This is a genomic window from Domibacillus aminovorans, from assembly GCF_001643235.1.
Taxonomy (GTDB): Bacteria; Bacillota; Bacilli; order Bacillales; family Domibacillaceae; genus Domibacillus; species Domibacillus aminovorans.
Map to the genome: position 1 here is coordinate 1 of NZ_LQWY01000004.1, position 54,299 is coordinate 54,299.

Annotated in this window: 69 protein-coding genes and 2 other annotated features; of the genes, 68 read left to right on the forward strand and 1 reads right to left on the reverse strand. The window is 43.2% G+C overall.

Features of this window, described 5'->3' with window-relative positions; translation table 11 throughout:
• Positions 1-153: 153 nt before the first annotated feature.
• The 68 genes from AWH49_RS01710 (at position 154) to AWH49_RS02045 (ending at position 53,258) form a co-directional block, all read left to right on the forward strand.
• On the forward strand, positions 154-615 hold the full coding sequence (locus AWH49_RS01710) for a CtsR family transcriptional regulator (protein ID WP_018395125.1): 462 nt from the start codon (positions 154-156) through the stop codon (positions 613-615).
• Positions 616-628: 13 nt separating this feature from the next.
• Complete coding sequence (mcsA, locus tag AWH49_RS01715; RefSeq protein ID WP_063964477.1) at positions 629-1,162, forward strand: protein-arginine kinase activator protein McsA; 534 nt, start codon at positions 629-631, stop codon at positions 1,160-1,162.
• 1 nt (position 1,163) lies between these two features.
• Positions 1,164-2,219: a protein-arginine kinase McsB gene (gene mcsB, locus AWH49_RS01720; RefSeq protein ID WP_063964478.1), complete on the forward strand. Its 1,056-nt coding sequence runs from the start codon at positions 1,164-1,166 to the stop codon at positions 2,217-2,219.
• Positions 2,220-2,237: 18 nt separating this feature from the next.
• Complete coding sequence (gene clpC, locus AWH49_RS01725) at positions 2,238-4,676, forward strand: ATP-dependent protease ATP-binding subunit ClpC (RefSeq protein ID WP_018395128.1); 2,439 nt, start codon at positions 2,238-2,240, stop codon at positions 4,674-4,676.
• 60 nt (positions 4,677-4,736) lie between these two features.
• Positions 4,737-6,107 (forward strand): DNA repair protein RadA, encoded by a 1,371-nt coding sequence (radA, locus tag AWH49_RS01730; protein ID WP_018395129.1) that lies wholly within the window; start codon positions 4,737-4,739, stop codon positions 6,105-6,107.
• A gap of 90 nt (positions 6,108-6,197) precedes the next feature.
• Positions 6,198-7,280, forward strand: a complete 1,083-nt coding sequence (locus tag AWH49_RS01735; RefSeq protein WP_034287946.1) for a PIN/TRAM domain-containing protein — start codon at positions 6,198-6,200, stop codon at positions 7,278-7,280.
• 25 nt (positions 7,281-7,305) lie between these two features.
• Positions 7,306-8,001 (forward strand): 2-C-methyl-D-erythritol 4-phosphate cytidylyltransferase, encoded by a 696-nt coding sequence (gene ispD / locus AWH49_RS01740; protein ID WP_063964495.1) that lies wholly within the window; start codon positions 7,306-7,308, stop codon positions 7,999-8,001.
• 6 nt (positions 8,002-8,007) lie between these two features.
• Complete coding sequence (gene ispF / locus AWH49_RS01745; protein WP_034287950.1) at positions 8,008-8,484, forward strand: 2-C-methyl-D-erythritol 2,4-cyclodiphosphate synthase; 477 nt, start codon at positions 8,008-8,010, stop codon at positions 8,482-8,484.
• A gap of 30 nt (positions 8,485-8,514) precedes the next feature.
• Complete coding sequence (gltX, locus tag AWH49_RS01750) at positions 8,515-9,975, forward strand: glutamate--tRNA ligase (protein ID WP_034287953.1); 1,461 nt, start codon at positions 8,515-8,517, stop codon at positions 9,973-9,975.
• A gap of 33 nt (positions 9,976-10,008) precedes the next feature.
• Positions 10,009-10,233 (forward strand) — a binding site (T-box leader).
• A 55-nt stretch (positions 10,234-10,288) separates the two neighbouring features.
• The gene (gene cysE / locus AWH49_RS01755) at positions 10,289-10,945 is read left to right on the forward strand and encodes a serine O-acetyltransferase (protein WP_018395134.1); all 657 of its coding nucleotides are present in this window, start codon (positions 10,289-10,291) and stop codon (positions 10,943-10,945) included.
• Positions 10,936-12,333: a cysteine--tRNA ligase gene (cysS, locus tag AWH49_RS01760; protein WP_063964479.1), complete on the forward strand. Its 1,398-nt coding sequence runs from the start codon at positions 10,936-10,938 to the stop codon at positions 12,331-12,333. The genes cysE and cysS overlap by 10 nt, the downstream gene beginning before the upstream one ends.
• Positions 12,333-12,758, forward strand: a complete 426-nt coding sequence (locus AWH49_RS01765) for a Mini-ribonuclease 3 (RefSeq protein ID WP_018395136.1) — start codon at positions 12,333-12,335, stop codon at positions 12,756-12,758. Before cysS ends, AWH49_RS01765 begins: the two co-directional genes overlap by 1 nt.
• Positions 12,755-13,504, forward strand: coding sequence for a 23S rRNA (guanosine(2251)-2'-O)-methyltransferase RlmB (gene rlmB, locus AWH49_RS01770; RefSeq protein ID WP_018395137.1), 750 nt, complete (start codon positions 12,755-12,757; stop codon positions 13,502-13,504). Before AWH49_RS01765 ends, rlmB begins: the two co-directional genes overlap by 4 nt.
• Positions 13,505-13,506: 2 nt before the next feature.
• Positions 13,507-14,025, forward strand: coding sequence for an NYN domain-containing protein (locus AWH49_RS01775; RefSeq protein WP_063964480.1), 519 nt, complete (start codon positions 13,507-13,509; stop codon positions 14,023-14,025).
• A gap of 91 nt (positions 14,026-14,116) precedes the next feature.
• Positions 14,117-14,737, forward strand: a complete 621-nt coding sequence (sigH, locus tag AWH49_RS01780) for an RNA polymerase sporulation sigma factor SigH (RefSeq protein WP_034287961.1) — start codon at positions 14,117-14,119, stop codon at positions 14,735-14,737.
• A gap of 66 nt (positions 14,738-14,803) precedes the next feature.
• Positions 14,804-14,947: a 50S ribosomal protein L33 gene (gene rpmG / locus AWH49_RS01785; RefSeq protein ID WP_018395140.1), complete on the forward strand. Its 144-nt coding sequence runs from the start codon at positions 14,804-14,806 to the stop codon at positions 14,945-14,947.
• Between the two features lie 34 nt (positions 14,948-14,981).
• On the forward strand, positions 14,982-15,158 hold the full coding sequence (secE, locus tag AWH49_RS01790; protein ID WP_018395141.1) for a preprotein translocase subunit SecE: 177 nt from the start codon (positions 14,982-14,984) through the stop codon (positions 15,156-15,158).
• A gap of 148 nt (positions 15,159-15,306) precedes the next feature.
• Complete coding sequence (nusG, locus tag AWH49_RS01795; protein WP_018395142.1) at positions 15,307-15,843, forward strand: transcription termination/antitermination protein NusG; 537 nt, start codon at positions 15,307-15,309, stop codon at positions 15,841-15,843.
• Between the two features lie 165 nt (positions 15,844-16,008).
• Entirely contained in the window at positions 16,009-16,434 is a 426-nt protein-coding gene (gene rplK, locus AWH49_RS01800; protein WP_018395143.1) for a 50S ribosomal protein L11, read from the forward strand.
• Between the two features lie 107 nt (positions 16,435-16,541).
• Positions 16,542-17,246, forward strand: a complete 705-nt coding sequence (gene rplA / locus AWH49_RS01805; protein WP_018395144.1) for a 50S ribosomal protein L1 — start codon at positions 16,542-16,544, stop codon at positions 17,244-17,246.
• 45 nt (positions 17,247-17,291) lie between these two features.
• Positions 17,292-17,435, forward strand: a sequence feature (ribosomal protein L10 leader region).
• A 59-nt stretch (positions 17,436-17,494) separates the two neighbouring features.
• On the forward strand, positions 17,495-17,995 hold the full coding sequence (gene rplJ, locus AWH49_RS01810) for a 50S ribosomal protein L10 (RefSeq protein WP_063964481.1): 501 nt from the start codon (positions 17,495-17,497) through the stop codon (positions 17,993-17,995).
• A gap of 71 nt (positions 17,996-18,066) precedes the next feature.
• On the forward strand, positions 18,067-18,429 hold the full coding sequence (gene rplL / locus AWH49_RS01815; protein ID WP_018395146.1) for a 50S ribosomal protein L7/L12: 363 nt from the start codon (positions 18,067-18,069) through the stop codon (positions 18,427-18,429).
• A gap of 70 nt (positions 18,430-18,499) precedes the next feature.
• Entirely contained in the window at positions 18,500-19,099 is a 600-nt protein-coding gene (locus AWH49_RS01820; RefSeq protein ID WP_063964482.1) for a class I SAM-dependent methyltransferase, read from the forward strand.
• A 240-nt stretch (positions 19,100-19,339) separates the two neighbouring features.
• Positions 19,340-22,894, forward strand: a complete 3,555-nt coding sequence (gene rpoB / locus AWH49_RS01825) for a DNA-directed RNA polymerase subunit beta (protein ID WP_018395148.1) — start codon at positions 19,340-19,342, stop codon at positions 22,892-22,894.
• Between the two features lie 93 nt (positions 22,895-22,987).
• Positions 22,988-26,578, forward strand: a complete 3,591-nt coding sequence (rpoC, locus tag AWH49_RS01830) for a DNA-directed RNA polymerase subunit beta' (RefSeq protein ID WP_063964483.1) — start codon at positions 22,988-22,990, stop codon at positions 26,576-26,578.
• Between the two features lie 261 nt (positions 26,579-26,839).
• On the forward strand, positions 26,840-27,262 hold the full coding sequence (gene rpsL, locus AWH49_RS01835) for a 30S ribosomal protein S12 (protein ID WP_018395150.1): 423 nt from the start codon (positions 26,840-26,842) through the stop codon (positions 27,260-27,262).
• Between the two features lie 39 nt (positions 27,263-27,301).
• Positions 27,302-27,772: a 30S ribosomal protein S7 gene (gene rpsG / locus AWH49_RS01840; RefSeq protein ID WP_018395151.1), complete on the forward strand. Its 471-nt coding sequence runs from the start codon at positions 27,302-27,304 to the stop codon at positions 27,770-27,772.
• A 46-nt stretch (positions 27,773-27,818) separates the two neighbouring features.
• Positions 27,819-29,897, forward strand: coding sequence for an elongation factor G (gene fusA, locus AWH49_RS01845; RefSeq protein ID WP_063964484.1), 2,079 nt, complete (start codon positions 27,819-27,821; stop codon positions 29,895-29,897).
• A 130-nt stretch (positions 29,898-30,027) separates the two neighbouring features.
• Positions 30,028-31,215 (forward strand): elongation factor Tu, encoded by a 1,188-nt coding sequence (gene tuf / locus AWH49_RS01850; protein ID WP_063964485.1) that lies wholly within the window; start codon positions 30,028-30,030, stop codon positions 31,213-31,215.
• A gap of 234 nt (positions 31,216-31,449) precedes the next feature.
• Positions 31,450-31,758: a 30S ribosomal protein S10 gene (gene rpsJ, locus AWH49_RS01855; RefSeq protein ID WP_018395154.1), complete on the forward strand. Its 309-nt coding sequence runs from the start codon at positions 31,450-31,452 to the stop codon at positions 31,756-31,758.
• A 35-nt stretch (positions 31,759-31,793) separates the two neighbouring features.
• Complete coding sequence (gene rplC / locus AWH49_RS01860; protein WP_018395155.1) at positions 31,794-32,426, forward strand: 50S ribosomal protein L3; 633 nt, start codon at positions 31,794-31,796, stop codon at positions 32,424-32,426.
• A gap of 30 nt (positions 32,427-32,456) precedes the next feature.
• A complete protein-coding gene (gene rplD, locus AWH49_RS01865) occupies positions 32,457-33,080 on the forward strand; it encodes a 50S ribosomal protein L4 (protein WP_063964486.1) in 624 nt (207 codons plus the stop codon).
• Entirely contained in the window at positions 33,080-33,364 is a 285-nt protein-coding gene (gene rplW / locus AWH49_RS01870) for a 50S ribosomal protein L23 (RefSeq protein WP_063964487.1), read from the forward strand. The genes rplD and rplW overlap by 1 nt, the downstream gene beginning before the upstream one ends.
• Before the next feature lie 33 nt (positions 33,365-33,397).
• Complete coding sequence (gene rplB, locus AWH49_RS01875) at positions 33,398-34,228, forward strand: 50S ribosomal protein L2 (RefSeq protein WP_063964488.1); 831 nt, start codon at positions 33,398-33,400, stop codon at positions 34,226-34,228.
• Between the two features lie 60 nt (positions 34,229-34,288).
• Complete coding sequence (gene rpsS, locus AWH49_RS01880) at positions 34,289-34,567, forward strand: 30S ribosomal protein S19 (RefSeq protein ID WP_018395159.1); 279 nt, start codon at positions 34,289-34,291, stop codon at positions 34,565-34,567.
• A gap of 19 nt (positions 34,568-34,586) precedes the next feature.
• On the forward strand, positions 34,587-34,928 hold the full coding sequence (rplV, locus tag AWH49_RS01885) for a 50S ribosomal protein L22 (protein ID WP_018395160.1): 342 nt from the start codon (positions 34,587-34,589) through the stop codon (positions 34,926-34,928).
• A gap of 3 nt (positions 34,929-34,931) precedes the next feature.
• Positions 34,932-35,588 carry a 30S ribosomal protein S3 gene (rpsC, locus tag AWH49_RS01890; protein ID WP_063964489.1) on the forward strand — a complete coding sequence of 219 codons (657 nt, stop codon included), beginning with the start codon at positions 34,932-34,934 and terminating at the stop codon, positions 35,586-35,588.
• 1 nt (position 35,589) lies between these two features.
• Positions 35,590-36,024, forward strand: a complete 435-nt coding sequence (gene rplP / locus AWH49_RS01895; protein ID WP_018395162.1) for a 50S ribosomal protein L16 — start codon at positions 35,590-35,592, stop codon at positions 36,022-36,024.
• Positions 36,014-36,211, forward strand: coding sequence for a 50S ribosomal protein L29 (gene rpmC, locus AWH49_RS01900; protein ID WP_018395163.1), 198 nt, complete (start codon positions 36,014-36,016; stop codon positions 36,209-36,211). The genes rplP and rpmC overlap by 11 nt, the downstream gene beginning before the upstream one ends.
• Positions 36,212-36,230: 19 nt before the next feature.
• Positions 36,231-36,494, forward strand: a complete 264-nt coding sequence (gene rpsQ, locus AWH49_RS01905) for a 30S ribosomal protein S17 (protein WP_018395164.1) — start codon at positions 36,231-36,233, stop codon at positions 36,492-36,494.
• Positions 36,495-36,538: 44 nt separating this feature from the next.
• On the forward strand, positions 36,539-36,907 hold the full coding sequence (gene rplN, locus AWH49_RS01910) for a 50S ribosomal protein L14 (protein WP_018395165.1): 369 nt from the start codon (positions 36,539-36,541) through the stop codon (positions 36,905-36,907).
• Between the two features lie 42 nt (positions 36,908-36,949).
• Entirely contained in the window at positions 36,950-37,261 is a 312-nt protein-coding gene (gene rplX / locus AWH49_RS01915) for a 50S ribosomal protein L24 (RefSeq protein ID WP_018395166.1), read from the forward strand.
• 27 nt (positions 37,262-37,288) lie between these two features.
• Positions 37,289-37,828, forward strand: a complete 540-nt coding sequence (gene rplE / locus AWH49_RS01920; protein ID WP_018395167.1) for a 50S ribosomal protein L5 — start codon at positions 37,289-37,291, stop codon at positions 37,826-37,828.
• Positions 37,829-37,852: 24 nt separating this feature from the next.
• Positions 37,853-38,038: a 30S ribosomal protein S14 gene (gene rpsN / locus AWH49_RS01925; RefSeq protein WP_010285078.1), complete on the forward strand. Its 186-nt coding sequence runs from the start codon at positions 37,853-37,855 to the stop codon at positions 38,036-38,038.
• A gap of 30 nt (positions 38,039-38,068) precedes the next feature.
• Positions 38,069-38,464, forward strand: a complete 396-nt coding sequence (rpsH, locus tag AWH49_RS01930; RefSeq protein WP_063964490.1) for a 30S ribosomal protein S8 — start codon at positions 38,069-38,071, stop codon at positions 38,462-38,464.
• 30 nt (positions 38,465-38,494) lie between these two features.
• The gene (gene rplF / locus AWH49_RS01935; protein ID WP_018395169.1) at positions 38,495-39,031 is read left to right on the forward strand and encodes a 50S ribosomal protein L6; all 537 of its coding nucleotides are present in this window, start codon (positions 38,495-38,497) and stop codon (positions 39,029-39,031) included.
• A 34-nt stretch (positions 39,032-39,065) separates the two neighbouring features.
• Positions 39,066-39,428, forward strand: a complete 363-nt coding sequence (gene rplR, locus AWH49_RS01940; protein WP_018395170.1) for a 50S ribosomal protein L18 — start codon at positions 39,066-39,068, stop codon at positions 39,426-39,428.
• Positions 39,429-39,449: 21 nt separating this feature from the next.
• The gene (rpsE, locus tag AWH49_RS01945; RefSeq protein ID WP_063964491.1) at positions 39,450-39,950 is read left to right on the forward strand and encodes a 30S ribosomal protein S5; all 501 of its coding nucleotides are present in this window, start codon (positions 39,450-39,452) and stop codon (positions 39,948-39,950) included.
• Positions 39,951-39,963: 13 nt separating this feature from the next.
• Positions 39,964-40,146: a 50S ribosomal protein L30 gene (gene rpmD / locus AWH49_RS01950; protein WP_018395172.1), complete on the forward strand. Its 183-nt coding sequence runs from the start codon at positions 39,964-39,966 to the stop codon at positions 40,144-40,146.
• A gap of 32 nt (positions 40,147-40,178) precedes the next feature.
• On the forward strand, positions 40,179-40,619 hold the full coding sequence (gene rplO / locus AWH49_RS01955; RefSeq protein ID WP_018395173.1) for a 50S ribosomal protein L15: 441 nt from the start codon (positions 40,179-40,181) through the stop codon (positions 40,617-40,619).
• Positions 40,619-41,917: a preprotein translocase subunit SecY gene (gene secY / locus AWH49_RS01960; protein WP_034287996.1), complete on the forward strand. Its 1,299-nt coding sequence runs from the start codon at positions 40,619-40,621 to the stop codon at positions 41,915-41,917. The genes rplO and secY overlap by 1 nt, the downstream gene beginning before the upstream one ends.
• Before the next feature lie 50 nt (positions 41,918-41,967).
• The gene (locus tag AWH49_RS01965; RefSeq protein ID WP_034288000.1) at positions 41,968-42,621 is read left to right on the forward strand and encodes an adenylate kinase; all 654 of its coding nucleotides are present in this window, start codon (positions 41,968-41,970) and stop codon (positions 42,619-42,621) included.
• A complete protein-coding gene (gene map / locus AWH49_RS01970) occupies positions 42,621-43,367 on the forward strand; it encodes a type I methionyl aminopeptidase (protein ID WP_026221801.1) in 747 nt (248 codons plus the stop codon). The genes AWH49_RS01965 and map overlap by 1 nt, the downstream gene beginning before the upstream one ends.
• A gap of 43 nt (positions 43,368-43,410) precedes the next feature.
• The gene (gene infA, locus AWH49_RS01975) at positions 43,411-43,629 is read left to right on the forward strand and encodes a translation initiation factor IF-1 (protein ID WP_018395177.1); all 219 of its coding nucleotides are present in this window, start codon (positions 43,411-43,413) and stop codon (positions 43,627-43,629) included.
• Positions 43,630-43,667: 38 nt separating this feature from the next.
• Positions 43,668-43,781 carry a 50S ribosomal protein L36 gene (gene rpmJ / locus AWH49_RS01980; protein WP_000868344.1) on the forward strand — a complete coding sequence of 38 codons (114 nt, stop codon included), beginning with the start codon at positions 43,668-43,670 and terminating at the stop codon, positions 43,779-43,781.
• A gap of 23 nt (positions 43,782-43,804) precedes the next feature.
• The gene (gene rpsM, locus AWH49_RS01985; RefSeq protein ID WP_018395178.1) at positions 43,805-44,170 is read left to right on the forward strand and encodes a 30S ribosomal protein S13; all 366 of its coding nucleotides are present in this window, start codon (positions 43,805-43,807) and stop codon (positions 44,168-44,170) included.
• A gap of 25 nt (positions 44,171-44,195) precedes the next feature.
• Positions 44,196-44,585, forward strand: a complete 390-nt coding sequence (gene rpsK / locus AWH49_RS01990) for a 30S ribosomal protein S11 (RefSeq protein WP_018395179.1) — start codon at positions 44,196-44,198, stop codon at positions 44,583-44,585.
• A 152-nt stretch (positions 44,586-44,737) separates the two neighbouring features.
• Positions 44,738-45,682, forward strand: a complete 945-nt coding sequence (locus AWH49_RS01995) for a DNA-directed RNA polymerase subunit alpha (RefSeq protein WP_018395180.1) — start codon at positions 44,738-44,740, stop codon at positions 45,680-45,682.
• Positions 45,683-45,713: 31 nt separating this feature from the next.
• Positions 45,714-46,106 carry a 50S ribosomal protein L17 gene (gene rplQ / locus AWH49_RS02000; RefSeq protein WP_018395181.1) on the forward strand — a complete coding sequence of 131 codons (393 nt, stop codon included), beginning with the start codon at positions 45,714-45,716 and terminating at the stop codon, positions 46,104-46,106.
• Between the two features lie 249 nt (positions 46,107-46,355).
• The gene (locus AWH49_RS02005; RefSeq protein WP_034288005.1) at positions 46,356-47,195 is read left to right on the forward strand and encodes an energy-coupling factor ABC transporter ATP-binding protein; all 840 of its coding nucleotides are present in this window, start codon (positions 46,356-46,358) and stop codon (positions 47,193-47,195) included.
• Positions 47,171-48,034, forward strand: a complete 864-nt coding sequence (locus AWH49_RS02010) for an energy-coupling factor ABC transporter ATP-binding protein (protein WP_034288007.1) — start codon at positions 47,171-47,173, stop codon at positions 48,032-48,034. Before AWH49_RS02005 ends, AWH49_RS02010 begins: the two co-directional genes overlap by 25 nt.
• Positions 48,031-48,828, forward strand: a complete 798-nt coding sequence (locus AWH49_RS02015; protein WP_063964492.1) for an energy-coupling factor transporter transmembrane component T family protein — start codon at positions 48,031-48,033, stop codon at positions 48,826-48,828. Before AWH49_RS02010 ends, AWH49_RS02015 begins: the two co-directional genes overlap by 4 nt.
• A 14-nt stretch (positions 48,829-48,842) precedes the next feature.
• Positions 48,843-49,580: a tRNA pseudouridine(38-40) synthase TruA gene (gene truA / locus AWH49_RS02020; protein ID WP_063964496.1), complete on the forward strand. Its 738-nt coding sequence runs from the start codon at positions 48,843-48,845 to the stop codon at positions 49,578-49,580.
• A gap of 167 nt (positions 49,581-49,747) precedes the next feature.
• Entirely contained in the window at positions 49,748-50,185 is a 438-nt protein-coding gene (gene rplM, locus AWH49_RS02025; protein ID WP_018395186.1) for a 50S ribosomal protein L13, read from the forward strand.
• 25 nt (positions 50,186-50,210) lie between these two features.
• Entirely contained in the window at positions 50,211-50,603 is a 393-nt protein-coding gene (rpsI, locus tag AWH49_RS02030; protein ID WP_018395187.1) for a 30S ribosomal protein S9, read from the forward strand.
• A gap of 100 nt (positions 50,604-50,703) precedes the next feature.
• Positions 50,704-51,384 carry an N-acetylmuramoyl-L-alanine amidase CwlD gene (gene cwlD / locus AWH49_RS02035; protein WP_034288010.1) on the forward strand — a complete coding sequence of 227 codons (681 nt, stop codon included), beginning with the start codon at positions 50,704-50,706 and terminating at the stop codon, positions 51,382-51,384.
• Positions 51,385-51,461: 77 nt separating this feature from the next.
• Positions 51,462-52,523 (forward strand): Mrp/NBP35 family ATP-binding protein, encoded by a 1,062-nt coding sequence (locus AWH49_RS02040; protein ID WP_063964493.1) that lies wholly within the window; start codon positions 51,462-51,464, stop codon positions 52,521-52,523.
• A gap of 129 nt (positions 52,524-52,652) precedes the next feature.
• On the forward strand, positions 52,653-53,258 hold the full coding sequence (locus tag AWH49_RS02045; protein ID WP_063964494.1) for a KinB-signaling pathway activation protein: 606 nt from the start codon (positions 52,653-52,655) through the stop codon (positions 53,256-53,258).
• Positions 53,259-53,278: 20 nt separating this feature from the next.
• Here AWH49_RS02045 and AWH49_RS02050 read toward each other — a convergent pair whose 3' ends face one another.
• A complete protein-coding gene (locus tag AWH49_RS02050; protein WP_018395191.1) occupies positions 53,279-53,971 on the reverse strand; it encodes a polysaccharide deacetylase family protein in 693 nt (230 codons plus the stop codon).
• Positions 53,972-54,299: the final 328 nt, after the last annotated feature.

Consider the following 54,299-nt stretch of genomic DNA (forward strand, 5'->3'; position numbering starts at 1 on the left):
CCCTGTGAGAGCAGGACGCCGCCTGGCACGTTAAGACAACTTAAATCATTAAGTTGTCTTTTTTGTATATAAATAAGCAAATAAATTGCAATGATTAATCAATTTCCTTTATAATTATCGTCAAATATAGTCAAAGTCAAGGTGGGGAACAGAATGAGAAACGTTTCTGATATTATTGAACAGTATTTGAAACAAGTACTCGAGCATAGCGGAAGCGAAATCGTTGAAATCAAAAGAAACGAAATTGCAGAAAAGTTCCAGTGTGTTCCTTCTCAAATCAATTATGTCATTAACACACGATTTACGATCGAGCGAGGTTATCTTGTTGAAAGTAAACGTGGTGGCGGTGGATATATTCGTATTATAAAAGTGACAGTGAGAGAGCAAAGTGATTTAATTAATCAACTTTTGGCACTAGTCGGAACACGATTGTCTCAATCTAATGGAGAAGATTTTATTTATCGTCTTCTAGAAGAGGAGGTAATTTCTACACGTGAGGCGAAATTAATGATAAGCGTTATGAGCCGCTCCGTGTTGTATATTGAATTACCCGATCGTGATGAACTACGAGCACGCATGATGAAATCATTTCTTTTATCTCTTAAATATCAGTAAGGCGGTGAATAATTTGATCTGTCAAGAGTGTCATGAACGACCGGCAGCACTTCATTTTACCAAAATAGTAAATGGAGAAAAAACAGAAGTCTATTTTTGTGAAAAATGTGCCCATGAAAAGGGAGAATATTTATTTGGCGGACATCCTGCATTTTCTCTTAACAATTTACTTAGTGGATTGTTTAGTTCAGAACCTCTTTTTTCATCTAATGCTGCATCTCATGGGGAAGATGAACATTGCGAGAAATGCCATATGACGTTTCAAAAATTTTTACAAACAGGCAAGTTTGGTTGTGCGCATTGTTATACAGCGTTTGATTCCAAGCTTACACCTATTTTAAAACGCCTTCATGGGGGTAATACTAGGCATCAAGGGAAAATACCAAAGAGAATGGGCGGTGCGCTTCATTTGCAGAAAGAGTTGCACCTGCTACGTGAACAGCTTAATGAAATGATTGCTAATGAGCATTTTGAGAAAGCGGCAGATGTTCGTGATCAAATAAGAGAAGTAGAGCATAAGTTGTCAGGTGAAGGGGGCGGTGCGTAATATGTCATTGGAACGCTTTATTAATCAGCAGACGAGTTCTTGGATGAGTGGGGGGGGCCCATATTCCGACGTCGTACTTAGTACACGTGTAAGGCTTGCCCGCAATTTTAGTGATGTATGCTTTCCAACCGTTTTTCAGTTTGATGATGCAAAACAGATTGTGGAGCAAATAAATACAGCTACATCAAAAAAATTATCTCTTGAGCTGCTCAAGATGGAGGACCTTTCGCCGCTTCAAAAAAGAGTATTGGTTGAAAAGCATTTAATCAGTCCTCTTTTAGCAGAATCTTCGCTGTACGGTGCAGCGCTTATTTCAGAGCAGGAAGATATCAGTATTATGGTAAATGAAGAAGATCATCTTCGAATCCAGTGCCTTTCATCTGGTCTGCAGCTACAGGAGACACTGAATGAAGCAAATCGTATTGATGATATGATTGAAGAAAGTGTTCAATACGCATTTGATGAAAAGCGAGGTTATTTAACAGCCTGTCCGACAAATGTTGGAACGGGTCTTCGGGCATCAGTAATGATTCATTTGCCAGGACTTGTGCTGACCCGACAAATGAACCGGATTATCCCGGCGATCAGCCAGCTTGGTTTAGTTGTTAGAGGAATTTACGGGGAAGGAAGCGAAGCTTTAGGAAACATCTTTCAAATTTCAAATCAGTTAACACTTGGCAAATCGGAAGCGGATATTATTAACGATTTAGGCAGTGTTGTACATGAGTTGATGATGAGAGAGCAATCAGCACGTGATGCGCTGGTGAAGACTTCTCATATTCAACTTGAAGATCGTATATTCAGATCATTTGGTGTTTTATCGAATTGCCGCATGGTTGAAACGAATGAAGCATTTCAATGTTTATCCGACGTTAGATTAGGGATCGATTTAGGGTATATTCAACATATATCCAAAAGTATTTTAAATGAATTAATGATATTAATGCAGCCTGGCTTTTTACAACAATATGCGGGTGGGCCGCTGCGGGCGGAAGAGCGCGATGTCCGGCGGGCAGCACTCATTCGAGAACGTTTAACGATGAAAGAAACTAATTAATATAAGGGGGAAATGAGTATGATGTTTGGTCGTTTTACGGAGAGAGCTCAAAAAGTATTGGCACTGGCACAGGAAGAAGCCATCCGGCTGGGTCACAGCAACATTGGTACGGAACATATTTTGCTCGGCCTCGTACGTGAAGGAGAAGGCATTGCTGCGAAAGCCCTTTATGGTTTAGGTCTCAGTGCTGAAAAAATTCAGGAGGAAGTAGAAGAGTTAATCGGAAAAGGCGACGGAGCTTCGAAAACCGTTCATTATACGCCGCGTGCGAAAAAAGTAATTGAGCTGTCAATGGATGAAGCACGTAAACTTGGCCATTCTTACGTAGGTACAGAGCATATTTTGCTTGGTTTGATCCGTGAAGGGGAAGGCGTAGCCGCACGTGTACTTGGAAACCTTGGTGTGAGTTTAAATAAGGCTCGCCAGCAAGTACTTCAATTGCTCGGAAGCAGTGAGGGAGGCGGGACGCAGGGCGGTCAGGCTTCGAATGTAAGCACGCCAACACTTGATGGTTTGGCACGAGATCTAACCGTTATTGCCCGTGAAGGAAGCCTTGATCCGGTTATTGGGCGAGGCAAAGAAATTCAACGTGTTATTGAAGTACTGAGCCGCCGGACGAAAAATAATCCGGTCTTGATCGGTGAACCAGGTGTTGGTAAAACGGCGATTGCAGAAGGACTTGCTCAGCAAATCATTAATAATGAAGTGCCAGAAACGCTGCGTGGTAAACGCGTGATGACGCTTGACATGGGGACAGTTGTTGCCGGAACAAAATACCGTGGAGAATTTGAAGATCGTTTGAAAAAAGTAATGGATGAAATTCGCCAGGCAGGCAATATTATTTTGTTCATTGATGAGCTGCATACATTAATTGGTGCAGGTGGTGCGGAAGGTGCGATTGATGCATCGAACATTTTGAAACCATCTCTAGCACGTGGAGAGTTGCAGTGTATTGGTGCAACAACGCTTGATGAATACCGGAAGTATATCGAGAAAGATGCAGCACTTGAGCGCCGATTCCAGCCGATTCAAGTGGATGAACCGACACTTGATGAATCTATTCAAATTTTAAATGGATTGCGTGACCGTTATGAAGCGCATCATCGTGTTGCGATTCTCGATGAAGCGATTGAAGCAGCCGTGAAAATGTCGGATCGTTACATTTCTGACCGTTTCTTACCGGACAAAGCAATTGATTTAATTGATGAAGCAGGTTCAAAGGTTCGTCTTCGTTCATTTACGACACCTCCTAACTTGAAAGAGCTTGAGGTAAAACTTGAGACACTCAGAAATGAAAAGGATTCGGCTGTTCAAGGTCAGGAATTTGAAAAAGCTGCTTCTTTACGCGATGCAGAGCAAAAATTGCGTGAAGAGCTTGAACAGACGAAAAATAGCTGGAAAGAAAAACAGGGAACGGAGAACAGTGAAGTAACGTTGGAAGATATCGCGATGGTCGTATCGAGCTGGACAGGGATCCCCGTTTCTAAACTGGCACAGACAGAAACAGACCGCTTGTTGAATTTGGAAGATATTCTTCACTCTCGTTTAATTGGTCAGGAAGAAGCGGTTACGTCGATTTCGAAAGCCGTTCGCCGTGCACGTGCAGGCTTGAAAGATCCGAAGCGTCCGATTGGTTCATTTATTTTTCTCGGTCCGACTGGTGTCGGGAAAACAGAACTTGCTAAAGCCCTTGCAGAATCGATGTTTGGCGATGAAGATGCAATGATCCGTATTGATATGTCAGAATATATGGAGAAGCATTCGACGTCACGTCTTGTTGGCTCGCCTCCAGGTTATGTCGGGTATGAAGAGGGCGGTCAGTTAACCGAGAAAATTCGCCGTAAACCGTACTCCGTTATCTTGCTTGACGAAATTGAAAAAGCACATCCGGATGTGTTTAATATTTTACTTCAAGTTCTTGAAGATGGCCGTTTAACTGATTCGAAAGGCCGCACAGTTGATTTCCGTAATACGGTCATTATTATGACGTCTAACGTCGGTGCACAGTCATTGCAAAAAAATAAATACGTCGGTTTTAACATTCAAGATACAACACAAGATTTTAAAGATATGAAAGGGAAAGTGATGGACGAATTGAAACGGGCTTTCCGTCCTGAGTTCTTAAACCGTATCGACGAAATTATTGTCTTCCATGCACTTGAAAAGAAACATTTGAAAGAAATTGTGACATTGATGGCGGATCAATTGACGAAGCGATTGAAAGAGCAGGATATTATAGTTGAATTGACAGAGAAGGCAAAAGAAAAAATCGCTGATGAGGGATACGATCCAGAGTATGGAGCACGTCCATTGCGCCGCGCACTACAAAAACAAGTAGAAGACCGGCTTTCAGAAGAGTTACTAAAAGGCAACGTCTTAACAGGCCAGCAAGTGATAGTCGATGTTGATGAAAAAGGCGAATTTATGGTTCGCACAGCAGCTGGCTCCATGTCGTAAATTTTTATGCAGCGGGTCTATATAGACCCGCTGTTTTTCATTTGAAAGGAGAACATTATTTTGGTTAAAAAGAAAACAAAATTCGTTTGTGGTTCGTGCGGCTATGAATCTGCAAAATGGATGGGTAAATGTCCCGGCTGTGGTGAGTGGAATCAGATGGTGGAAGAAACGGCAATTACCGGGACGCCGAAACGGACATTTATGCATACAGAGACAATGATGGCTAAACCATCACGTCTCATTGATGTGGAGACTGCACAGGAACCGCGCGTTGAAACAGGATTGAAAGAATTTAACCGTGTGCTCGGGGGCGGTGTCGTTCCAGGTTCGCTTGTCTTAATTGGCGGCGATCCAGGTATAGGAAAATCGACGCTTCTTTTGCAAGTTTCCTCTCAACTTTCATCAAAAGGGAGCAATGTATTATATATCTCAGGTGAAGAGTCTGTGAAACAGACGAAAATGCGAGCGTCGCGAATGAACATAAATAATGAAAGTCTTTATATATATGCAGAAACAAACTTACAGCTTATTCATTCAGCGATTGAAGAAATGAAGCCGGAGTTTGTCATCATCGATTCCATTCAAACGATCCATCATCCAGAAGTGACATCGGCACCTGGAAGCGTCTCGCAAGTACGTGAGTGTACAGCTGAACTGATGCGAATTGCAAAAATGAACGGTATTGCTATTTTTATCGTCGGTCACGTGACGAAAGAAGGCTCGATTGCCGGACCGCGTTTACTCGAGCACATGGTGGATACGGTGTTGTATTTTGAAGGAGAACGTCATCATACATATCGTATTTTGCGGGCGGTAAAAAACCGGTTCGGTTCCACGAATGAGATGGGTATTTTTGAAATGAAAGAAATAGGGCTAGAAGAAGTCGCGAATCCATCAGAAATTTTTCTCGAAGAACGGACCCAGGGGACATCGGGTTCTACGGTCGTCGCATCAATGGAAGGGACAAGGCCGGTACTTGTTGAAATACAAGCGCTTATTGCCCCGACTGTATTTGGCAATCCGAGACGAATGGCGACGGGAATGGATCATAATCGGGTAACGCTTATTATGGCAGTTCTTGAAAAGAGGGTCGGGCTGCTGCTACAAAATCAAGATGCGTACTTAAAAGTAGCGGGTGGTGTAAAATTGGATGAGCCGGCGATTGACCTCGCTATTGCTGTCAGTATTGCCTCAAGTTTCCGTGACGAACCGACTGGCGCAACTGATTGTTTAATCGGTGAAGTTGGGCTGACGGGTGAAGTGCGGCGTGTGTCGCGTATTGAACAGCGTGTAAACGAAGCGGCAAAACTAGGTTTTACGCGCCTTGTCATACCTGCAAATAATATCGGTGGATGGAAAGCTCCAACCGGTGTGGAAATTGTTGGTGTATCGACTGTTAATGAAGCATTAAAAATCATTTTTGGAAAATAAAAAATGGAACTAAATGCGTTTCAGTCGCGTAATAATAGCGCGGGGCTGAAAACGTGTTTATAATGAAAAGAATAGGGAGGTGAAATAAACATGTTAAAGCGCCTTGTACAGGGTGGATTCATCATTTTAGGTGGTACGCTTGGCGTATTTCTTATTTCGGACTTATTCCATTATTTTCATTTTGATTATCCATTTATTAATAATCCATACATCACTGCGTTCTTAGGTGCACTGGTTTTTTATTTGCTGACGTTTTGGGCAGTGGATTATATTGTGGAGTTTATTAAATGGATTGAAGACCGCATCGTTAATGCACCGCTTACGGATATTTTAATGGGTGGTCTCGGTCTAGTACTCGGACTGCTTGTCGCTATTTTAGTCGGTATTCCGCTCGCGCAGCTTCAATTGCCAATCGTCAATACTGTTGTACCGATCCTTCTAACAATTGCTCTTGGCTATCTCGGTATTCAATTCGGTTTTAAACGTCGCGATGAATTAACCTCATTTTTTTCATCCAATAAAGGACTGAAACGAAAAGACGCCCAGTCTGAAGAAGTATTGCCTATATTACCGGCTAAGTCTTTTAAAATTTTGGATACGAGCGTGATTATTGACGGTCGGATTGCTGACATTTGCGATACAGGGTTTTTAGATGGTACCATCGTCATCCCTCAATTCGTTCTTGAAGAATTACAGCATATTGCTGATTCGTCTGATACACTAAAGAGAACGAAAGGACGCCGCGGGCTTGATATTTTGAACCGGATGCAAAAAGAAATCCCAATTGATGTGGAAATGACTGAAAAAGATTATGAAGATGTTCATGAAGTAGATTCCAAACTTGTTAAGCTCGCCAAAGACATTGGGGGGATTGTGGTCACAAACGATTTCAATTTAAACAAAGTTTGTGAATTTCAAAAAGTATCAGTGTTGAATATTAACGATCTTGCAAATGCAGTAAAACCAGTCGTCATTCCAGGGGAAGAAATGCACGTGCTTGTCATTAAAGACGGAAAAGAACAACGTCAGGGCATTGCTTATCTCGACGATGGCACGATGATTGTCGTAGAAGACGGCCGCGATTTTATTGGTAAACAAATCGATGTCGTCGTCACAAGCGTATTGCAAACATCTGCAGGACGGATGATTTTTGCAAAGCCAAAACACGCATGATGGAAAAAGGAAAGGGTTTGAACGAATGAACTACTTTGTCGTGATTCCGGCTGCCGGAAAAGGAAAACGCATGAAAGCGGGCCGCAATAAATTGCTGCTTGAACTCGAAGGAAAACCTGTTATTATTCATACGCTTGCCGTGTTTGAAGCAGATTCTTCATGCGAAGGAATTGTGTTATCTATTCATCCGGACGAGCGATTCGAATTTGAACAGCTTCTTTTGACGTACAACATACAGAAAGTATACGCATTTGCGACAGGTGGTCAGGAACGCCAGCATAGCGTATACAGCGGCTTAAAAATGCTCCCGCCGGAAACAGACATCGTGCTCGTTCACGACGGTGCTAGACCATTTATCACGAAAGAAACGATTGCAAGGCTCGTCGAAAGTGCAAGCAATACAGGAGCAGCTATTGCAGCAGTTCTGGTAAAAGATACAATTAAACAAGCGGAAGGTGGCGCTGTGTCACAGACGGTTGATCGGTCTAATTTATGGTCGGTTCAGACACCGCAGGCCTTTCGGACGGCTCTTTTAGTATCCGCTCAGCAAAAAGCGGAAGAAGAACAGTTTCTTGGCACAGATGAGTCGTCGCTTGTCGAACGAACCGGCTACCAAGTTCAAATTGTTGAAAGCGATTATGATAATATTAAATTGACGACACCGGAAGACTTATATTTTGCCCGGGCGATCATTGCGAAAAGAAGCGAAAGTCAGGTGTAATTATTTATGTTTCGAATTGGACAAGGATTTGATGTTCATCAACTAACAGAAGGACGCCCGCTTATTATAGGCGGTATTACTATTCCCTATGAAAAAGGGCTGATCGGTCATTCAGATGCGGACGTGCTTTTGCATACAGTAGCAGATGCGTGTCTCGGCGCCGTGGGAGAAGGCGATATTGGCCGTCATTTTCCAGATACAGATAAAGCGTTTAAAGATGCAGATTCAGCGAAGTTGCTTGAACATGTATGGATGATGGTAAAAGAAAAAGGCTATAAACTCGGTAACATTGATTGTACGATCATTGCACAAAAGCCAAAAATGGCTCCATATATTGGTGATATGCAGAAGCGCATCGCAGAACTGTTAGAAGCGGATGCAAGTCAGGTAAATGTGAAAGCAACGACCACTGAAAAGCTCGGATTTCCGGGACGTGGAGAAGGCATTGCATCACAGGCCACAGTCCTTTTAGTAAAAAACTAAGCATAAAACAGCATGGGAGGGTACATAATTATGGCAAATGAAGTACGAGTTCGTTATGCGCCAAGTCCAACCGGACATCTTCATATTGGCAACGCACGAACAGCACTTTTTAATTACTTATATGCACGTAACCTGGGCGGGAAATTTATTATCCGTATTGAAGATACAGATCAAAAGCGAAATATTGAAGGCGGCGAAGAAAGTCAGCTTCAATACTTAAAGTGGCTCGGCATCGATTGGGATGAAGGCCCAGATCAAGGTGGCGATTATGGTCCATATCGCCAATCAGAACGTAATGATTTGTACAAAAAATATTATGAGCAGCTTCTAGAAGAAGGAAAAGCATATAAATGCTACTGCACAACGGAAGAACTTGAAGCGGAACGGGAAGCGCAGCAAGAGCGCAACGAAATTGCCGGCTATTCTGGAAAATGCCGTAACTTGACAAAAGAAGAACAGGCGGTACTCGAAGCCGAGGGACGACGTCCAAGCATCCGATTCCTTGTTCCTGAAGGTGAAACGATAGCCTTTGACGATATGGTGAAAGGGAACGTATCATTTGATTCAGATGGCATTGGCGGCGACTTTGTCATCGTCAAGCAAGATGGAACACCAACATATAATTTTGCCGTTGCCATTGATGATCATTTAATGAAAATGACACACGTTCTTCGCGGAGATGATCACATTTCTAATACACCAAAGCAGCTTTTAATTTACAAAGCACTCGGCTTTGAGCCGCCTGTTTTCGGCCATATGACATTAATAGTCAACGAAAACCGGAAAAAATTGAGCAAGCGTGACGAATCGATCATTCAGTTTATTGAACAATACAAAGAGCTTGGTTATTTACCGGAGGCCCTTTTGAATTTTATTACATTGCTGGGCTGGTCGCCAAAAGAAGAAGAAGAAATCTTTACGAAAGAACAAATTATTGAAGGTTTTGATGCAGACCGACTGTCGAAATCGCCAGCCTTTTTCGATAAGCAAAAGCTTCTTTGGATGAACAATCAGTATATGAAGGAACAATCGATTGAGCGTGTGGTTGAACTAGCGCAGCCTCATCTTATCAAAGAGGGATTGATTGAAAAAACGCTGTCGCCAGAACGAGAAGAATGGGTAACAAGTTTGATCGCGCTGTATCAGGAAAAAATGAGCTTTGGTGCGGAAATTGTTCAACTGTCCGATTTGTTTTTCAAAGAAGATGTTTCATATGATGGCGAAGCGAAAGAAGTACTTTCTGAAGAGCAGGTTCCAGAAGTACTCCGTTCATTTGCTGAAAAGGTATCAGCACTTGAACCATTTGAAGCAGATGGTGTAAAAAAAGCAATGAAAGACGTTCAAAAAGAAACAGGTTATAAAGGAAAAAAACTTTTTATGCCGATTCGCGCAGCGGTGACCGGTCAAACACACGGTCCGGATTTACCAAAGGCAATTGAACTGCTTGGAAAAGAAAAAATTTTAAAAAGGCTAAATGCCGTTCTTGATTAAAAGGATGGTACGTATATAATAGAGTATATATACAAAAAAACGTTGAAGAGGAAAAGTATGCAGCAGATGCCTTTCAGAGAGAACCGTCACTTAGCTGAGAGCGGTTTAGGCCTTTCTGTCTGCAGAAGTGCCCCTCTGAGTCCGCCGCTGAATATATGAGTAAGCGGTGGCGGGTCTAACCCGTTAACAAGTCAAGTTGGAAAAATAGCTATGCTATTTTTCAAACAGAGTGGAACCGCGTTTTAATACGTCTCTGTCTTTCAGAGGCGTTTTTTGTATGTCTGAAATTGGTATTTTGAGAGGAGGGACAACATTGTTTAAAGTGCTAAAAGAAGACATTGATATCATATTTGAACAGGATCCTGCCGCACGAAGCTATTTGGAAGTTATTTTAACGTATTCCGGTCTGCACGCAATATGGTCTCATCGTCTTGCGCATGGTTTTTATAAGCGTAAATTTTATTTTATTGCCCGGGTTATTTCACAAATTAGCCGCTTTTTTACAGGTATTGAAATTCATCCGGGTGCCCGTATTGGGCGTCGGCTATTTATTGATCACGGCATGGGTGTTGTCATCGGTGAAACTTGTGAAATCGGGGATAACGTGACACTCTATCAGGGCGTGACGCTCGGCGGAACTGGAAAAGAAAAAGGAAAACGTCATCCAACGGTGAAGGATGGTGCCTTAATTGCCACAGGTGCAAAGGTGCTTGGTTCGATTACCGTTGGAGAAGATGCGAGAATTGGTGCTGGTTCTGTTGTCCTGAAAGATGTGCCACCAAATTCCACGGTTGTTGGTATTCCAGGCCGAATTGTTGTTCAAAATGGCCGGAAAGTCGAAAAGGATTTAAATCACCGCAATCTGCCGGATCCAGTGGCGGACCGTCTGAACAGCATGGAACAGGAAATTGCCCGCTTGAAAAAGGAATTGGATGAAACGAAGAAAGGGGATTACGAGCGATGCCCGTAATGATGTATAACACGCTTACACGGAAAAAAGAAGAATTTATCCCGATTGATGAGGGTAAAGTGAAAATGTATGTATGTGGCCCGACCGTATACAATTATATTCATATCGGTAACGCCCGCCCAGCCATCGTATTTGATACAGTACGCCGCCACCTGCAATATCGCGGATATGCTGTGACCTACGTCTCTAACTTTACAGATGTGGATGACAAATTAATTCGTGCTGCTAATGAATTAGGTGAAGAGGTGCCGGTTATTGCAGAGCGTTTTATCAAAGCATACTTTGAAGATACACAAGCACTCGGATGCCAAAAAGCAGATGTTCATCCGCGTGTGACTGAAAATATTGAATTAATTGTTGAATTTATCGAACAGCTCGTTGAAAAAGGATTCGCTTATGAATCAGGCGGCGATGTATATTATCGTACACGCCGATTTGATGGCTATGGAAAGCTGTCTCATCAGTCGATTGATGAGTTAAAAATCGGTGCCCGGATTGGTGCTGGTGAAAAGAAAGATGATGCGCTTGATTTTGTTTTATGGAAAACAGCGAAAGAAGGTGAGGTTTCATGGGAAAGTCCGTGGGGAGCGGGACGGCCAGGCTGGCATATTGAATGCTCGGCAATGGCACGCAAATACCTAGGAGATTCGATCGATATTCACGCTGGAGGACAGGATTTAGCTTTTCCACATCACGAAAATGAAATTGCTCAGTCAGAAGCACTGACTGGCAAACCATTTGCCCGCTACTGGCTTCATAACGGCTATATCAATATAGATAATGAAAAAATGTCGAAATCACTTGGTAATTTCGTACTCGTTCATGACATTATTAAAGAAATCGACCCGGAAGTACTACGCTTTTTCATGTTGTCGGTTCATTATCGCAATCCGATCAACTACAATAAAGAATTACTTGACAGTGCTCACGCTTCACTTGAACGTATAAAAACCGCGTATGAAAATGTAAAGCATCGTAAGCAGTCCAGCACCAATTTGGCAGAAAACAACGATCAATGGCTTGAAAAAATCAATGCCCATCATGCCCGCTTCCTCGCTGAAATGGATGACGACTTTAATACGGCGAACGCCATCTCCGTTTTATTCGACTTGTCGAAAGACGCGAATGTGTACTTGCTTGAACCACACACATCTACAGCAGTCATCGATTCATTTTTGTCTAAATATGATGATATGCTCTTCGTGCTCGGACTTTCGATTCAAAGCGAGCAACTGCTCGATGAAGAGATTGAAGACTTGATTGAACAGCGCACTCAGGCGCGTAAAGATCGTGATTTTGCCCGCGCCGATGAAATACGTGACCAGCTAAAAGAGTTAAATATTATTTTGGAAGACACAGCGCAGGGTATCCGTTGGAGACGCGGATGATGAAACAGTTGATGGAACCATTAAAAGAGGCGCAGCAGCTGAACGGATTGGCGCTTGCATATATGGGTGATGCGGTGTATGAAGTATATATACGGAAATTTCTGCTGGAGTCGGGCCGTGTGAAGCCAAATGATCTTCACCGTGCCTCCACGCGTTATGTCTCTGCCAAAGCGCAATCGGCACAGCTTCATCGTTTACGTGAAAGCAATTTTTTAACAGAAGCAGAAGTAACTGTTGCGAAACGAGGCCGGAATGCAAAGTCTGGTCACGTACCGAAAAATACAGATGTACAGACGTACAATCATAGCACTGCGTTTGAAGCGCTGATCGGATTTTTATTTTTAACCGGTCAGCTCGAGCGAATGGAAGAAGTAATTTACAACATTTTAAACGACAGCGATGAAAAAGGGAGTGCGAATGCATGACGCAGGAACAAGAATGGATCGCCGGCCGAAACCCTGTACTCGAAGCATTACGGTCTGGACGTGATATTAATAAGTTATGGGTGCAAGAAGGATCTCAAAAAGGCTCGATTCAGCAAATTTTAAACAAAGCAAAAGAAGCGGGTATCCCGGTTCAGCTTGTGCCAAAAAGAAAAATTGAACAAGTTGTGCCGGAAAATCATCAAGGTGTAGCAGCTTCTGTTGCAGCATATCAATATGCAGAAATTGACGATTTGTTTGCAAAAGCAAAAGAAAGCGATGAACCACCTTTTTTTCTGTTGCTTGATGAACTAGAAGACCCGCATAATCTCGGCTCGATTATGAGAACAGCTGATGCAGTCGGTGTACACGGTATTATTATTCCAAAACGCCGGTCGGTCGGCTTAACTGCGACAGCGGCGAAAGCATCAACCGGTGCGATTGAGTATATTCCGGTTGTCCGCGTGACGAACTTGGTCCGAACGATGGAAGAGCTGAAAGAGCGGGGAATATGGATTGCGGGAACGGATGCATCTGGTGCGGAAGATTACCGACGGTTTGATGGCACGATGCCGCTCTGTCTCGTCATCGGCAGTGAAGGGCGTGGTGTGAGCCGTCTCGTAAAAGAGAATTGCGATTTTTTAATTCAACTGCCGATGAGCGGACATGTTACATCGCTGAATGCGTCTGTTGCCGCTTCTCTCCTCATGTATGAAGTGTACCGGAAGCGTCATCCACTGGGACAATAACGATGGACATTTTACTCGTAGACGGGTATAACATGATCGGTGCTTGGCCGGAACTACGCCAGTTAAAAGAGACGGATTTTGCCGGTGCCCGCGATCGCCTTATTGAATTGATGGCGGAATATCAAGGTGTACACGGCTGCCGTGTTATCGTTGTCTTCGATGCTCATTTTGTCAAAGGGACAGAAAAAAAGTACCGCGATTCAAAAGTGGAAGTCATTTTCACACGGGAAAATGAAACTGCAGATGAACGAATTGAAAAGTTGGCGATTGAGCTTAATAATATTCGTGATCAAGTGAGTGTTGCAACGTCCGACTACACAGAGCAGTGGGCTGTATTCGGACAGGGCGCGCTCCGCATATCGGCACGCGAACTTTTAACAGAGCTGAACATGATGCAAAAGTCGATTGGGAAAAAGCTGGATAAGATCAGCTATTACAAACCGCAGGTGCGAATACCGCTCAGCAAAGAGCAGACAGAAATTTTTGAGAAGTGGCGCCGCGGCGGCAAAATGAATGATTGACGTATAAAAAAAACGTACTGTATAATACTTCTAACTATGCTTTGCAAGCGGAGGGGGATGTGTAAGCTTGAACCGTTCGATAAGTATAAGTATGACGATGGATTCGCTGAACGATGAGCAGTTAGTAGAACTTGTACACAACGGCAACAGCGATGCCCTCGATTATTTAATTCATAAGTATCGCAACTTTGTTAGAGCAAAAGCGCGCTCTTATTTTTTAATTGGTGCGGATAAAGAAGATATTGTGCAAGAAGGCATGATTGGTTTGTATAAAGCGGTCCGAGATTACAAAGGGGACAAGCTTAGTACATTCAAAGCGTTCGCAGAATTATGTATCACCCGCCAGATTATTACAGCCATTAAAACTGCTACGCGACAAAAACACATTCCGCTCAATTCTTATATTTCGCTCGATAAGCCTATTTACGATGAAGAGTCAGACCGTACGTTAATGGACGTGCTAACAGGGGTTAAGGTAACAGATCCGGAAGAATTAATGATTAATCGCGAACAATTTACCAGTATTGAAGGAAAAGTGAATGAATTGTTAAGTGATCTCGAACGGCAAGTGCTTGCTTTGTATTTGGATGGCCGTTCGTATCAGGAAATAGCAGAAGAATTAAATCGACACGTGAAATCGATTGATAACGCATTACAGCGCGTCAAACGGAAATTAGAGCGGTATCTTGAGTTTAAAGAGATGACCAATTAATGAAAACTTGACGAAATATAGCTTTTAATGATACGTTTTAAGAATTGAAATGGTAAGGTGATTAAAATGGCGGAAAAAGTGCCGCTTGAATGTAAAGACTGCGGATCACGAAACTATTCGACGACTGTTACCAACGTTGCCGAACGCCTAGAAATAAAAAAATTTTGCGGTGTCTGCAAAAAGCATACTGTTCATAAACAGACGAAGTGACACCGGCGTATTTCATTTTGGAGGTTTTCAGTACATGTCACGCATTACACAATTTTTCCGTAACGTGCGCTCTGAAATGAGCAAGGTCAGCTGGCCGAAAAAGAAAGAATTAATGACGTATACAATTACGGTTATTGCAACCGTTGTGTTTTTTGCCCTCTTTTTTGCTGTGGTCGATCTAGGTATTTCATGGGTCATTCGGCTAATTTGATAACACGATCAGCTTTCTGGAAAATTAGTTGAATACACATTGTTTTTCCGTGCTATAATGGAATCACATAAAGAAACAAAAAAACCCGTTCAACGGGTTTTTTCATTTGGTTTAAATGAAAAGGAGGGAAGGACAAAAGTCCCTTTCTATGGAAAAAAATTGGTATGTCGTGCACACGTATTCCGGGTATGAGAATAAAGTAAAAGCAAATCTTGAAAAACGTGTTGAATCTATGGGTATGCAAGATAAAATCTTCCGTGTGATCGTCCCGGAGGAAGAGCAAACTGATATTAAAAACGGCAAAACGAAAGTGACGAAGCGAAAGGTATTCCCTGGCTATGTACTCGTTGAAATCGTGATGACGGATGATTCATGGTATGTTGTGCGGAACACGCCTGGAGTAACGGGGTTTGTCGGATCATCAGGCCACGGTTCTAAGCCAACAGCTCTTCTGCCGGATGAAGTAACATCGATACTGAAACAAATGGGTATGGATGAACGCCGCCGCGATGCTGAATTTGAAATTGGTGAAACAGTTGTTGTAAAAGAAGGTCCATTTGCTGATTTTGAAGGAACAGTCGAAGAGATCGACCAGGATAAAGGAAAGTTAAAAGTACATGTTAATATGTTTGGCCGTGAAACACCGGTTGAACTTGATTTTGATCAAGTAAACAAATTAACCTAAAAAAACGGCTTGAAATCTTGCGCGAAAAGTGATACTATTTCTTAGGTCAGTACGTCTAGTACTGTTAAGACTCATTTTATAATCATCTTTATTTAAATAAAGATAGACAGAGTGGGAGGGGCAAAGCCCCATGTACCACATCACGGACTTAAGGAGGTGTGTCTCGTGGCTAAAAAAGTTATTAAAGTTGTAAAACTGCAAATTCCTGCAGGTAAAGCAAACCCTGCGCCGCCGGTCGGTCCGGCACTCGGTCAAGCTGGTGTTAACATTATGGGATTCTGTAAGGAATTCAATGCGCGCACAGCAGATCAAGCAGGATTGATCATTCCGGTTGAAATTTCGGTTTTTGAAGACCGTTCATTTACATTCATCACAAAAACTCCGCCTGCAGCTGTTCTGCTTAAAAAAGCAGCCGGCATTGAATCAGGATCTGGAGAACCGAACCGCAATAAAGTTGCAACGGTTAAACGTGATAAAGTGCGTGAAATTGCTGAAACAAAAATGCCTGACTTAAACGCTGCTAATGTTGAATCAGCTATGCGTATGGTTGAAGGTACTGCCCGCAGTATGGGTATTGTGATTGAAGATTAATTAGTTGTCTGTTTTTGGGGTTGCGATGTGAAGAAGATATCACTTCACACGCAACCTTTATTCGTGGGAGGTAAATCCGTTAAAACCACATAAGGAGGAAATAAAACATGACTAAACATGGTAAGAAATTCCAAGAGGCGGCAAAACTTGTTGACCGCACAAAACAATATTCAGTAGAAGAAGCAATTGAACTTGTAAAGAAAACAAGTACAGTTAAATTTGACGCAACAGTTGAGGCTGCATTCCGTCTAGGTATTGACCCGAAAAAAGCAGATCAGCAAATTCGTGGTGCGCTCGTTCTTCCAAACGGAACAGGTAAAACACAACGCGTTCTCGTATTCGCCAAAGGCGAAAAAGTGAAAGAAGCAGAAGCAGCTGGTGCAGACTATGTTGGTGACAGTGAGTATATTACAAAAATTCAACAAGGCTGGTTTGAATTTGATGTTATCGTTGCAACACCTGACATGATGGGTGAGGTTGGTAAACTTGGTCGTGTGCTTGGGCCAAAAGGTTTAATGCCAAATCCGAAAACAGGTACGGTTACATTTGATCTTGAAAAAGCACTTCAAGAAATCAAAGCTGGTAAAGTTGAGTATCGAGCTGATAAAGCTGGTAACATTCACGTTCCAGTTGGCAAAGTTTCTTTTGACAATGAAAAATTAGTTGAAAACTTCGCAGCCATTTTTGACACAATGCTGAAAGTTAAACCTTCAGCAGCAAAAGGTGTCTACATGAAGAACGTATCTGTTACATCAACAATGGGCCCTGGCGTAAAAATAGATCCATCATTAGTTGCTCAAACAAAAAACTAAGTTGACAACGATCAATTTATCTGGTAAAGTGAATTTTGTTGTGAATATATATGTACATTTGTACCGTAGACAGCAGGGGCACATTGCTTAAATATCCTGCCGAGGACATGCGAAATAGATAGTGTGACAATTATGTCCGCTTTTCGTGCCTCCATGTCTTCCGGGACATGGAGGTTTTTTACGTTTCCCGTGACGGTATTAAATTATGGACAAAATCGTCCGTACAAATTCTACAGGAGGTGTAGCAGATGAGCAGCATTATCGAGAAAAAACAAGCGCTTGTCGATGAAATAGCTGAAAAATTTAAAAATAGTCCATCGACAATCATCGTTGACTACCGTGGTCTTTCCGTGGCCCAAGTTACGGAACTTCGTAAGCAGCTTCGTGATGCAGGCGTTGAGTTCAAAGTTTACAAAAACTCAATGACTCGGCGTGCGGCTGAAGCAGCGAGTATTACAGGTCTTGAAGAGTTCCTTACAGGCCCTAACGCTGTCGCATTCGGCAGCGAAGATGTTGTCGCTCCAGCTAAAATTTTGAATGAATTCGCGAAATCAAACGAAGCACTCGAAATTAAAGCAGGCGTACTTGAAGGCAACTTTGTTTCGGCTGAAGAAGTTAAAGCACTTGCAGAACTTCCTTCACGCGAGGGTCTTCTTTCCATGGTACTCAGCGTTCTTCAAGCGCCAATCCGCAACTTCGCTCTTGCAGCGAAAGCAGTGGCTGATCAAAAAGAAGAGCAAGGCGCGTAATTGTAAGGCAAGCTGCATAGCAGCATCGTAAATACAACCATATTTAAAACACACTAAGGAGGAAATAAAAAATGTCTAAAGAGCAAATCATTGAAGCAATCAAAGAAATGTCCGTTCTTGAATTGAACGACCTTGTAAAAGCAATCGAAGAAGAATTTGGCGTAACAGCTGCAGCACCAGTTGCAGCAGCAGGTGCTGTTGGTGGCGCAGCTGCGGCTGAGCAAACTGAATTCGATCTTATTCTTGCAGCAGCGGGCGACCAAAAAATTAAAGTTATCAAAGCTGTTCGCGAAATCACAGGTCTTGGCTTGAAAGAAGCGAAAGAACTAGTTGATAACACGCCTAAAGCAATCAAAGAAGGCATTGCGAAAGAAGAAGCTGAAGAACTTAAAGCGAAACTTGAAGAAGTTGGCGCTTCTGTAGAAGTGAAGTAATTTTTTGATACAATGATACAAAAGTCCGCTGGAAGCAGCGGGCTTTTGTTTATTGAAGGGAGAAATTTCTTTGGGTGACCATTATTTTTCCAAAACTCCGGACAGTCAACATCGCCCGCAGCAATTTACATACACACTGCGTGGGAAACAATATAAGTTTCATACAGATGCGGGTGTCTTTTCGAAATCTGAAGTAGACTTTGGTTCGAGACTGCTTATTGAGACATTTGAATGGCCGAAAATAGCCGGACCGATTCTTGATGCAGGATGCGGATACGGACCAATTGGTATTTCGCTCGCTGCTGAGCAGCCGGACCGCACGATTCATATGATCGATGTAAATGACCGGGCGTTAGCGCTTGCCCGTGAAAATGCAAAGCTTAACCATGTCGGGAACGTACAAATCTATGAAAGTGATCGTCTGCAAAATGTGTTGGAAGAGGGATTTGCAGTTGTATTAACCAATCCACCGATTCGCGCGGGGAAACAGACCGTATTTGATATTTTACAAAACGGTTTTGCGAAACTTGCAGAAGGCGGTGAAATATGGGTAGTCATTCAAAAGAAACAGGGCGCTCCATCTGCGATAAAAGAATTAGAGAGATTAGCCGGTTCATGTGATACGGTCGCCAAATCAAAGGGCTATTTTATTTTGCGTGCTAAAAAATAATTGACCCCAAAAAAACCGTATGCTATTATTGTAAAATGCCAATATAATAATTGTGCCCGTTTGTCAATGGGAATATTTTTCGCTGAAATGGGAACAATAACAACAAAATAGGGCCATTTGTGATAAAAATGAGGTTTTCTTTGACAAAACCTTTTTCTTTTTGTCTTATTGAGTATAGTAATACTCTGCCTTAAGATGAATTATAGGCAATTATAACGCTTGATTTGAGGGGTGAATCAGTTGACAGGTCAACTAGTTCAGTATGGACGACACCGCCAGCGCAGAAGCTATGCGCGCATTAGTGAAGTATTGGAATTACCGAATTTGATTGAGATTCAAACAGCTTCCTATCAATGGTTTCTTGATGAGGGTCTGCGTGAAATGTTCCAGGACATTTCTCCGATTGAAGATTTCACAGGCAATCTGGCATTGGAATTTATTGATTACAGCCTTGCGGAGCCGAAGTATCCTGTGGATGAATCAAAAGAGCGTGATGTTACGTACTCTGCCCCGCTTCGTGTGAAAGTCCGTCTTTTAAATAAGGAAACGGGTGAAGTAAAAGACCAAGAGGTTTTCATGGGTGATTTCCCACTTATGACTGAGACAGGAACATTCATTATTAATGGTGCAGAGCGTGTTATCGTTTCTCAGCTTGTCCGCTCTCCGAGTGTGTATTACAACGGGAAATTGGACAAGAACGGAAAACGAGGATTCACTGCGACTGTTATCCCAAACCGTGGTGCCTGGTTAGAGTATGAAACAGATGCCAAAGATATTGTGTATGTCCGTATTGACAGAACGCGTAAATTACCGATTACAGTATTATTGCGTGCGCTCGGGTTTGGCACTGATCAAGAAATCATCGACTTGCTTGGTGATAATGAATATTTGCGCAATACGCTTGAAAAAGATAATACAGAAACGACGGAGAAAGCGCTGATTGAAATTTATGAGCGTCTTCGCCCGGGTGAGCCGCCAACAGTTGAAAATGCGAAAAGCCTTATTGTTTCTCGCTTCTTTGACCCGAAACGGTATGATCTAGCAAGTGTTGGCCGCTATAAAATGAATAAAAAGCTTCATACGAAAAATCGTTTGTTTGGACAGCGCCTGGCTGAAACGCTTGCGGATCCGGAAACAGGTGAAATTATCGCCGAAGCAGGAACTGTTCTTGACCGCCGTACACTCGATAAAATCATTCCACATCTTGAAAATGGAGTATCGTTTAAATCATACAGTCAAACAGGCGGTGTGTTTGAAGATGATATGACTGTTCAATCAATAAAAGTATATGCGCCAAACAGCGAAGAAGAGCAGATCATCAACATTATCGGCAATGGCTTCCCAGAAATGAACGTGAAGAATATTACGCCGGCTGACATTATTGCGTCGATTGGCTATTTCTTCAACCTTCTTTATGGAGTAGGTAATACCGATGATATTGATCATCTCGGTAACCGTCGTCTTCGTTCTGTAGGGGAACTGTTGCAAAATCAATTCCGCATCGGATTATCCCGTATGGAGCGTGTTGTTCGTGAGCGCATGTCGATTCAGGATACGCAAACGATCACACCGCAGCAATTAATTAATATCCGTCCGGTTATTGCGTCGATTAAAGAATTTTTTGGAAGCTCTCAGCTTTCTCAGTTCATGGATCAGACGAACCCGCTGGCTGAGTTAACACATAAACGCCGTCTATCGGCGCTTGGTCCCGGTGGTTTAACACGTGAACGTGCAGGCTTTGAAGTTCGTGACGTTCATTACTCCCACTACGGCCGTATGTGCCCGATTGAAACGCCTGAGGGCCCGAATATTGGGCTGATCAACTCATTATCTTCTTTTGCGAAAGTAAACCGTTTTGGATTTATCGAAACACCTTACCGCCGCGTTGATCCGGATACGGGCTGCGTGACAGAAAGAATTGATTATTTAACAGCTGATGAAGAAGATAACTATGTTGTGGCGCAAGCGAATGTTCCGCTTAACGAAGACGGTTCATTTGCTGAAGAGGAAGTAGTCGCACGTTTTCGTGGTGAAAACACCGTTGTTAAACGCGAGCGCGCGGATTACATGGATGTATCGCCGAAGCAAGTTGTATCGGCTGCGACTGCGTGTATTCCATTCCTTGAAAATGATGACTCCAACCGTGCTCTTATGGGAGCGAACATGCAGCGTCAGGCTGTTCCTTTAATGCAGCCAGAAGCACCGATTGTTGGGACAGGTATGGAGTATGTATCCGGTAAAGACTCCGGTGCAGCTGTTATTTGTAAGCATGAAGGGATTGTTGAGCGCGTAGAAGCACGCCAAATTTTTGTCCGCCGCATTCAAGAAGTAGATGGACAGGAAGTAAAAGGCGATCTCGACAAATATAAATTACAAAAATTCATTCGTTCCAACCAGGGAACGTGCTATAACCAGCGTCCGATCGTTGCAGTCGGAAACCATGTTACAAAAGGAGAAATCCTCGCTGATGGTCCATCAATGGAACTTGGTGAACTAGCGCTTGGACGTAACGTTCTTGTTGCTTTCATGACATGGGATGGCTATAACTATGAAGATGCCATTATTATGAGTGAAAGACTCGTAAAAGATGATGTGTATACATCGATTCATATTGAAGAATATGAATCAGAGTCACGTGATACGAAGCTCGGACCGGAAGAAATTACACGCGATATCCCAAATGTTGGGGAAGATGCACTCCGCAACCTTGATGACCGTGGTATTATCCGGATCGGTGCAGAAGTAAAAGATGGTGACTTGCTTGTCGGTAAAGTAACACCTAAAGGGGTAACAGAACTGACAGCAGAAGAACGTCTTCTTCATGCGATTTTTGGTGAAAAAGCACGTGAAGTCCGTGATACATCACTGCGTGTCCCTCACGGTGGCGGTGGTATTGTCCTTGACGTGAAAGTCTTTAACCGTGAAGACGGCGATGAATTACCACCTGGTGTAAACCAACTTGTGCGCGTATACATCGTTCAAAAACGGAAGATTTCTGAAGGGGATAAAATGGCTGGACGTCATGGTAACAAAGGGGTTATCTCTCGCATTTTGCCAGAAGAAGACATGCCTTACATGCCAGACGGTACGCCGGTTGACATCATGCTTAACCCGCTTGGTGTACCATCCCGTATGAACATCGGTCAAGTGCTTGAGCTTCACTTAGGTCTAGCAGCCCGCTACCTCGGTATTCATGTAGCATCACCGGTGTTCGATGGTGCCTCTGAGGACGATGTGTGGGAGACAATTGAAGAAGCAGGCATGAGCCGTGATGCGAAAACGATTCTTTATGATGGCCGCAGCGGTGAGCCTTTTGATAACCGCGTATCAGTAGGTATCATGTACATGATCAAACTTGCACATATGGTTGATGACAAACTTCATGCTCGTTCAACGGGACCATATTCACTTGTTACACAACAGCCGCTTGGTGGTAAAGCACAGTTCGGCGGACAGCGTTTCGGTGAAATGGAAGTTTGGGCGCTTGAAGCATATGGTGCCGCTTATACATTACAAGAAATCTTAACAGTAAAATCGGATGATATCGTTGGTCGCGTGAAAACGTATGAAGCAATCGTCAAAGGTGAAAATGTTCCAGAACCAGGTGTTCCTGAATCATTTAAAGTATTAATCAAAGAACTTCAAAGTCTAGGTCTTGATGTGAAAATTATGTCCGGAGATGATCAGGAAATAGAAATGCGTGATCTTGAGGATGAAGATGACGTTCAACAAGCGGATTCATTAAATATCGTTCCTGAAACAGTCAAAACGGAAACAATTGGAACAAAAGACTAACTTGTTTTATAATCCTGTCCAAAAAGCGCTCTTTTTCAGCGCTTTTTGGGCGCTTTCAAGGAAAATGGGTAATAGAAAAGGGAGGTAGACCCCTTGCTGGATGTCAATAATTTCGAGTATATGAAAATTGGTCTCGCTTCACCGGATAAGATTCGTTCATGGTCTTATGGGGAAGTAAAAAAACCAGAAACAATTAACTACCGTACGCTAAAACCTGAAAAAGACGGCTTATTTTGTGAACGGATTTTCGGTCCTACGAAAGACTGGGAATGTCACTGCGGTAAATACAAGCGTGTTCGTTATAAAGGCGTTGTCTGTGACCGCTGTGGTGTAGAAGTAACAAAAGCGAAAGTACGCCGTGAACGAATGGGTCATATTGAGCTTGCAGCGCCAGTTTCACATATTTGGTACTTTAAAGGAATCCCAAGTCGTATGGGTCTTGTTCTTGACATGTCACCGCGTGCGCTTGAAGAAATTATTTATTTTGCTTCGTATGTTGTAACTGAGTCGGGTGATACAGCTCTTGAAAAGAAGCAGTTGCTTTCTGAAAAAGAGTACCGGGCATATCGTGAAAAATACGGAAAAAAATTCCAAGCGTCTATGGGTGCAGAAGCTATTAAAAAGCTTCTTCAAGATATCGATCTCGATAAAGAAACAGAACAGTTAAAAGAAGAGCTGAAATCAGCACAAGGACAGCGCCGCACACGTGCGATTAAGCGTCTTGAAGTGATTGAAGCATTTCGTCATTCCGGCAATAAACCGGATTGGATGATCCTTGATGTTCTACCGGTTATCCCACCGGAACTTCGCCCGATGGTACAACTTGATGGTGGCCGTTTCGCGACATCTGATTTGAATGATTTGTATCGCCGTGTCATCAACCGGAATAACCGTTTGAAGCGTCTATTAGACCTTGGTGCGCCAAGCATCATCGTTCAAAATGAAAAGCGTATGCTTCAGGAAGCTGTTGATGCGCTGATTGATAACGGACGCCGTGGACGTCCTGTTACAGGGCCGGGTAACCGTCCTTTGAAATCTCTTTCTCATATGCTGAAAGGGAAGCAAGGTCGTTTCCGTCAAAACTTACTCGGAAAACGTGTTGACTATTCAGGACGTTCTGTTATCGTCGTTGGGCCAAACTTGAAAATGTATCAGTGCGGACTTCCGAAAGAAATGGCACTTGAATTGTTTAAACCATTTGTGATGAAAGAACTCGTTGAAAGAGGTCTCGCGCATAACATTAAGAGCGCAAAGCGTAAAATTGAACGTGTTCAATCAGACGTATGGGATGTACTTGAAGAAGTCATTAGAGAACATCCAGTACTCTTAAATCGTGCGCCGACCCTTCATCGTCTTGGTATACAAGCATTTGAACCGACGCTTGTTGAAGGCCGTGCAATCCGTCTTCATCCGCTCGTTTGTACAGCTTACAATGCTGACTTCGATGGTGACCAAATGGCTGTTCACGTTCCGCTTTCTGCTGAAGCACAGGCAGAAGCACGTATGCTTATGCTTGCAGCACAGAACATCCTGAACCCGAAAGATGGAAAGCCAGTTGTTACACCGTCTCAGGATATGGTACTTGGCAACTACTACTTAACGCTTGAGCGCGAGGGAGCGGTTGGTGAAGGAGCTATTTTCAAAGACACGAATGAAGCGATCTTAGCTTATCAAAACGGCTATGTTCATCTTCATACGCGTGTAGCTGTAGCAGCATCATCACTTGAAAATCAAACATTTACAGAAGAACAAAATAAACAGCTTCTTGTCACAACGGTTGGGAAATTAATCTTCAACGAAATTTTGCCGGACACATTCCCGTACATTAACGAACCGACAAACAGCAACCTTGAAGTGAAAACACCGGAAAAATATTTCATTGCCGCAGGTGTGAATGTACCGGAACATATTGCTGAACAAGAAATTGTTCCACCGTTTAAAAAGGGTATTTTGGGTAATATCATTGCTGAAGTGTTTAAACGCTTCAAAATCACTGAAACATCGAAAATGCTTGACCGGATGAAAGACCTTGGCTTTAAACACTCGACAAAAGCGGGTATTACAGTAGGGGTTGCGGACATTGTTGTTCTAGGTGAAAAAGAAGGTATTTTGCATGAAGCACAGGCGAAAGTCGATAACGTCATGAAGCAGTTCCGCCGCGGTTTAATTACCGAGGAAGAACGTTATGATCGGGTTATTTCGATCTGGAGTGCAGCGAAAGATGTTATCCAAGGTAAACTGATGGACTCTCTGGATATTCGCAATCCAATCTTCATGATGAGTGATTCTGGTGCTCGTGGTAATGCATCTAACTTTACGCAGCTAGCTGGTATGCGCGGGCTTATGGCCAATCCGGCCGGCCGGATTATCGAACTTCCGATCAAATCGTCATTCCGTGAAGGTTTGACAGTACTTGAATACTTTATTTCAACGCATGGTGCACGTAAAGGTCTTGCTGATACCGCACTGAAAACAGCCGATTCCGGTTACTTGACACGTCGACTTGTTGACGTAGCACAAGATGTTATTGTCCGCGAAGAAGACTGTGGAACAGACCGAGGCCTTGAAATTAGCTCGATTAAAGATGGGACAGAAGTGATCGAAGCGCTTGAAGAACGTCTTGTCGGACGTTATGCGCGTAAAGCTGTTAAGCATCTGGAGACGGGTAAAGTGCTTGTTCATGACAATGAGCAAATCGATGAAGATTTAGCGAGAGTCATTGTGGAAGCAGGCGTTGAAAAAGTTTGGATTCGTTCCGCTTTCACATGTAACACACGCCACGGTGTATGTAAAAAATGTTACGGACGTAACTTGGCAACAGGGCAGGAAGTCGAAGTAGGCGAAGCAGTTGGTATTATTGCTGCTCAGTCAATCGGTGAGCCAGGTACACAGCTTACGATGCGTACATTCCATACGGGCGGTGTAGCAGGAGACGATATCACACAAGGTCTTCCTCGTATTCAAGAGATTTTCGAAGCGCGTAACCCGAAAGGGCAAGCGATCATTTCTGAAATTAACGGTACGGTTACTGCGCTTAACGAAGGCAAAGACCGTCAGCAAGAAATTGTTGTGCAAGGTGACGTGGAGACACGCACATACACAGCTCCATATACAGCCCGTTTAAAAGTAGCAGTAAATGATCCAATTACTCGCGGCCAGGAGCTGACGGAAGGTTCTATTGATCCGAAAGAATACTTGAAAATTAAAGATGTCACATCTGTTCAGGAATACTTACTGCGCGAAGTGCAAAAAGTGTACCGGATGCAGGGGGTTGAGATCGGCGATAAACACATAGAAGTAATGGTACGCCAAATGCTTCGCAAAGTACGCGTACTTGAAGCAGGCGATACAGATGTTCTTCCAGGCAGTCTGCTTGAAATTCATCAGTTCCGTGATGCGAACGAGAAGGTACTTCTTGAAGGCGGAGTACCGGCAACGGGTCGTCCGATTTTACTAGGTATTACGAAAGCATCACTTGAAACAGATTCATTCCTATCGGCTGCATCCTTCCAGGAGACAACACGTGTCCTAACAGATGCGGCGATCAAAGGGAAGCGCGATGAATTACTTGGCTTGAAAGAGAACGTCATTATCGGAAAACTCATTCCAGCGGGTACCGGTATGCAACGTTATCGCTTAACTGAAGCCAATATGAAAAAAGCAGAATCCGTTCCAGTAGAATAAAAAATTGTTTGTCGGTGTCTGTGCACGCAGACACCGACAATTTTTTTGCTAAAGACAGTTGACACTAAAAAGTGAAAGTGATAATATGATCAAGGTGTTCCTGTACGACCAACCTAACTTAGTTTGGATATAGGGACAAAACAATCGTTGCTATTATTTGCGAATGATGTTTTTGCAGTTTGCTGCAAGAACTTTGTTTTTGCCCAAAAATGAGCCACCTGGAAGTGTGGGCTTAGAAAAAAAGGAAGGGAGGATTTTTACATGCCTACTATTAATCAGTTAGTACGTAAGCCTCGTAAATCAAAGATCACTAAATCAAAGTCTCCGGCGCTTAATAAAGGATTTAACAGCTTTAAGAAAGCTCAAACCGATGTACTTTCTCCGCAAAAACGCGGTGTATGTACTCGTGTTGGTACTATGACGCCGAAAAAACCGAACTCAGCGCTTCGTAAATATGCACGTGTGCGTTTGAGTAACGGTATTGAAGTAACAGCTTATATCCCTGGTATTGGCCATAATCTTCAAGAGCATAGTGTTGTTCTTATCCGCGGCGGCCGTGTAAAAGATTTACCGGGTGTTCGTTATCACATCGTTCGTGGTGCGCTTGATACAGCTGGTGTTGAAACACGTCGTCAAGGTCGTTCTAAATACGGTACAAAACGTCCCAAAGCTCCAAAAAACTAATTTAACCTTATAACTTATTTTCCGAAAGGAGGAAAAAATATGCCACGTAAAGGCCCTGTAGCAAAAAGAGACGTATTGGCTGATCCGCTTTACAACTCAAAACTCGTTTCTCGTCTCATCAATAAAATGATGGTTGACGGTAAAAGAGGGAAATCACAAGCCATTCTTTACGCCGCTTTTGACACAATCCGTGAACGCACGGGTAATGATCCAATGGAAGTATTTGACCAGGCAATGAAAAACATCATGCCAGTACTAGAGGTGAAAGCACGCCGTGTTGGTGGAGCTAACTATCAAGTACCAATTGAAGTTCGCCCAGATCGTCGTACAACTTTAGGTCTCCGCTGGTTAGTAAATTACGCTCGCCTTCGCGGTGAAAAAACAATGGAAGAACGCCTTGCAGCGGAAATTATGGACGCAGCAAACAACACTGGTGCTTCTGTTAAAAAACGCGAAGACACGCACAAAATGGCGGAAGCAAACAAAGCATTTGCTCATTACCGCTGGTAATAATTAAATTAAACCTTAACCTAATCCAGGAAGGAGAAAGACATAGATGGCAAGAGAGTTCTCCTTAGATAAAACTCGTAACATCGGAATCATGGCTCATATTGATGCTGGTAAAACAACAACGACTGAGCGTATTCTATATTATACAGGCCGTATTCATAAAATTGGTGAAACGCATGAAGGCGCTTCTCAAATGGACTGGATGGAGCAGGAGCAGGAGCGTGGTATTACGATCACGTCTGCTGCGACAACTGCTTCTTGGAAAGGTCATCGCGTTAACATCATCGATACACCGGGACACGTAGACTTCACTGTTGAAGTTGAACGTTCTTTACGTGTACTTGATGGTGCCGTAACGGTTCTCGATGCTCAATCCGGTGTAGAACCACAAACGGAAACAGTATGGCGTCAAGCGACGACTTACGGTGTTCCACGCGTTGTATTCGTCAATAAAATGGACAAAATGGGTGCTGACTTCCTTTACTCAGTCGGCACAATCCATGACCGTCTCATGGCGAATGCACACCCAATTCAATTACCGATCGGTGCTGAAGACGAGTTCTCCGGCATTATCGACTTAATCGAAATGAAAGCAACAGTGTATGGCAATGACCTCGGAACTGACATCGAAGTCACTGATATCCCAGCAGATTATCAAGATCAAGCAGATGAGTACCGTGAAAAGCTAATTGAAGCTGTAGCGGAACTCGATGAAGAACTAATGGAGAAATACCTTGGCGGCGAAGAGTTGACGAATGATGAAATCAAAGCTGCGATCCGTAAAGGTGTTATCAACGTTGAATTCTTCCCTGTTATGGTTGGTTCTGCATTTAAGAATAAAGGTGTTCAACTTATGTTGGATGCTGTTATCGACTATCTTCCAGCACCAACGGATGTACCGGCAATTAAAGGTACACTTCCAGACAGCGACGAAGAAGTGGAACGTGAAGCAAGCGATGAAGCGCCGTTCTCGGCACTTGCATTTAAAGTTATGACGGACCCTTATGTCGGTAAATTAACATTCTTCCGTGTATATTCCGGTGTTCTTCATTCCGGTTCTTACGTGCAAAACTCAACAAAAGGAAAGCGTGAGCGTGTAGGACGTATCTTACAAATGCATGCCAATTCCCGCGAAGAGATTTCGCAAGTATACGCAGGTGACATCGCTGCTGCTGTTGGATTGAAAGATACAACGACTGGCGATACGCTTTGTGAAGAAAAAAATCTTGTTATTCTTGAATCTATGGTGTTCCCTGATCCAGTTATCTCTCTTTCTGTTGAGCCGAAAACAAAAGCTGACCAAGACAAGATGACGACAGCACTCCAAAAACTTCAAGAAGAAGATCCAACATTCCATGCACACACGGACCAGGAAACTGGAGAAGTTATTATCGCAGGTATGGGTGAGCTTCACCTAGATATTCTCGTTGACCGTATGCGCCGCGAGTTCAAGGTAGAAGCAAATGTTGGTGCACCACAAGTATCTTACCGTGAAACATTCCGTTCAAGCGCACAGGTTGAGGGTAAATTTGCTCGTCAATCCGGTGGACGTGGACAGTTTGGTCACGTTTGGATCGAATTCTCTCCTAATGAAGAAGGAGCAGGCTTCGAATTTGAAAATGGCATCGTTGGTGGTTCTGTACCGCGTGAATATGTCCCGGCTGTTCAAGCAGGTCTTGAAGACGCTATGAAAAATGGTGTTCTTGCTGGCTATCCGTTAATCGATGTTAAAGCTCGTCTTTTTGACGGTTCTTACCATGATGTCGATTCATCTGAGATGGCGTTTAAAATTGCTGCGTCATTGGCGCTTAAAAATGCGATTTCTAAATGTAACCCGGTTATTCTTGAGCCGCTTATGAAAGTTGAAGTTGTTATTCCAGACGAATATCTTGGCGATATCATGGGTGATGTTACATCACGTCGTGGACGCGTAGAAGGTATGGAAGCACGTGGTAACGCGCAAGTCGTTAAAGCGTTCGTTCCACTTGCTGAAATGTTCGGTTATGCAACAGCTCTTCGTTCTAACACGCAAGGACGCGGTAACTACTCTATGCAATTCGATCATTATGAAGAAGTGCCTAAGAGTGTTCAAGAAGACATTATCAAAAAAAATAAAGGCCAATAATTGATTTATACTCGCTAATCAAGTATAAATACTATTGTAAGCTTTCCCTTCTTCCGAAAAAGACTTCTTTTCCGGAAGAAGAACTATATAAAAAACTACTAATTTCTATATTTTGAAGGAGGACTTCCTAATGGGAAAAGCAAAATTCGACCGTTCAAAACCACATGTTAACGTTGGTACAATCGGACACGTTGACCATGGTAAAACAACTTTAACAGCTGCAATTACAACAGTTCTTGCAAAAACTGGTGGTGCAGAAGCACGTGCATACGATCAAATCGATGGTGCTCCAGAAGAGCGCGAGCGCGGTATCACAATCTCAACTGCACATGTTGAGTACGAAACTGCAACTCGTCACTACGCGCATGTAGACTGCCCAGGACATGCTGACTATGTTAAAAACATGATCACAGGTGCAGCACAAATGGACGGCGGTATCTTAGTAGTATCTGCTGCTGATGGTCCAATGCCGCAAACACGTGAGCACATCCTTCTTTCACGTCAAGTAGGTGTTCCTTTCCTAGTTGTATTTATGAACAAATGTGACATGGTAGACGATGAAGAGCTTCTTGAGCTAGTTGAAATGGAAATTCGTGATCTTCTTTCTGAATACGACTTCCCTGGCGATGACATTCCTGTTATTAAAGGTTCTGCTCTTAAAGCACTTGAAGGCGAAGCAGAGTGGGAAGAAAAAATCCATGAACTTATGGCTGCAGTAGATGAGTATATCCCAACTCCAACACGTGACACTGACAAACCATTCATGATGCCTGTTGAGGATGTTTTCTCAATCACTGGCCGTGGTACAGTAGCAACTGGACGCGTTGAGCGTGGACAAATCAAAGTCGGTGATACAATCGAAATCATCGGTTTGACTGAAGAGCCGAAATCAACAACTGTAACAGGTGTTGAAATGTTCCGTAAGCTTCTTGATTATGCTGAAGCTGGCGACAATATCGGTGCCCTTCTTCGCGGTGTAGCTCGTGAAGAAATCCAACGTGGTCAAGTACTTGCTAAACCAGGTACAATCACACCGCATACAACTTTTAAAGCAGAAGTTTACGTTCTTTCTAAAGAAGAGGGTGGACGTCACACTCCATTCTTCACTAACTACCGCCCGCAGTTCTACTTCCGTACAACTGACGTAACTGGTATCTGTAACCTTCCTGAAGGCGTAGAAATGGTTATGCCTGGTGATAACGTTGAAATGTCTGTAGAATTGATTGCTCCAATCGCGATTGAAGAAGGTACTAAATTCTCAATCCGTGAAGGCGGCCGTACTGTAGGCGCTGGCGTTGTAGCAACAATCCAAAAGTAAGTTTTGATCTGACAGTCCGGTTCTGGCCGGGCTGTTTTTTTTGTTTGAAAAAAAAATCCTATCATGTGTTGCAATCAATCCATAAACGATGTATAATAATCAATGTTGGTTTTTGACAGCGTTGATGCGGAAGGTTGCTGACACACCCGGCCGCTTTGCCATGGCGGTGATGTCAGGGAAAAATTTTCGCGGAGTATGTCTATTAGCTAAATAGGCGATAAAGGAGGGAAAATAATGGCAAAACAAAAAATTCGTATTCGTTTGAAAGCATATGATCATCGTATTCTTGATCAATCAGCTGAGAAAATTGTTGAAACGGCTAAACGTTCTGGTGCAAGTGTATCAGGGCCAATCCCGCTACCAACTGAGAAATCTATCTACACGATCCTTCGTGCGGTTCATAAGTACAAGGACTCTCGTGAACAGTTCGAAATGCGTACTCATAAACGTTTAATCGATATCGTGAACCCAACTCCGAAAACAGTTGATTCATTGATGCGTTTAGACTTGCCGTCAGGCGTTGACATTGAAATTAAACTATAATAAATAAACTAATAATTAACCAGGAGGTGTAACTCATGACAAAAGGAATCTTAGGAAGAAAAATCGGCATGACGCAAGTGTTTGCTGAAAACGGTGACCTCATCCCGGTAACTGTAATCGAAGCAGCACCAAACGTTATCCTTCAAAAGAAAACAGTCGAAAGCGACGGCTACACAGCGGTTCAGTTAGGCTTTGAAGACAAGCGTGAAAAGCTTGCTAACAAACCATCACTTGGACACGTGAAGAAAGCAGGAGAAGGCATCGCACCTAAGCGCTTCATTCGTGAGTTCCGTAACATCAACAACGATCTTGAAATTGGTCAAGAAGTTAAAGTTGATATTTTTGCAGAAGGCGACATCGTCGATGTAACAGGAATTTCTAAAGGGAAAGGCTTCCAGGGTGCTATTAAGCGCCATAACCAATCTCGTGGCCCTATGTCCCATGGTTCGCGTTACCATCGTCGTCCAGGTTCAATGGGACCTGTAGCGCCAAACCGTGTGTTTAAAAACAAACTTCTTCCAGGTCGTATGGGTGGAGAGCAAGTAACAGTACAAAACCTGCAAATAGTGAAAGTGGATGCTGAGCGCAACGTTCTTCTTATTAAAGGAAACGTACCAGGATCTAAAAAAGCTTTGATTCAGGTTAAAACTGCTGTTAAAGCAAACTAATTAACTTTTTTAGGAAAGGAGGAAACAGGAATGGCTAAAGTAAAAGTATTAAACCAAACGGGTTCTGAAATCGGTGATATCGAGCTGAATGACGCTGTATTCGGAATCGAACCAAACGAACACGTAGTATTTGAAGCAGTTGTGATGCAAAGAGCTTCGTTACGCCAAGGTAATCACAAAGTTAAAGGTCGCTCGGAAGTTCGTGGCGGTGGCCGTAAACCATGGAAGCAAAAAGGAACTGGACGCGCACGTCAAGGTTCTATCCGTTCTCCACAATGGCGTGGCGGTGGTATTGTATTTGGTCCGAATCCACGCAGCTACAGCTACAAGCTGCCAAAGAAAGTACGTCGTCTTGCATTGAAATCGGCTTTGTCATCAAAAGTACAAGAGCAAAACATTCTCGTTTTGGAAACATTGTCTTTCGACGCTCCAAAAACAAAAGAGTTTGTAACAGTCTTGAAAAACTTATCTGTTGACTCAAAAGCATTGATCGTGACAGACACAGTAAACGAATTCGTTGCATTGTCTGCACGAAACATCCCTGGTGTGACAGTGGTTGAAGCTGCGGGCATCAATATCCTTGACCTGCTTGGACATGATAAACTTATTATGACAAAAGCAGCGGTTGAAAAAGTAGAGGAGGTGCTTGCATAATGGATTCACGCGATGTGATTAAGCGCCCCGTTATTACTGAACAATCTATGGCTGTAATGGCTGAAAAAAAATACACTTTTGATGTGGACGTTCGTGCTAACAAAACGCAAGTGAAGACTGCTGTTGAAGAGATCTTCGGTGTTAAAGTTAAAAACGTAAACGTTATGAACTACAAAGGTAAATTCAAGCGTATGGGACGTCATGCTGGCTATACAAATAAACGCCGCAAAGCAATCGTAACATTGACGCAAGATAGCAAAGAAATCGAACTTTTCGAAGCGTAATAAACGCATAAATTAGAAGAGGAGGGACACGAAATGGCGATTAAAAAGTATAAACCGACCTCAAATGGTCGTCGTAATATGACATCGTTGGATTATGCTGAAATTACAACAAGCACACCTGAGAAATCATTGCTTGAGCCGTTGAAAAAGAATGGCGGTCGTAATAACCAAGGTAAAATCACAGTTCGTCATAGAGGCGGCGGTCATAAGCGTCAATACCGTATTATCGACTTCAAGCGTGATAAAGATGGCATTCCAGGACGCGTTGCTACGATCGAATACGATCCAAACCGTTCAGCTAACATCGCACTCGTGCACTACGTTGATGGAGAAAAGCGTTATATCATAGCTCCAAAAGGCATTCAGGTTGGAACGGAAATCATGTCCGGACCAGAAGCGGATATTAAAACAGGCAATGCACTTCCGCTCGTTAATATCCCGGTTGGTACAGTTATCCATAACATTGAATTGAAACCAGGCAAAGGCGGACAATTAGTTCGTTCAGCAGGTACATCAGCTCAAGTTCTCGGTAAAGAAGGAAAATATGTGCTCGTACGCTTGAATTCAGGTGAAGTGCGCATGGTTCTTGCAACGTGCCGTGCAACAATTGGTCAAGTTGGTAACGAGCAGCATGAACTTGTTAACGTTGGTAAAGCAGGACGTTCACGCTGGTTAGGAAAACGGCCTACTGTCCGTGGTTCTGTAATGAATCCAAATGATCATCCACACGGTGGTGGTGAAGGACGCTCGCCAATTGGCCGCAAATCACCAGTTACACCTTGGGGTAAACCAGCTCTTGGTTACAAAACACGTAAAAAAGTTAACAAATCCGATAAATTTATCGTTCGTCGTCGTAAAAAATAACGTAATTGTCCTACGGTTCTACATACGAACCGTAGATCAATCACGAAGGGAGGTACACAAATGGGCCGCAGCTTGAAAAAAGGACCTTTTGTTGATGATCATTTATTCAATAAAGTTGAGAAGTTGAACGAGACTGAAAAGAAACAAGTTATTAAAACTTGGTCACGCCGTTCTACAATTTTCCCGACATTCATCGGACACACAATCGCAGTATACGATGGCCGTAAACACGTGCCTGTATACGTTACTGAAGATATGGTTGGACATAAACTTGGTGAATTCGCGCCAACGCGTACGTACAAAGGACACGTTGCCGACGATAAGAAAACAAGACGTTAATTGAGAGGAGGATATCCCAATGGAAGCTAAAGCTGTCTTAAAAACAGTACGCATTGCTCCTCGTAAGGCACGTCTGGTGATTGACCTGATTCGAGGTAAGCAAGTTGGAGAAGCAGTGGCGATCTTAAAACATACGCCTAAAACATCGTCTCCTGTAATTGAAAAATTATTAAACTCTGCGATTGCAAATGCAGAGCATAACTATGATCTTGATGTAAACAACCTTGTTGTAACTCAAGCCTATGTTAACGAAGGACCAACATTGAAACGTTTCCGTCCACGTGCAATGGGACGTGCAAGCGCAATTAACAAACGCACAAGTCACATAACAATCGTTGTGGCAGAAAAAAAGGAGGGATAATTCGTGGGTCAAAAAGTACATCCTCATGGACTGCGCGTCGGGATCATTCGCGACTGGGATTCTAAATGGTACGCTGAAAAAGATTACGCGGATCTTCTTCACGAAGATTTGAAAGTTCGCGGATACATTGAAGAGCGCCTTAAAGATGCTTCTCTATCCCGTGTTGAAATCGAACGTGCTGCGAATCGCGTGAACGTCACTGTTCACACTGCTAAACCAGGTATGGTTATTGGTAAAGGTGGTTCCGAAGTAGAAGCACTTCGCAAAGCTTTGAACGAGTTAACAGGCAAACGTGTTCATATTAACATTGTTGAAGTAAAAAGAGCGGATCTTGATGCTAGACTTGTAGCAGAAAACATTGCTCGTCAACTTGAAAACCGCGTATCATTCCGTCGTGCGCAAAAGCAGGCTATCCAACGGACAATCCGTTCAGGTGCAAAAGGGATCAAAACACAGGTTTCAGGACGTCTTGGCGGAGCGGATATTGCCCGTGCTGAACATTACAGTGAAGGAACAGTTCCACTTCATACTCTTCGTGCTGACATCGACTATGCACACGCTGAAGCAGATACAACATACGGCAAGCTTGGTGTAAAAGTATGGATCTACCGTGGAGAGATTCTTCCGACGAAGAAGAAAACTCAGGAAGGAGGCAAATAATATGTTGTTGCCAAAACGCGTGAAATATCGTCGTGTACACCGCGGCAAAATGCGCGGTCAAGCGAAAGGCGGAACAGAAGTAGCGTTCGGCGAATACGGTCTTCAAGCTGTTGAAGCTTCATGGATCACAAATCGCCAAATCGAATCTGCCCGTATCGCGATGACTCGTTACATGAAACGTGGCGGTAAAGTTTGGATTAAAATTTTCCCTCACAAACCATATACGAAAAAACCTCTTGAAGTACGGATGGGTTCCGGTAAAGGTGCTCCTGAAGGCTGGGTAGCGGTTGTTAAACCAGGCAAGATCATGTTTGAAATTGCCGGCGTTTCTGAAGAAGTAGCACGTGAAGCACTTCGTTTGGCAGCACATAAGCTTCCAGTGAAATGCAAAATCGTAAAACGTGAAGAAATTGGTGGTGAATCAAATGAAAGCTAATGAAATCGGTGAACTTACCACTGCTGAAATTGAACAACAAGTAAAGTCGCTCAAAGAAGAACTTTTCAACCTTCGCTTTCAATTGGCGACGGGACAGCTTGAAAATACTGCTCGTATTCGTGAAGTACGTAAAGCGATCGCCCGCATGAAAACCGTGATTCGTCAGCGGGAAATTGATAACCGATAATTGAAAGGAGGTTTGCACGATGAGCGAACGCAATCAGCGCAAAGTTTACACAGGCCGCGTTGTATCCGACAAAATGGATAAAACAGTAACGGTTGTTGTCGAAACATATAAAACACACTCTCTTTACGGCAAACGCGTAAAGTATTCTAAAAAGTTTAAAGCTCATGATGAGAATAACGAAGCAAAAATCGGGGACGTAGTGCGCATCATGGAAACTCGCCCGCTTTCTGCAACAAAACGTTTCCGCCTTCTAGAAGTAGTGGAAAAAGCAGTCATCATCTAATTAATGTTCGGATAAATGTTAAAGTCCGAAAGGAGGTAACCTAAATGATCCAGCAAGAATCACGTTTAAAAGTAGCTGACAATTCTGGTGCACGTGAAGTATTGACGATCAAAGTTCTCGGTGGTTCTGGCCGTAAAACAGCTAACGTCGGCGATGTAATCGTGTGTACAGTAAAACAAGCAACACCAGGTGGCGTTGTCAAAAAAGGTGAAGTGGTAAAAGCGGTTATCGTTCGTACGAAACGCGGTGTTCGCCGTAATGACGGTTCTTACATTCGCTTCGACGAAAACGCGTGTGTTATCATTCGTGACGATAAGAGCCCACGTGGCACACGTATTTTCGGCCCGGTTGCCCGCGAACTTCGCGACAGCAATTTCATGAAGATTGTTTCCCTTGCTCCTGAAGTAATCTAATTGAACTGAACAAATAAAAGGTCAATCAAGGAGGTGCGCAACATGCACGTGAAAAAAGGCGATAAAGTCATGGTAATCACAGGTAAAGATAAAGGCAAAACAGGAGTTATTCTTGCTTCTTTCCCTAAAAAAGACCGTGTCCTTGTTGAAGGTATTAACATCGTGAAAAAACACGCAAAACCTTCACAACTGAATCCGCAAGGCGGTATTCTTAGCCAAGAGGCACCTATTCACGTATCCAATGTAATGCTATTGGATCCGAAAACGAATGAACCTACTCGCGTAGGGTACAAAGATGTGGACGGCAAGAAAGTCCGCGTAGCTAAAAAATCCGGTGAAACTTTAGATAAATAATAGTGCCAAAGAAGGGAGGTATTCTAAGTGAACCGCCTTAAAGAAAAATATCAAAAAGAAATCACACCTGCTCTTGTGAGCAAGTTCAATTATAACTCTGTAATGCAAGTGCCTAAAGTTGAAAAAATCGTTGTAAACATGGGTGTTGGTGAAGCTGTTCAAAATGCAAAAATATTGGACACAGCAGTTGAAGAACTTCAACAAATCACTGGTCAAAAGCCAATGGTTACTCGTGCGAAAAACTCAATCGCGGGATTCCGTCTTCGTGAAGGTATGCCAATCGGTGCGAAAGTAACTCTTCGCGGCGAGCGCATGTACGAATTCCTTGATAAACTTGTTTCTGTTTCACTTCCACGTGTACGTGACTTCCGCGGCGTTTCTAAAAAAGCGTTCGATGGTCGAGGCAACTACACACTAGGTGTTAAAGAACAGTTGATTTTCCCTGAGATTGATTACGATAAAGTATCAAAAGTACGTGGCATGGATATCGTCATTGTTACTACTGCTAACACGGACGAAGAAGCTCGTGAATTGTTAACACAAATTGGAATGCCGTTCCAAAAGTAATCGCTATATAAGGGAGGCGAAAACGTGGCTAAAAAATCAATGATTGCGAAACAAAAACGCACGCAAAAATTTAAAGTGCAAGAGTATACACGCTGCGAACGCTGTGGGCGTCCACATTCTGTATTACGCAAATTTAAACTTTGCCGTATTTGTTTCCGTGAACTAGCTTATAAAGGTCAAATTCCTGGCGTTAAAAAAGCCAGCTGGTAATACACTGATTCCGGAAGGAGGTAAAAACAAATGGTTATGACAGATCCAATTGCTGACTTGCTGACTCGCGTTCGTAATGCGAACATGGTTCGTCACGAAAAACTGGAAGTACCTGCTTCCAATATCAAACGTGAAATTGCTAATATTCTCAAACGTGAAGGTTTTGTCCGTGACGTTGAATTCATCGAAGACGACAAACAAGGTGTTATCCGTATTTTCTTGAAATATAGCGGCAATGAGCGTGTAATCACAGGCTTGAAGCGTATTTCTAAACCAGGCCTTCGCGTATATGCGAAAGCTGATGAGGTACCACGTGTTCTTAATGGACTTGGTATTGCAATTATTTCTACATCAACGGGTGTAGTTACTGATAAAGAAGCCCGCGCTAAACAAGTAGGCGGCGAAGTACTCGCTTACGTTTGGTAATAATTTTTTAACGAATGGAGGTGCGAAACTATGTCACGCGTAGGAAAAAAACCAATCGAATTGCCAGAAGGCGTTACGATTACGAATAACAACAACGAACTTACTGTCAAGGGTCCTAAAGGAGAATTGATTCGCCAGTTCAACAAAGCTTTGACGATTGAAGTAGAGGGCAGCACTGTTACAGTAAGCCGTCCTTCAGACTCAAAAGAACACCGTACAATCCATGGAACAACTCGTGCTCTTCTTTCTAACATGATTGAGGGTGTATCGAAAGGATTCGAACGAAACCTTGAGTTGGTTGGTGTCGGTTACCGTGCCCAAAAACAAGGAAAGAAACTTGTTTTGAACGTAGGTTACTCTCACCCAGTGGAATTCGAACCAGAAAACGGTATCGAAATTGAAGTACCTGTTAACACAAAAATTAACATTAAAGGTATCGATAAAGAACGCGTTGGCGCAATTGCTGCTAACATCCGCCAAGTTCGTCCTCCTGAACCGTACAAAGGTAAAGGTATTCGCTATGAAGGCGAACATGTACGACGTAAAGAAGGTAAAACAGGTAAATAATGCCGCGTAGGCAACGGAAAGGAGTGACCTCGGGATGATTACAAAACCTGATAAAAATAAAACGCGTAAAAGACGCCACGCTCGTGTTCGTGCGAAAATTGCTGGAACAGAGGCGCGTCCACGCTTGAACGTTTTCCGTTCTAACAAGCATCTATACGCTCAATTGATTGATGATGCCAATGGTGTTACACTTGCAAGTGCTTCAACTATTGAAAAAGATTTCGGTCTTGAATCAACAAGCAACCAGGAAGCTGCTGCGAAAGTAGGCGAATTGCTGGCTAAACGCGCAACTGAAAAAGGTGTTGCTTCTGTTGTATTCGATCGTGGGGGCTACCTTTATCATGGCCGCGTTAAAGCTTTGGCTGACGCAGCACGTGAAAATGGCCTTGAATTCTAAATAAAAGGAGGGACACATTTAATGCGTCGCATTGATCCAAACAAACTTGAACTTGAAGAACGCGTAGTAACGGTCAACCGTGTGGCGAAAGTCGTGAAAGGCGGACGCCGTTTCCGCTTCACAGCACTCGTTGTCGTTGGCGATAAAAATGGTAATGTAGGTTTTGGAACTGGTAAAGCGCAAGAGGTTCCAGATGCTATTCGTAAAGCAATTGAAGATGCGAAGAAAAACCTTGTATTTGTACCGATGGTTGGCACAACATTGCCACATCAAGTAATCGGTCATTTTGGTGCGGGTGAAGTTTTATTGAAACCTGCTTCTGAAGGTACGGGAGTTATCGCAGGCGGACCTGTCCGTGCGGTGCTTGAACTTGCTGGTGTTAGTGATATCCTATCTAAATCACTCGGTTCAAACACGCCAATTAACATGGTTCGTGCTACAATCGAAGGGTTGAAAGAACTCAAAACAGCTGAAGACGTTGCGAAACTTCGCGGCAAGTCTGTAGAAGAACTGTTAGGATAAGGAGGGAATCACAATGGCTGAAAAATTACAAATTACCCTCACTCGCAGCCTGATCGGACGTACGCAAGATCAGCGCGAAACTGTTAAGGCACTTGGTCTTCGCAAAATGCATCAGACGGTTGAGCAAAATGACAACACGGCAATTCGCGGCATGATCAACAAAGTGTCTCATCTTGTGACTGTTACAGAAAAATAATTTTATTTTATAGAACAAGGAGGTGCACAAGCATGAAACTTCATGAATTGAAACCAGCTCAAGGTTCTCGCAAAGAACGTAATCGTGTTGGACGCGGAACTGGTTCCGGTAACGGAAAAACGTCCGGTAAAGGTCATAAAGGTCAAAACGCACGTTCTGGCGGTGGTGTCCGTCTAGGATTTGAAGGCGGACAGACTCCTTTATTCCGTCGTCTTCCTAAACGGGGTTTTACGAATGTGAATCGTAAAGATTATGCGGTCGTAAATATTGATACATTAAATCGTTTTGAAGAAGGTACAGAAGTTACACCTGAACTACTTATTGAAAGTGGCATTGTGAAAAGCGAAAAAGCAGGAATCAAAATTCTTGCGAACGGCAATGTAGAGAAAAAGCTGACAGTTAGAGCTCACAAATTCTCTGCTGCTGCGAAAGAAGCAATTGAAGCGGCTGGCGGTAAGACAGAGGTGGTCTAATGTTTCGCACAATCTCCAATTTTATGCGTGTGGGTGATATAAGAAATAAAATTATATTTACCCTACTTATGTTAATCGTGTTCCGTATCGGCACCTTTGTTCCAGTACCTTTTGTGAACGCGGATGTTCTCCGTAGCCAGGAGCAGGCTGGTTTGATTGGATTTCTGAATACATTCGGTGGAGGAGCGTTACAAAACTTCTCGATTCTTGCAATGGGAATTATGCCGTATATTACTGCATCCATCATCGTGCAGCTTTTGCAAATGGACGTTGTGCCAAAGTTCACTGAATGGTCGAAGCAAGGTGATGTTGGGCGGCGTAAATTGACTCAGTTTACGCGTTATTTCACAATTGTTCTCGGATTCATTCAAGGTCTTGGTATGTCATACGGATTTAACCGTTTGTACGGCGGGATGCTCGTCGAAAACAACAGCCTTTCTGGATATTTGTTAATTGCACTTGTGTTAACAGCAGGGACGGCTTTTCTTATGTGGCTTGGTGAGCAAATCACCGCTAAAGGAGTCGGCAATGGGATTTCGATTATCATTTTCGCAGGGATTGTTGCGGCAATTCCAGGAGCGGTAAATCAAATTTATGCACAGCAAATTGAAGGAGCGGGCGATCAGCTCTTCCTACGCATTGTTGTTCTGCTTTTGATCTTGCTTGCTGTACTGGCAATTGTTGTAGGGGTTATTTTCTTTCAGCAAGCGCTGCGGAAAATTCCAATTCAATATGCAAAACGCGTGGGATCAGGCGGCATGGCACCAATGGGGAGCCAGTCGACTCATCTTCCACTGAAAGTAAATGCTGCGGGAGTTATCCCGGTTATCTTTGCGATCTCATTCTTGATTACACCCCAAACGATTGGATCGTTCTTTGGATCAAATGATGTGACGACAACGATACAAAACATATTTGATTACACGAAACCGATCGGGATGGTCATTTATGTCGCATTGATTGTTGCGTTTACGTATTTCTATGCTTTCATTCAAGTAAACCCTGAACAAGTTGCTGATAACTTGAAAAAGCAGGGTGGATATATTCCGGGCATTCGTCCCGGAAAAAACACACAAGATTATTTGACAAACGTGCTTTACCGACTGACATTTGTCGGCGCAATATTCCTTTCAGCCGTTGCTGTGCTGCCAGTTTTCTTCATTCAATTCGCGGGTCTTCCACCAGCGGCGCAAATCGGCGGTACTAGTCTTTTGATCGTCGTCGGTGTGGCACTTGAAACAATGAAGCAGCTTGAAGCACAACTTGTAAAGCGTCATTACAAAGGCTTTATGAAGTAAGCACCGGGTGAAGTGTGACTTCACTCTAACCAGACTGAGGGGGAATATCAATGAATCTCGTGTTAATGGGATTGCCAGGTGCCGGTAAGGGTACTCAGGCAGAGAAAATTGTTGAAAAGTACGGTGTTCCGCACATTTCAACAGGTGACATGTTCCGTGCTGCAATGAAAGATGAAACGGAACTTGGCCTAAAAGCAAAATCATTTATGGATAAAGGGGAACTCGTTCCGGATGAAGTGACGATCGGAATTGTGAATGAGCGCCTTGCGCAATCTGACTGTGCAAAAGGATTCCTTCTTGATGGATTCCCACGTACAGTCGCTCAAGCAGAAGCGCTTGAAGATATTCTTGCAAACCTTGACCGTAAAATTGATTACGTCATTAATATCGGTGTTGATAAAGACATCTTAATGGGACGCTTAACAGGCCGCCGCATATGCAAAAGCTGTGGTGCAACGTATCATCTGGAATTTAATCCGCCATCTGAGGAAGATAAGTGCGATCGCTGTGGCGGCGAACTTTATCAACGTGCAGATGACAATGCAGAAACGGTTCAAAACCGTCTTGACGTTAATTTAAAGCAAACAGAACCATTGCTTGCTTTTTATCGCGAAAAAGGATATTTGAAAAACATTAACGGTCAGCAAGATATCAATGTCGTCTTTGAAAACATTGATCAACTACTTGAAGGCCTACGTAAATAATGATCATTTGTAAAACCCCTCGAGAACTAGAGATTATGAAAGAAGCGGGGCATATTGTTGCGCTAACACATCAGGAATTACAAAAATATATCTCCCCCGGTATAAGTACGATGGAGCTGGATGCCATCGCTGAAGCGTGCATTAGGCGCCACGGTGCAACACCTTCTTTTAAAGGCTACAATGGTTTCCCTGGCAGCATATGCGCTTCAGTAAATGCAGAGCTTGTGCATGGGATTCCGAGTGATCGTCGTTTGAAAGAAGGCGACATCATCAGCGTTGATATCGGTGCTTACTATAAGGGTTATCATGGTGACTCGGCTTGGACATACGCTGTCGGCCAGATTGTACCTGAAACGGAGAAACTTCTCGAAGTAACAGAGGAATCGCTTTACGTGGGGCTGGGTGAAGCGAGACCGGGTGAACATCTTTCAAACATCTCCCATGCAATTCAAACGTATGTGGAATCGAATGGCTTTTCAATCGTTCGTGAGTATGTTGGGCATGGTGTCGGGCAAAACCTTCATGAGGCTCCGCAAATTCCTCATTACGGTCCGCCGGGGAAAGGTCCAGTGCTAAAACCCGGAATGGTGCTCGCGATCGAACCGATGGTCAATGCCGGTCGTCGTTATGTAAAGACACTTGAGGATAATTGGACTGTCATTACGCAGGATGGAAAAATGTGTGCTCATTTTGAACATACAATTGCGATAACCGAAACAGGCTTCGACATTTTGACGAAAGTTTGATGGCAAAAGCCACTCGGGATGAAAAGTGAAGGGAGATGAAAAAATGGCGAAAGACGATGTAATTGAAATTGAAGGTACTGTCACTGAAACTTTGCCAAACGCCATGTTTAAGGTAGAATTGGAAAATGGACATACGATTTTAGCTCACGTTTCGGGCAAAATTCGTATGCACTTTATCCGTATCCTGCCTGGCGATAAAGTAACAGTAGAACTTTCACCGTATGATTTAACACGCGGACGGATCACGTACCGTTACAAATAACATTTATGGCGCTCCGGACTATGAAGGAGGTTGGAGAAATGAAAGTAAGACCATCAGTAAAGCCAATCTGTGAGAAATGTAAAGTCATTCGCAGACGCGGCAAGGTTATGGTTATTTGTGAAAACCCTAAGCATAAACAAAAACAAGGCTAATATTAAAGGGAGGTGCACATTTTATGGCACGTGTAGCAGGTGTTGATATTCCACGCGACAAGCGTGTAGTTATCTCATTAACTTATATTTTTGGTGTAGGTAGACCGACTTCTAAGCAAGTTCTTGCTGAAGCAGGTGTTTCTGAAGATACGCGCGTTCGTGATTTGACGGAAGATGAATTGAATAAAATCCGTGAAGTTATTGACCGCTTGAAAGTAGAGGGTGACCTTCGTCGTGAAGTATCTCTTAACATTAAACGTTTGATGGAAATCGGTTCATTCCGTGGTATCCGTCACCGTCGCGGACTTCCAGTACGTGGACAAAATACAAAAAACAACGCGCGTACTCGTAAAGGACCGCGTAAAACTGTAGCTAACAAGAAAAAATAATTGGTAAAGGAGGTCAATTTTCGACATGGCTCGTAAACAACAATCTCGTAAGCGTCGTGTGAAAAAGAATATTGAATCTGGTATTGCACACATCCGCTCAACATTCAATAACACAATTGTAACAATTACTGACGTTCATGGTAACGCTCTAGCATGGTCAAGTGCAGGTGCTTTAGGATTTAGAGGATCACGTAAATCAACTCCGTTTGCTGCTCAAATGGCTGCTGAAACAGCTGCTAAAGCATCAATCGAACATGGTATGAAAACTCTTGAAGTAACAGTTAAAGGACCTGGTTCTGGTCGTGAAGCAGCAATTCGTGCTCTTCAAGCAGCAGGCCTTGAAGTTACAGCTATTAAAGACGTAACGCCGGTTCCACATAATGGCTGTCGTCCTCCAAAACGTCGCCGTGTTTAATCTTCCTGTATAAAGAATAACTATTCCGGTTATAATGGAAAATTGACTGTTTTGATTCAGGAATTGACCAATTGTTATGTAAAATCGGGAATGGTAAACATGGAGAATTTCGGCTGGCCGGAATTTTGACGTATTCAAGGAGGGAAAATGGAATGATCGAAATTGAAAAGCCAAAAATTGAAACGGTTGAGATCAGCGATGATGCTACATTTGGAAAGTTCGTCGTGGAACCACTTGAACGCGGATATGGTACAACTCTAGGTAACTCCTTACGTCGTATCTTATTATCCTCACTTCCAGGTGCCGCGGTCACTGCCATTCATATTGATGGAGTGCTTCACGAATTCTCAACAATTGAGGGCGTCGTAGAAGATGTAACATCGATCATTTTGAATATCAAAAAACTAGCGTTGAAGATTTATTCCGATGAGGAAAAAACGCTTGAAATCGATGTGCAGGGTCAAGGAACCGTAACGGCTGCCGACATTACCCACGACAGCGATGTGGAAATTTTAAATCCAGATTTGCATATTGCGACATTGGGTGAAAATGCCAATTTCCGTATGCGATTGACGGCACAGCGCGGCAGAGGGTACAACCGGGCTGATCACAATAAAAAAGAAGATCATCCAATCGGCGTCATTGCGATCGACTCCATCTATACACCTGTTTCCCGCGTGAATTTCCAGGTGGAAAATACTCGCGTTGGACAGCTTGCCAACTTTGATAAATTGTCACTGGACGTATGGACAGATGGCAGTATCGGACCGAAAGAAGCGATTTCTTTAGGGGCAAAAATCTTAACAGAACATCTTAATATTTTCGTAGGACTGACTGATGAAGCACAGCATGCAGAAATCATGGTGGAAAAAGAAGAAGACCAGAAGGAAAAAGTACTTGAGATGACGATCGAAGAACTTGATCTTTCCGTACGTTCTTACAACTGCCTAAAACGCGCTGGTATTAATACTGTTCAAGAACTTGCGAACAAGAGTGAAGACGATATGATGAAAGTCCGCAACCTCGGCCGTAAGTCGCTTGAAGAAGTAAAAGCGAAATTGGATGAGCTTGGTCTCAGCTTACGAAAAGAAGATTAATTTACGACATCAATAAAAGGAGGGTATCTTCATGGGTTACAGAAAGCTAGGACGTACAAGCGCTCAGCGCAAAGCGATGCTCCGCGATCTTACAACAGATCTCATCATTAGTGAACGCATCGAAACGACTGAAACACGCGCGAAGGAATTGCGTTCAGTTGTTGAAAAAATGATTACACTAGGTAAACGTGGTGACTTGCATGCCCGCCGTCAGGCTGCTGCATATCTTCGTCACGAAGTCGCATCAACTGTTGAAGTAGAGAAAAATGGCAAAACAAAAGAGCAGCCAGTATACGCTCTTCAAAAATTATTTGATGATGTTGCACCGCGCTACACAGAGCGTCAAGGTGGCTACACTCGCATTATGAAGGTTGGTCCACGCCGCGGCGATGGCGCACCAATGGTCATTATTGAGCTCGTATAATAGCCAGTAAGACCGCGAAATGGGCAAAACAAAACAAACATTGCTTTGTTTTGTCTTTTTTATATGCATACGGAGCCGTTTGCTCTCATTCAACAAGCTTAGAGCGTTACGATGGGCGTATCACAAGTACCATGTGCGTCCCGTCTAGCTCATGCACCCCTCAACCCGACCGCAAGCAGCGGCAAGAATGTTTATTCTTTGGTTCGGGGTGCGGGCTTTTTTTGTTTTGTACGAACAGGGAGGAACAGCATGAATACAATAGTCATTTCAATCAAAGGGGTTTCTTATCAGTATCCAGAACAGGAATCACTTGCCTTAAACAATGTCTCGCTGGATGTGTATAAAGGAGAATGGCTGGCGATTGTGGGTCATAATGGATCGGGCAAGTCAACGCTCGCTAAGATGTTGAATGGACTTCATTATCCGTCTAAAGGTACCGTTATGATTGGCGGGTATGCACTCAATGAAGAAAATGTGTGGTCTATTCGTGAAAAACTAGGGATGGTTTTTCAAAATCCAGATAATCAATTTGTTGGAACAACGGTTCAGGATGATGTGGCTTTTGGGTTAGAAAATAACGGTGTTGAACATGGTGTCATGCAGGAGCGTGTTTTCGCCTCTCTTGAAAAAGTCGGCATGACTGCTTTTCTGAATCAAGAGCCGCACCATCTTTCCGGTGGACAGAAACAGCGCGTGGCGATAGCTGGCGTGATTGCTTTACGCCCGGACATCATTTTGTTAGATGAAGCAACATCGATGCTCGACCCACTTGGACGTGAAGAAGTGATGAATACTGTTCGTGAATTGAACGAAAAAGAAGGACTGACGGTTATTTCGATTACGCATGACCTAGAGGAAGCAGCAAAAGCAGACCGAGTGATCGTCTTGAATGAGGGCAGGCTGTATACAGAAGGAACACCGCAAAGTATTTTTCAATTGGACAGAGAACTTTTGAATCTCGGTCTCGGTGTACCATTTGCTGTTCAAATGAGTCAACTGCTAGCAGATGCGGGTCTGCAGCTGTCACAGCGTCATTTTAATGAAGAAGAGCTGGTGAGTGAATTATGGACATTAAACTTCAAGATGTAGAATACCGATATGCCGCCGGTACACCGTTTGAACGGCCAGCAATTGCTGATGTTTCCTTTCACATCCCCTCCGGCCAGTATGTTGCGATTATCGGTCATACAGGCTCGGGCAAATCGACTGTTCTTCAGCATTTAAATGTGCTTCTCAAACCGTTAAAAGGAGAAATTGAGATTGGAAGTCGTACAATTGCAGCAGGACGGAAGGAAAAGAATTTAAAAGAGATCCGCCGCCGCGTCGGCATCGTGTTTCAATTTCCAGAACATCAGTTATTTGAAGAAACAGTTGAAAAGGATATTTGCTTCGGTCCGATGAATTTTGGTGTAACAGAAAATGACGCAAAAAAACGGGCACTTGAAGCAGTCCGCCTTGTCGGTCTACCGGAAGATATACTGAAGAAATCACCGTTTGATTTGTCCGGCGGGCAAATGAGACGGGTTGCGATTGCTGGTGTGCTAGCGATGAAACCGGACGTCCTTGTACTTGATGAACCGACAGCAGGACTTGACCCACGCGGCCGGCAGGACATCATGAACATGTTCACAGGGTTGCAGAAGACGAACGGGCTGACGTGTGTATTGGTTACTCACAGTATGGAAGATGCAGCACGGTATGCCGATAAAATCGTTATTATGCATAAAGGACGTGTTCATCGCACCGGTACACCACGTGACATTTTTCGTGATGCAGATAGTTTAACGAGTGTAGGTCTTGATATACCGGAAACAGTTCGATTTCAGCAGTTGTTTGAAAAAAGACTTGGGCGGCCGCTTGAAAAGGTTTGTTTAACGCCTGAAGAACTGGCTGCAGAAATAGGCAAACTACGCGGTGAAATATCATGATGGAGAAAATTATTTTTGGCCGCTATTTGCCATCAGATTCCGTTGTGCACCAGATGGATCCACGTGCGAAGCTGTTGTTTATTTTTATATTTGTCGGGATCGTTTTTTTGGCGAATAACGTTGTGACATACGCGCTGCTCGGTGCATTTACCTTTTTGATTGTCTTTTTATCAAAAGTGAAACTGCGCTTTTTAATTGGGGGCCTTAAGCCGGTGCTTCTCCTCGTGCTGTTTACGTTCTTTTTGCATGTCTTTTTTACAAAAGAGGGGGATGTTCTTACACAATTCGGCTTTTTGACGATTTATAAAGGCGGTGTTATAAAAGGGATCTTTATTTCGCTGAGATTTTTACTGCTTATTTTTGTGACATCACTTCTTACACTGACGACGCCGCCTATATCGGTGACGGACGGAATTGAATCTTTATTTGGTCCACTTAAAAAGATAAAGGTACCAGTGCACGAACTGGCGCTCATGATGTCCATTTCTCTCCGATTTATTCCGACATTGCTTGATGAAACGGATAAAATTATGAAAGCACAGATGGCACGCGGAGCCGACTTTTCGAGCGGATCGATTTCAGACCGGGTCAAAGCAATTATACCTCTTTTAATACCGTTGTTTGTGAGCGCCTTTAAACGCGCGGAGGAGCTCGCGGTAGCGATGGAAGCACGTGGCTACAAAGGCGGCGAAGGCCGGACGAAATACCGGATTCTGCGCTGGAGCATGCGTGATACGATGGCGATGCTGTTTCTAGTTGTCCTATCAGCTGCTCTATTCATATTAAGGAGTTAATGGGAGAGATCAAGTTGAAACGGATAAAATGTGAACTCATGTATGATGGTTCGCGCTTTTCAGGTTATCAGTCGCAGCTGAACGGCCGGACGGTGCAGCAGGAGCTTGAAAAGGCCTTATACGTTATCCATAAAAAGACACCTGTTAAAACACACGCATCCGGCCGTACAGACGCCGGTGTACACGCGCTCGGACAGGTTGTTCATTTTGACACGCCGATCCAGATGCCGGCCGAAAGATGGGCAAGAGCACTCAATGGTGAACTTCCTGCTGATATTTCGGTGAAGTGGACAGAAGAAGTGCCTGACTCATTTCATGCACGCTATTCAGTTAAGGGTAAAGAATACCGCTACCGTATTTACCGGACACCGTTCCGAGATCCATTTCGGAATGCCTACGCCCATCATTATCCGTATCCGCTTGAGGTGAGGCGGATGAAGGAAGCGGCTCTTCATTTAATTGGTGAACATGACTTTACATCCTTTTGTTCGGCGAAAACCGATAAAGAAAATAAAGTGCGGACTATAACAGATATTACATTTATTGAACAGGGCAACGACCTTGAAGTGAGATTCGTTGGTAACGGATTTTTGTACAATATGGTTCGAATTATAGTAGGAACATTAATAAAAGCAGGCAACGGGCGCATTGAGCCTGCTGATGTGGCTGTTATTTTGGCAGACCGCGACCGTAAGCGTGCAGGGCAGACAGCACCGGCAGAAGGGTTATATTTGTGGAAAGTTTTTTATTGAAATGCATGGCAACTAAACCGAGTGTTGCATTTTTTCTTGACAATAAATTAAAGACAATATATTATAGCATATGGTATGTTATTTGACCCCACGATAAGCCCCGGAAGTTTATTCGTGATATAAATACATTGAACCGTAAAAACATTAACAAATCAGGAGGGTAAACAATGCGTACGACTTATATGGCTAAAGCAAGCGAAATCGAGCGTAAATGGTTCGTGATCGATGCTGAAGGCAAAACATTGGGCCGCCTATCAAGCGAAGTAGCATCTATTTTGCGCGGCAAACATAAACCAACTTTCACACCGCACGTTGATACTGGTGATAACGTCATCATCCTCAACGCTTCTAAAATTGAATTGACTGGTAACAAACTTCAAGGGAAAATTTACTACCGTCACAGCATGTATCCAGGCGGTTTGAAAACACGTACAGCACAAGATATGCGTGATAAAAACCCTGAAAGAATGCTTGAGCTTGCTATTAAAGGCATGCTTCCAAAAGGTTCTTTAGGCCGTCAAATGTTCAAAAAACTTCATGTATACGCTGGAGCAGAACATAAGCATGAAGCACAACAACCGGAAGTTTACGAACTTCGCGGATAATAAATATTAAAAGGAGGAAATGACATTGTCACAAGTTCAATACTTAGGCACAGGACGCCGTAAAAGTTCAGTAGCCCGTGTACGTCTCGTACCAGGCGAAGGTAAAATTCTAATCAATGGCCGTACTGCTGAAGATTATATTCCATTTGAAGCGTTGCGTACTGTGATCAACCAGCCGCTTGTTGCGACTGAAACAGGAAACAGCTATGATGTACATGTAAATGTAAACGGAGGCGGCTACACAGGGCAGGCGGGAGCGATCCGTCACGGTATCGCCCGTGCTCTTTTGCAAGCCGATCCAGAATATCGCCCAACACTTAAACGTGCAGGCTACCTTACACGTGATGCACGTGCGAAGGAACGTAAAAAATATGGACTTAAAGGTGCACGTCGCGCGCCACAGTTCTCAAAACGTTAATTTTTCGTTATCAAAAACCCTTTCTCCAACCTGGAGAAAGGATTTTTTTCATTTACAGGAAATTTCGTTCATATACTGTTTGTGACAGGAGGGACTGTTTATGAAGCGGATTGCTGTTGTAATTCTTCTGATTGCCATCGCCGCCTTTTTTTATCAAGATATAAAGCCTGTCTTTAATACGTGGAAGCTGCCGCTTACGGGTCTGACGATTATGATCGATCCCGGGCATGGGGGGATGGATGGAGGTGCGGGAGACGCTGACGCACTGGAGAAAGACATTGCATTATCCGTTTCAGAAAAGCTGAGAGATTATTTAAATGGGCAGGGAGCAGTTGTGTTAATGACCAGAGAAGAAGACAAGGATCTAGCAGGGGAAGAAACGAAGAGCGTGCGCACACGAAAAACAGAAGATTTGCAGAAAAGAAGCCGGCTCATTAATGAGTCGCGAGCTGATTTATTTGTTAGTATCCACTTAAATGCGATCCCATCAGAAAGGTGGCGGGGATCTCAAACGTTTTATGCTTCTCACCTGCCTGAAAATAAAAAAATAGCGACATCCATTCAGCGTGAGTTGACAGTTAATCTTGAAAATACAGAACGGAAGCCGGCAGAAATTGGACATGTGTATATTTTAAAAGAAGCAACTATACCAGGAGCACTTGTCGAAATCGGTTTTTTATCAAATCGAGAAGAGCGTCGTCTTCTGTTAAGTGAGGAGTATCAAGATAAAACAGCAGCTTCCGTGTCACGTGGTATATTGCGTTATTTTGAAAGCCAGTAACCGTTTTCCATCCTTCATTTACATGATTATGGTATACTGAGTAAAGTGAAGAATACAAGTGAAGGATGGTGCTCCCTATGATTACAGAAGCGCGAGTACGCGACATTGTGAACGCCCTTGAAGACCCTTTTTTACATAAAACACTTGCAGAAACGGGCGGCATTGAAGAGATTACAATGAGAGAAGAACAAAATCATGTGAGCGTGAAGATTGCCATCGCTCAAACGGGAACGCCTGAACAATTGCAGTTGCAAATGCGAATTGTGAATTCGTTAAAAGAAGCGGGCGTTGAAACAGTTGGCCTTCGTTTTACCGAACTGTCTGAAGAGAAAATAGCTCAATTTCGTGGTGCAGATGCTGGTGAAAAGGATGGGGGATTGCTTTCTCCAAATAGTGAGACTGTCTTTTTAGCCATTGCGAGTGGTAAAGGCGGTGTTGGAAAATCAACTGTATCGGTCAACCTAGCGATCTCACTTGCCCGTCTTGGCAAAAAAGTAGGTCTTATTGATGCGGATATTTACGGATTCAGTGTACCGGATATGATGGGGATTACAACACGTCCGGTTGTTCGTGGTGAAAAAATAATCCCCGTTGAGCGGTTCGGTGTAAAAGTCATTTCAATGGGCTTTTTCGTTGATGATAATGCACCGGTCATCTGGCGTGGTCCGATGCTTGGTAAAATGTTAAACAGCTTTTTCAAAGAAGTAGAGTGGGGCGATCTTGACTATTTGCTACTTGATTTGCCGCCAGGAACAGGGGATGTCGCGCTCGACGTTCATACGATGCTCCCACATTGTAAAGAAGTAATCGTGTCGACGCCGCATCCGACTGCCGCATTCGTCGCAGCCCGTGCTGGTGCAATGGCGCTACAAACTGAACATGAATTAGTAGGTGTTATTGAAAATATGGCTTATTTTGAAAGCAAATCAACAGGTGAAAAAGAGTACATTTTTGGTAAAGGCGGCGGTGATAAGCTAGCTGATGAATTACGAACGGAAGTACTTGGACGCCTGCCGCTTCAGCAGCCGGACTGGAATGAAGAGGACTTTGCTCCATCCGTTTATGCAGAAGATCATCCGCTTGGGGCAATTTATCAAGAAATCGCCGCAAAACTTGATACGAAACTATCTTTAAAGTAAACAGCTTCCGGGTCACAGCCCGGAAGCTGTTTATGTGAAAAGACAAAAATTGTCCACGTCTCTTAACCTTTCTTTTTCACTAGTGTATTGTTACAATCGAAAGAGAAGAATATACAGGGGGATTCATGCGTGGGTATACGAAACTGGATACGATTTTTTACACATACATTGCTGATCGGTGGAGCGGTTGCCGGTATTTTAGGCTTTATCATCCGCTGGGGAGAATTTTCACCACTTTTCGCAAATGGTGAATGGAAAGAAGTGCTGTCTGTTCTTGCTTGGCTGATCGGTGTTGGTTTTACATTTAGTGTCATTAGCCAGATGGGGTTCTTTGCCTACTTGACAATTCATCAGTTTGGACTTGGATTATTCCGCTCATACTGGAATTTTATTCAGATCGCACTGATCATTGTCGTGCTGTTCGACCTTGTCTATTTTCGGTTTGAAGCATTCGGCAATGACGGGGAAGCAATCGGTTCTTATTTAATTTTAGCAGCCGTTTTATTCATTGTCGGTCTCCTAGTTGCATGGCTAAAAGGAAAAGGGAAAAATAAGAATGTCTTCGTTGCAGCATTGTTCTTTATGATCGTCGTTACAACGCTGGAGTGGCTTCCTGTGTTGCAGGCAAATGAAGAAAGCTGGCTTTACTTAATGCTTTTTACACTATTACCATGTAATGCATTTCAGCTCTTAATGCTGCCGAAATACAATCAAAAAGTCTCAAAAGCCAATTAATCGGCCTTTGAGACTTTTTTTCATGGAATATATTGAATCTTTGTATCGCCGCCAATCATTTCAGACAAGCTGATTAATTTTTCTTTTTGGGATAAAATAGAGATCCATTTCTCCAATGCAAGCTGGTCCTCGTCAGTGTTTAATAAAACAATGTCTCCTTTACCTGATTCTTTTATAAAAGAATCAGCGGATTGGCTACGCAAATCAATACTCCATTGCACGGGCAAATAACCATGGGCAGCTGCAACGTGCAAAAGATTTTCATGTTCATTGCCATCTGCTGCCCGTAAAAAAACAATGTCTTTTTGGCCATGCGAAGCAAGTATTTTTTTTACAGCAGCAATTTCTTGAATGATCTTGTCCTCATTAGAAGAATCGGTAACAAGAACACCTATATCAAATGCTCTGTCGACAAGTAATTTTGATGCTTTTGGATGGTGTTTAAGCCAGGAGGAAGTAACAAAAAAAGAAGCAGTTGTTTCGTTTTTGATCAAAGCATGTACTAATTTCCCAATGTTTTTTTCTTGTTGATCCACATTTACTGTTAAAGAAATACCGCTCTGACCAGCGTAAATATTGTTTGTTGCTCCATCCATTGAAATAACGGGATGTTCGTTTTTAGGCTGCAAAAATAAGAAAAAAAGACAGGCTGACATAAGAAAAAAAGCAACCCATTTTAATTGTTTGGCACGTATAAATAGGAACGGCGTCATTGTCATAGCCCCCGATTTAAAAGGATTAAACAAAGTATATGAATGAAAAATAAAAAAATACGAAAAAACGATTGACCTTTTGTAGAGAAACATGTTAAATTAAATCTTGCCGTTGCGAAGACGCGAAGTTGCTGAAAAATGTTTTGAAAAAAATGTTGACAACAAAAGCGGCAAAATGTTAGTATATAAAAGTCGCTGTCGAACAGCGCAATTGAACATTGAAAACTGAACAGAATCAATAAAAACGTCAACGTTTTAGTTTTAAATCTTATCTGGCAGATGCCTGTCATCTGCAGATAAACAAATGAGCAAGTCAAACACTTTTTGG

Coding starts and splice junctions, on each gene's coding strand:
- rpsG (WP_018395151.1), top strand. CDS start 27,302: ATGCCACGTAAAGGCCCTGTAGCAAAAAGAGACGTATTGGCTGATCCG.
- secY (WP_034287996.1), top strand. CDS start 40,619: ATGTTTCGCACAATCTCCAATTTTATGCGTGTGGGTGATATAAGAAAT.
- cwlD (WP_034288010.1), top strand. CDS start 50,704: ATGAAGCGGATTGCTGTTGTAATTCTTCTGATTGCCATCGCCGCCTTT.
- rplC (WP_018395155.1), top strand. CDS start 31,794: ATGACAAAAGGAATCTTAGGAAGAAAAATCGGCATGACGCAAGTGTTT.
- secE (WP_018395141.1), top strand. CDS start 14,982: ATGTCACGCATTACACAATTTTTCCGTAACGTGCGCTCTGAAATGAGC.
- gltX (WP_034287953.1), top strand. CDS start 8,515: ATGGCAAATGAAGTACGAGTTCGTTATGCGCCAAGTCCAACCGGACAT.
- rplR (WP_018395170.1), top strand. CDS start 39,066: ATGATTACAAAACCTGATAAAAATAAAACGCGTAAAAGACGCCACGCT.
- mcsB (WP_063964478.1), top strand. CDS start 1,164: ATGTCATTGGAACGCTTTATTAATCAGCAGACGAGTTCTTGGATGAGT.
- rplB (WP_063964488.1), top strand. CDS start 33,398: ATGGCGATTAAAAAGTATAAACCGACCTCAAATGGTCGTCGTAATATG.
- AWH49_RS01775 (WP_063964480.1), top strand. CDS start 13,507: ATGGACATTTTACTCGTAGACGGGTATAACATGATCGGTGCTTGGCCG.
- rpsK (WP_018395179.1), top strand. CDS start 44,196: ATGGCTCGTAAACAACAATCTCGTAAGCGTCGTGTGAAAAAGAATATT.
- AWH49_RS01965 (WP_034288000.1), top strand. CDS start 41,968: ATGAATCTCGTGTTAATGGGATTGCCAGGTGCCGGTAAGGGTACTCAG.
- rpmD (WP_018395172.1), top strand. CDS start 39,964: ATGGCTGAAAAATTACAAATTACCCTCACTCGCAGCCTGATCGGACGT.
- rpsL (WP_018395150.1), top strand. CDS start 26,840: ATGCCTACTATTAATCAGTTAGTACGTAAGCCTCGTAAATCAAAGATC.
- AWH49_RS01995 (WP_018395180.1), top strand. CDS start 44,738: ATGATCGAAATTGAAAAGCCAAAAATTGAAACGGTTGAGATCAGCGAT.
- rplL (WP_018395146.1), top strand. CDS start 18,067: ATGTCTAAAGAGCAAATCATTGAAGCAATCAAAGAAATGTCCGTTCTT.
- rpmG (WP_018395140.1), top strand. CDS start 14,804: ATGGCGGAAAAAGTGCCGCTTGAATGTAAAGACTGCGGATCACGAAAC.
- AWH49_RS02050 (WP_018395191.1), bottom strand. CDS start 53,971: ATGACGCCGTTCCTATTTATACGTGCCAAACAATTAAAATGGGTTGCT.
- rpsE (WP_063964491.1), top strand. CDS start 39,450: ATGCGTCGCATTGATCCAAACAAACTTGAACTTGAAGAACGCGTAGTA.
- rlmB (WP_018395137.1), top strand. CDS start 12,755: ATGACGCAGGAACAAGAATGGATCGCCGGCCGAAACCCTGTACTCGAA.
- rplM (WP_018395186.1), top strand. CDS start 49,748: ATGCGTACGACTTATATGGCTAAAGCAAGCGAAATCGAGCGTAAATGG.
- AWH49_RS02040 (WP_063964493.1), top strand. CDS start 51,462: ATGATTACAGAAGCGCGAGTACGCGACATTGTGAACGCCCTTGAAGAC.
- rplV (WP_018395160.1), top strand. CDS start 34,587: ATGGAAGCTAAAGCTGTCTTAAAAACAGTACGCATTGCTCCTCGTAAG.
- rplJ (WP_063964481.1), top strand. CDS start 17,495: ATGAGCAGCATTATCGAGAAAAAACAAGCGCTTGTCGATGAAATAGCT.
- rplQ (WP_018395181.1), top strand. CDS start 45,714: ATGGGTTACAGAAAGCTAGGACGTACAAGCGCTCAGCGCAAAGCGATG.
- cysS (WP_063964479.1), top strand. CDS start 10,936: ATGCCCGTAATGATGTATAACACGCTTACACGGAAAAAAGAAGAATTT.
- rpsM (WP_018395178.1), top strand. CDS start 43,805: ATGGCACGTGTAGCAGGTGTTGATATTCCACGCGACAAGCGTGTAGTT.
- AWH49_RS01735 (WP_034287946.1), top strand. CDS start 6,198: ATGTTAAAGCGCCTTGTACAGGGTGGATTCATCATTTTAGGTGGTACG.
- AWH49_RS01710 (WP_018395125.1), top strand. CDS start 154: ATGAGAAACGTTTCTGATATTATTGAACAGTATTTGAAACAAGTACTC.
- ispD (WP_063964495.1), top strand. CDS start 7,306: ATGAACTACTTTGTCGTGATTCCGGCTGCCGGAAAAGGAAAACGCATG.
- sigH (WP_034287961.1), top strand. CDS start 14,117: ATGACGATGGATTCGCTGAACGATGAGCAGTTAGTAGAACTTGTACAC.
- rplX (WP_018395166.1), top strand. CDS start 36,950: ATGCACGTGAAAAAAGGCGATAAAGTCATGGTAATCACAGGTAAAGAT.
- rpsH (WP_063964490.1), top strand. CDS start 38,069: ATGGTTATGACAGATCCAATTGCTGACTTGCTGACTCGCGTTCGTAAT.
- rplA (WP_018395144.1), top strand. CDS start 16,542: ATGACTAAACATGGTAAGAAATTCCAAGAGGCGGCAAAACTTGTTGAC.
- map (WP_026221801.1), top strand. CDS start 42,621: ATGATCATTTGTAAAACCCCTCGAGAACTAGAGATTATGAAAGAAGCG.
- AWH49_RS01765 (WP_018395136.1), top strand. CDS start 12,333: ATGAAACAGTTGATGGAACCATTAAAAGAGGCGCAGCAGCTGAACGGA.
- rpsS (WP_018395159.1), top strand. CDS start 34,289: ATGGGCCGCAGCTTGAAAAAAGGACCTTTTGTTGATGATCATTTATTC.
- rpmC (WP_018395163.1), top strand. CDS start 36,014: ATGAAAGCTAATGAAATCGGTGAACTTACCACTGCTGAAATTGAACAA.
- rplD (WP_063964486.1), top strand. CDS start 32,457: ATGGCTAAAGTAAAAGTATTAAACCAAACGGGTTCTGAAATCGGTGAT.
- nusG (WP_018395142.1), top strand. CDS start 15,307: ATGGAAAAAAATTGGTATGTCGTGCACACGTATTCCGGGTATGAGAAT.
- clpC (WP_018395128.1), top strand. CDS start 2,238: ATGATGTTTGGTCGTTTTACGGAGAGAGCTCAAAAAGTATTGGCACTG.
- AWH49_RS02005 (WP_034288005.1), top strand. CDS start 46,356: ATGAATACAATAGTCATTTCAATCAAAGGGGTTTCTTATCAGTATCCA.
- infA (WP_018395177.1), top strand. CDS start 43,411: ATGGCGAAAGACGATGTAATTGAAATTGAAGGTACTGTCACTGAAACT.
- rpsJ (WP_018395154.1), top strand. CDS start 31,450: ATGGCAAAACAAAAAATTCGTATTCGTTTGAAAGCATATGATCATCGT.
- rplO (WP_018395173.1), top strand. CDS start 40,179: ATGAAACTTCATGAATTGAAACCAGCTCAAGGTTCTCGCAAAGAACGT.
- fusA (WP_063964484.1), top strand. CDS start 27,819: ATGGCAAGAGAGTTCTCCTTAGATAAAACTCGTAACATCGGAATCATG.
- rpsQ (WP_018395164.1), top strand. CDS start 36,231: ATGAGCGAACGCAATCAGCGCAAAGTTTACACAGGCCGCGTTGTATCC.
- rplP (WP_018395162.1), top strand. CDS start 35,590: ATGTTGTTGCCAAAACGCGTGAAATATCGTCGTGTACACCGCGGCAAA.
- tuf (WP_063964485.1), top strand. CDS start 30,028: ATGGGAAAAGCAAAATTCGACCGTTCAAAACCACATGTTAACGTTGGT.
- ispF (WP_034287950.1), top strand. CDS start 8,008: ATGTTTCGAATTGGACAAGGATTTGATGTTCATCAACTAACAGAAGGA.
- AWH49_RS02010 (WP_034288007.1), top strand. CDS start 47,171: ATGGACATTAAACTTCAAGATGTAGAATACCGATATGCCGCCGGTACA.
- rplN (WP_018395165.1), top strand. CDS start 36,539: ATGATCCAGCAAGAATCACGTTTAAAAGTAGCTGACAATTCTGGTGCA.
- rplF (WP_018395169.1), top strand. CDS start 38,495: ATGTCACGCGTAGGAAAAAAACCAATCGAATTGCCAGAAGGCGTTACG.
- rpmJ (WP_000868344.1), top strand. CDS start 43,668: ATGAAAGTAAGACCATCAGTAAAGCCAATCTGTGAGAAATGTAAAGTC.
- AWH49_RS02015 (WP_063964492.1), top strand. CDS start 48,031: ATGATGGAGAAAATTATTTTTGGCCGCTATTTGCCATCAGATTCCGTT.
- rplW (WP_063964487.1), top strand. CDS start 33,080: ATGGATTCACGCGATGTGATTAAGCGCCCCGTTATTACTGAACAATCT.